At 30.2% G+C, this 57,671-nt stretch carries 53 protein-coding genes (1 of these 53 running past the window's edge); 31 read left to right on the plus strand and 22 right to left on the minus strand.

From position 1 onward, the window contains the following. Positions 1-188: 188 nt before the first annotated feature. Entirely contained in the window at positions 189-1,553 is a 1,365-nt protein-coding gene (locus V6137_RS07980) for a radical SAM protein (RefSeq protein ID WP_425447381.1), read from the plus strand. Next, positions 1,553-3,145, plus strand: coding sequence for a B12-binding domain-containing radical SAM protein (locus tag V6137_RS07985; RefSeq protein ID WP_425447382.1), 1,593 nt, complete (start codon positions 1,553-1,555; stop codon positions 3,143-3,145). The genes V6137_RS07980 and V6137_RS07985 overlap by 1 nt, the downstream gene beginning before the upstream one ends. Positions 3,146-3,235: 90 nt before the next feature. Here the strand turns inward: V6137_RS07985 and V6137_RS07990 are convergent, their stop codons facing one another. Continuing rightward, complete coding sequence (locus tag V6137_RS07990) at positions 3,236-3,520, minus strand: transposase (RefSeq protein ID WP_425447383.1); 285 nt, start codon at positions 3,518-3,520, stop codon at positions 3,236-3,238. A 105-nt stretch (positions 3,521-3,625) separates the two neighbouring features. Between V6137_RS07990 and V6137_RS07995 the strand changes: the two genes are divergently transcribed. Continuing rightward, positions 3,626-4,840, plus strand: coding sequence for an IS4 family transposase (locus V6137_RS07995; RefSeq protein ID WP_425447384.1), 1,215 nt, complete (start codon positions 3,626-3,628; stop codon positions 4,838-4,840). Positions 4,841-4,885: 45 nt separating this feature from the next. Here the strand turns inward: V6137_RS07995 and V6137_RS08000 are convergent, their stop codons facing one another. Next, on the minus strand, positions 4,886-5,917 hold the full coding sequence (locus V6137_RS08000) for an IS110 family transposase (RefSeq protein WP_425447385.1): 1,032 nt from the start codon (positions 5,915-5,917) through the stop codon (positions 4,886-4,888). Positions 5,918-6,288: 371 nt separating this feature from the next. Between V6137_RS08000 and V6137_RS08005 the strand changes: the two genes are divergently transcribed. Then, positions 6,289-7,545, plus strand: coding sequence for an MFS transporter (locus tag V6137_RS08005; RefSeq protein ID WP_425447386.1), 1,257 nt, complete (start codon positions 6,289-6,291; stop codon positions 7,543-7,545). Positions 7,546-7,647: 102 nt separating this feature from the next. Here the strand turns inward: V6137_RS08005 and V6137_RS08010 are convergent, their stop codons facing one another. Further along, positions 7,648-8,838 (minus strand): coenzyme F420-0:L-glutamate ligase, encoded by a 1,191-nt coding sequence (locus V6137_RS08010; RefSeq protein ID WP_425447387.1) that lies wholly within the window; start codon positions 8,836-8,838, stop codon positions 7,648-7,650. 109 nt (positions 8,839-8,947) lie between these two features. Between V6137_RS08010 and V6137_RS08015 the strand changes: the two genes are divergently transcribed. The 7 genes from V6137_RS08015 (at position 8,948) to V6137_RS08045 (ending at position 15,183) form a co-directional block, all read left to right on the plus strand. Continuing rightward, positions 8,948-9,835, plus strand: a complete 888-nt coding sequence (locus V6137_RS08015) for a LysR family transcriptional regulator (RefSeq protein WP_425447388.1) — start codon at positions 8,948-8,950, stop codon at positions 9,833-9,835. Positions 9,836-9,906: 71 nt separating this feature from the next. Further along, positions 9,907-10,470 (plus strand): class I SAM-dependent methyltransferase, encoded by a 564-nt coding sequence (locus V6137_RS08020; protein ID WP_425447389.1) that lies wholly within the window; start codon positions 9,907-9,909, stop codon positions 10,468-10,470. Next, positions 10,467-11,150, plus strand: coding sequence for a response regulator transcription factor (locus V6137_RS08025; protein WP_425447390.1), 684 nt, complete (start codon positions 10,467-10,469; stop codon positions 11,148-11,150). The genes V6137_RS08020 and V6137_RS08025 overlap by 4 nt, the downstream gene beginning before the upstream one ends. After that, a complete protein-coding gene (locus V6137_RS08030; protein ID WP_425447391.1) occupies positions 11,147-12,241 on the plus strand; it encodes a sensor histidine kinase in 1,095 nt (364 codons plus the stop codon). Before V6137_RS08025 ends, V6137_RS08030 begins: the two co-directional genes overlap by 4 nt. Before the next feature lie 346 nt (positions 12,242-12,587). Further along, complete coding sequence (locus V6137_RS08035) at positions 12,588-12,806, plus strand: alpha/beta-type small acid-soluble spore protein (RefSeq protein ID WP_425447392.1); 219 nt, start codon at positions 12,588-12,590, stop codon at positions 12,804-12,806. 118 nt (positions 12,807-12,924) lie between these two features. After that, on the plus strand, positions 12,925-14,298 hold the full coding sequence (locus V6137_RS08040) for a Na+/H+ antiporter NhaC family protein (protein ID WP_425447393.1): 1,374 nt from the start codon (positions 12,925-12,927) through the stop codon (positions 14,296-14,298). A gap of 24 nt (positions 14,299-14,322) precedes the next feature. Continuing rightward, a complete protein-coding gene (locus V6137_RS08045) occupies positions 14,323-15,183 on the plus strand; it encodes a DMT family transporter (protein WP_425447394.1) in 861 nt (286 codons plus the stop codon). A 10-nt stretch (positions 15,184-15,193) separates the two neighbouring features. On the opposite strand, the gene V6137_RS08050 is transcribed toward V6137_RS08045, so the two are convergent. The 4 genes from V6137_RS08050 to V6137_RS08065 all read right to left on the minus strand — a co-directional run bounded on the left by V6137_RS08050 (position 15,194) and on the right by V6137_RS08065 (position 18,805). After that, entirely contained in the window at positions 15,194-15,949 is a 756-nt protein-coding gene (locus V6137_RS08050; RefSeq protein WP_425447395.1) for an ABC transporter permease, read from the minus strand. Continuing rightward, positions 15,918-16,847, minus strand: a complete 930-nt coding sequence (locus tag V6137_RS08055; RefSeq protein ID WP_425447396.1) for an ABC transporter ATP-binding protein — start codon at positions 16,845-16,847, stop codon at positions 15,918-15,920. The genes V6137_RS08050 and V6137_RS08055 overlap by 32 nt, the downstream gene beginning before the upstream one ends. Positions 16,848-17,262: 415 nt before the next feature. After that, the gene (locus tag V6137_RS08060) at positions 17,263-17,976 is read right to left on the minus strand and encodes a LytR/AlgR family response regulator transcription factor (protein ID WP_425447397.1); all 714 of its coding nucleotides are present in this window, start codon (positions 17,974-17,976) and stop codon (positions 17,263-17,265) included. A 4-nt stretch (positions 17,977-17,980) separates the two neighbouring features. Then, entirely contained in the window at positions 17,981-18,805 is an 825-nt protein-coding gene (locus V6137_RS08065) for a sensor histidine kinase (protein ID WP_425447398.1), read from the minus strand. A gap of 253 nt (positions 18,806-19,058) precedes the next feature. Here V6137_RS08065 and V6137_RS08070 point away from each other — a divergent pair, with 253 nt between their 5' ends. The 3 genes from V6137_RS08070 to V6137_RS08080 all read left to right on the plus strand — a co-directional run bounded on the left by V6137_RS08070 (position 19,059) and on the right by V6137_RS08080 (position 23,053). Then, positions 19,059-20,825, plus strand: coding sequence for an ABC transporter ATP-binding protein (locus tag V6137_RS08070; RefSeq protein WP_425447399.1), 1,767 nt, complete (start codon positions 19,059-19,061; stop codon positions 20,823-20,825). Continuing rightward, entirely contained in the window at positions 20,826-22,574 is a 1,749-nt protein-coding gene (locus V6137_RS08075; protein ID WP_425447400.1) for an ABC transporter ATP-binding protein, read from the plus strand. It begins immediately after the preceding gene. Between the two features lie 74 nt (positions 22,575-22,648). Then, positions 22,649-23,053, plus strand: a complete 405-nt coding sequence (locus V6137_RS08080) for a hypothetical protein (protein ID WP_425447401.1) — start codon at positions 22,649-22,651, stop codon at positions 23,051-23,053. 35 nt (positions 23,054-23,088) lie between these two features. On the opposite strand, the gene V6137_RS08085 is transcribed toward V6137_RS08080, so the two are convergent. Together V6137_RS08085 and V6137_RS08090 are read right to left on the minus strand one after the other, a co-directional pair. Further along, positions 23,089-23,634, minus strand: coding sequence for a hypothetical protein (locus V6137_RS08085; protein ID WP_425447402.1), 546 nt, complete (start codon positions 23,632-23,634; stop codon positions 23,089-23,091). Positions 23,635-23,694: 60 nt separating this feature from the next. Continuing rightward, on the minus strand, positions 23,695-24,201 hold the full coding sequence (locus V6137_RS08090) for an SEC-C metal-binding domain-containing protein (protein WP_425447451.1): 507 nt from the start codon (positions 24,199-24,201) through the stop codon (positions 23,695-23,697). Between the two features lie 141 nt (positions 24,202-24,342). On the opposite strand from V6137_RS08090, the gene V6137_RS08095 reads away from it, so the two are divergent. After that, on the plus strand, positions 24,343-24,723 hold the full coding sequence (locus V6137_RS08095; protein WP_425447403.1) for a RidA family protein: 381 nt from the start codon (positions 24,343-24,345) through the stop codon (positions 24,721-24,723). A 210-nt stretch (positions 24,724-24,933) separates the two neighbouring features. Here V6137_RS08095 and V6137_RS08100 read toward each other — a convergent pair whose 3' ends face one another. Next, positions 24,934-25,590 carry an HAD family hydrolase gene (locus V6137_RS08100; protein WP_425447404.1) on the minus strand — a complete coding sequence of 219 codons (657 nt, stop codon included), beginning with the start codon at positions 25,588-25,590 and terminating at the stop codon, positions 24,934-24,936. Between the two features lie 133 nt (positions 25,591-25,723). On the opposite strand from V6137_RS08100, the gene V6137_RS08105 reads away from it, so the two are divergent. Beyond that, the gene (locus tag V6137_RS08105) at positions 25,724-26,509 is read left to right on the plus strand and encodes a GNAT family N-acetyltransferase (RefSeq protein ID WP_425447405.1); all 786 of its coding nucleotides are present in this window, start codon (positions 25,724-25,726) and stop codon (positions 26,507-26,509) included. A 41-nt stretch (positions 26,510-26,550) separates the two neighbouring features. Here the strand turns inward: V6137_RS08105 and V6137_RS08110 are convergent, their stop codons facing one another. From V6137_RS08110 to V6137_RS08130, 5 genes are all read right to left on the minus strand, one after another. Beyond that, positions 26,551-29,472: an insulinase family protein gene (locus V6137_RS08110; RefSeq protein WP_425447406.1), complete on the minus strand. Its 2,922-nt coding sequence runs from the start codon at positions 29,470-29,472 to the stop codon at positions 26,551-26,553. A gap of 122 nt (positions 29,473-29,594) precedes the next feature. Further along, complete coding sequence (gene cuyB, locus V6137_RS08115) at positions 29,595-30,284, minus strand: cysteate racemase (protein WP_425447407.1); 690 nt, start codon at positions 30,282-30,284, stop codon at positions 29,595-29,597. 40 nt (positions 30,285-30,324) lie between these two features. Next, positions 30,325-31,869 (minus strand): Mur ligase family protein, encoded by a 1,545-nt coding sequence (locus V6137_RS08120; RefSeq protein WP_425447408.1) that lies wholly within the window; start codon positions 31,867-31,869, stop codon positions 30,325-30,327. Between the two features lie 33 nt (positions 31,870-31,902). Next, positions 31,903-33,087 carry a carboxylate--amine ligase gene (locus V6137_RS08125; protein ID WP_425447409.1) on the minus strand — a complete coding sequence of 395 codons (1,185 nt, stop codon included), beginning with the start codon at positions 33,085-33,087 and terminating at the stop codon, positions 31,903-31,905. Positions 33,088-33,265: 178 nt separating this feature from the next. Continuing rightward, positions 33,266-34,471: a GGDEF domain-containing protein gene (locus V6137_RS08130; RefSeq protein ID WP_425447410.1), complete on the minus strand. Its 1,206-nt coding sequence runs from the start codon at positions 34,469-34,471 to the stop codon at positions 33,266-33,268. Between the two features lie 206 nt (positions 34,472-34,677). Between V6137_RS08130 and V6137_RS08135 the strand changes: the two genes are divergently transcribed. The 4 genes from V6137_RS08135 (at position 34,678) to V6137_RS08150 (ending at position 40,519) form a co-directional block, all read left to right on the plus strand. Beyond that, a complete protein-coding gene (locus V6137_RS08135; protein ID WP_425447411.1) occupies positions 34,678-35,460 on the plus strand; it encodes a GNAT family N-acetyltransferase in 783 nt (260 codons plus the stop codon). Positions 35,461-35,617: 157 nt separating this feature from the next. Then, entirely contained in the window at positions 35,618-37,075 is a 1,458-nt protein-coding gene (locus tag V6137_RS08140) for a methyl-accepting chemotaxis protein (protein ID WP_425447412.1), read from the plus strand. 43 nt (positions 37,076-37,118) lie between these two features. Beyond that, the gene (locus V6137_RS08145; RefSeq protein WP_425447413.1) at positions 37,119-38,915 is read left to right on the plus strand and encodes a MutS-related protein; all 1,797 of its coding nucleotides are present in this window, start codon (positions 37,119-37,121) and stop codon (positions 38,913-38,915) included. A gap of 122 nt (positions 38,916-39,037) precedes the next feature. Beyond that, positions 39,038-40,519, plus strand: a complete 1,482-nt coding sequence (locus V6137_RS08150; protein WP_425447414.1) for a sensor domain-containing diguanylate cyclase — start codon at positions 39,038-39,040, stop codon at positions 40,517-40,519. A 20-nt stretch (positions 40,520-40,539) separates the two neighbouring features. On the opposite strand, the gene V6137_RS08155 is transcribed toward V6137_RS08150, so the two are convergent. Further along, the gene (locus V6137_RS08155; RefSeq protein WP_425447415.1) at positions 40,540-41,481 is read right to left on the minus strand and encodes a stalk domain-containing protein; all 942 of its coding nucleotides are present in this window, start codon (positions 41,479-41,481) and stop codon (positions 40,540-40,542) included. 166 nt (positions 41,482-41,647) lie between these two features. On the opposite strand from V6137_RS08155, the gene V6137_RS08160 reads away from it, so the two are divergent. Next, positions 41,648-42,757: a DEAD/DEAH box helicase gene (locus V6137_RS08160; protein WP_425447416.1), complete on the plus strand. Its 1,110-nt coding sequence runs from the start codon at positions 41,648-41,650 to the stop codon at positions 42,755-42,757. A gap of 39 nt (positions 42,758-42,796) precedes the next feature. Here V6137_RS08160 and V6137_RS08165 read toward each other — a convergent pair whose 3' ends face one another. Continuing rightward, a complete protein-coding gene (locus tag V6137_RS08165; RefSeq protein WP_425447417.1) occupies positions 42,797-43,639 on the minus strand; it encodes a radical SAM protein in 843 nt (280 codons plus the stop codon). A 91-nt stretch (positions 43,640-43,730) separates the two neighbouring features. Here V6137_RS08165 and V6137_RS08170 point away from each other — a divergent pair, with 91 nt between their 5' ends. Continuing rightward, the gene (locus tag V6137_RS08170) at positions 43,731-43,985 is read left to right on the plus strand and encodes a hypothetical protein (protein ID WP_425447418.1); all 255 of its coding nucleotides are present in this window, start codon (positions 43,731-43,733) and stop codon (positions 43,983-43,985) included. A 236-nt stretch (positions 43,986-44,221) separates the two neighbouring features. Here the strand turns inward: V6137_RS08170 and V6137_RS08175 are convergent, their stop codons facing one another. Then, positions 44,222-45,541 (minus strand): DUF2254 domain-containing protein, encoded by a 1,320-nt coding sequence (locus tag V6137_RS08175; RefSeq protein ID WP_425447419.1) that lies wholly within the window; start codon positions 45,539-45,541, stop codon positions 44,222-44,224. 166 nt (positions 45,542-45,707) lie between these two features. Between V6137_RS08175 and V6137_RS08180 the strand changes: the two genes are divergently transcribed. The 7 genes from V6137_RS08180 to V6137_RS08210 all read left to right on the plus strand — a co-directional run bounded on the left by V6137_RS08180 (position 45,708) and on the right by V6137_RS08210 (position 52,494). After that, a complete protein-coding gene (locus V6137_RS08180) occupies positions 45,708-46,790 on the plus strand; it encodes a TlpA family protein disulfide reductase (protein WP_425447420.1) in 1,083 nt (360 codons plus the stop codon). 184 nt (positions 46,791-46,974) lie between these two features. Further along, positions 46,975-47,112, plus strand: a complete 138-nt coding sequence (locus V6137_RS08185; RefSeq protein ID WP_425447421.1) for a CD1871A family CXXC motif-containing protein — start codon at positions 46,975-46,977, stop codon at positions 47,110-47,112. Continuing rightward, positions 47,105-47,962, plus strand: coding sequence for a 4Fe-4S binding protein (locus V6137_RS08190; protein ID WP_425447422.1), 858 nt, complete (start codon positions 47,105-47,107; stop codon positions 47,960-47,962). The genes V6137_RS08185 and V6137_RS08190 overlap by 8 nt, the downstream gene beginning before the upstream one ends. Before the next feature lie 376 nt (positions 47,963-48,338). Then, the gene (locus V6137_RS08195; protein WP_425447423.1) at positions 48,339-50,504 is read left to right on the plus strand and encodes a DNA topoisomerase III; all 2,166 of its coding nucleotides are present in this window, start codon (positions 48,339-48,341) and stop codon (positions 50,502-50,504) included. Positions 50,505-50,725: 221 nt separating this feature from the next. After that, complete coding sequence (locus V6137_RS08200) at positions 50,726-51,049, plus strand: PadR family transcriptional regulator (RefSeq protein ID WP_425447424.1); 324 nt, start codon at positions 50,726-50,728, stop codon at positions 51,047-51,049. Then, the gene (locus V6137_RS08205; RefSeq protein WP_425447425.1) at positions 51,042-51,629 is read left to right on the plus strand and encodes an HAAS signaling domain-containing protein; all 588 of its coding nucleotides are present in this window, start codon (positions 51,042-51,044) and stop codon (positions 51,627-51,629) included. Before V6137_RS08200 ends, V6137_RS08205 begins: the two co-directional genes overlap by 8 nt. Next, positions 51,622-52,494: a DUF4097 family beta strand repeat-containing protein gene (locus V6137_RS08210; RefSeq protein ID WP_425447426.1), complete on the plus strand. Its 873-nt coding sequence runs from the start codon at positions 51,622-51,624 to the stop codon at positions 52,492-52,494. The genes V6137_RS08205 and V6137_RS08210 overlap by 8 nt, the downstream gene beginning before the upstream one ends. A 119-nt stretch (positions 52,495-52,613) precedes the next feature. Here V6137_RS08210 and V6137_RS08215 read toward each other — a convergent pair whose 3' ends face one another. Continuing rightward, complete coding sequence (locus tag V6137_RS08215; RefSeq protein WP_425447427.1) at positions 52,614-53,159, minus strand: GNAT family N-acetyltransferase; 546 nt, start codon at positions 53,157-53,159, stop codon at positions 52,614-52,616. Between the two features lie 275 nt (positions 53,160-53,434). On the opposite strand from V6137_RS08215, the gene menA reads away from it, so the two are divergent. Next, entirely contained in the window at positions 53,435-54,382 is a 948-nt protein-coding gene (menA, locus tag V6137_RS08220; RefSeq protein WP_425447428.1) for a 1,4-dihydroxy-2-naphthoate polyprenyltransferase, read from the plus strand. A gap of 162 nt (positions 54,383-54,544) precedes the next feature. Here the strand turns inward: menA and V6137_RS08225 are convergent, their stop codons facing one another. Continuing rightward, the gene (locus V6137_RS08225; RefSeq protein ID WP_425447429.1) at positions 54,545-55,501 is read right to left on the minus strand and encodes an NAD(P)-dependent oxidoreductase; all 957 of its coding nucleotides are present in this window, start codon (positions 55,499-55,501) and stop codon (positions 54,545-54,547) included. 136 nt (positions 55,502-55,637) lie between these two features. On the opposite strand from V6137_RS08225, the gene V6137_RS08230 reads away from it, so the two are divergent. Continuing rightward, positions 55,638-56,066, plus strand: coding sequence for a DUF2383 domain-containing protein (locus tag V6137_RS08230; protein WP_425447430.1), 429 nt, complete (start codon positions 55,638-55,640; stop codon positions 56,064-56,066). A gap of 83 nt (positions 56,067-56,149) precedes the next feature. Here V6137_RS08230 and V6137_RS08235 read toward each other — a convergent pair whose 3' ends face one another. Then, positions 56,150-57,004, minus strand: a complete 855-nt coding sequence (locus V6137_RS08235; protein WP_425447431.1) for a PhnE/PtxC family ABC transporter permease — start codon at positions 57,002-57,004, stop codon at positions 56,150-56,152. Next, positions 57,001-57,671: the 3' portion of a PhnE/PtxC family ABC transporter permease gene (locus V6137_RS08240; RefSeq protein ID WP_425447432.1), read on the minus strand. 130 nt of this gene lie beyond the right edge of the window; 671 of the gene's 801 nt are visible here — the last part of the coding sequence; the start codon falls outside the window, past its right edge — the gene reads right to left on this strand; the stop codon is at positions 57,001-57,003. The genes V6137_RS08235 and V6137_RS08240 overlap by 4 nt, the downstream gene beginning before the upstream one ends.

Genomic DNA, 57,671 nt, shown 5'->3' on the forward strand with positions numbered 1-57,671 from the left:
CTTTACAAGTTTATCTTCACAGTATGAAAAATTCAGATTGTCTTAGTGAACCGCCGTATACCGAACGGTACGTACGGTGGTGTGAGAGGCCGGTAGATAAATTAATTATCTACCTCCTACTCTATAAGAAGATATAAGTTTTGATAATGTTAGGTTATACACAAAATATTGTAAAGAGAGGGATAAGTATGATAATCACAGATAAAATATATTTTCACTCTATAAATAAAGAGAATAATATAGTAATAAACTCTATTACTGGAGCTATTGATATTCTAAATAAAGAAGTTGCAAACATCTTAAAGAATAAAAATGATAATATGCTAAAAAATTTAGACTCTAAAATCATTGAAAATTTGCATAAAAGAGGATACATATTTAAAAATAGATTGGAAGAGGAAGAGCGAATAAATGCTGTTTATAATATTTATATGGAAGATGTTAAAAAACATGATAACATTTTTTGTATATGTCCTACCTTTAATTGTAACTTGGCTTGCACTTACTGTTTTGAAGGAGATATCACTTCAAATAAATCTATAATGTCTGAGGAAAAGCTGAAATCAGTATTTAATTTTATTGAAAATGAAATTAATAACAATGACAATAAAAATAATGTTTTACAGTTATTCGGAGGAGAACCGTTATTAAAACAGAACTTTAAAATAGTTAAAAAAGTATTAGAATTTTCATTAAAACCCCAAATAAGTGGTGTCGATATAATTACCAACGGTGTCGAGTTAATAGATTATAAAGATTTATTAAATGAATACAAAGATAGTGTAAGGTCTATACAAGTTACGATAGATGGTCCTCCGAATGTACACGACGACAGAAGAATGAAAAAGTCTGGGGAAGGAACATTCAGTACGATTCTATCAAATATAAAGTTAATGCTAAGTTTGGGTTTCAATGTAGTTGTTAGAACTAATGTTGACTCCAAGAACATAGATTCTCTTGTAGAGCTTACAGAAATATTAGAAAATGAATTAATTTTATATGACAATTTTGATTATTATTTTTCTCCCGTAATGTCTAGACATGGCGCTTGTGATTCAACAATGTCGGAAGACCAACTAATTAAAAAATTAAATTCAAACTTTACAAATAAATCTTTAGGAGCTAAAAAATATCCCCTGGATGGAATCAAGATATTAGCTCATGTTAGTAATGTATTAGAAGGTAATAGTAGCTTTTCAATAGCTCCATTATTTCATTATTGTGAAGCTGCCAAAGGTGAATATGTAGCATTCGGACCTGATGGTAAATGTTATCCTTGTGGACAGGCAGTCGGAGTTAAAGAGCTAAGCATAGGTAGTTATTTCCCTAAAATTGAACTGAATAAAGAGATATTAAATTCATGGAAACACTTAGGAGTTATGGATAAACCTAAATGTTCTAAATGTAGTATTAGTCTTCTATGTGGAGGAGGATGTCCTTTTCTTAGTTGGAATAAGACTAAAAATTTAAAAGAATCCGTCGAATGCGAAAAACATTATAAAACATTATCTAACTATCTTACCAATTATAAAATAGAAAAGGGGCTAGTATAATGTTTAATGTATTACTTGTCATACCTCCTAAAATTGTGGAAGAAAGGGAAAAAAGCAACTTAGAATTTTTAGGTGTAGGGTATTTAGCCTCCGTATTAGATAAAGAATGTATCCGCAACGATATATTAGATGCTTATAATTATAATCTAAATGTAAAGGATACAGTTAACAAAATATTAGAAATTAAACCAGATATTGTTGCAATCTCAGCTCCATTCGCATATGAATTAATCCAATGTGTAAAAATAGTATGTCTCTTAAGGAAAAAAGGTTATACAGGACATATAACTATAGGAGGACATGCAGCAGTATCATGTAAAGAAAAACTAATAGAATATGTTAATATTAATTCACTAGCTTTAGGAGAAGGTGAAGAAACATTTGGACTATTAGTAAACAGTATAAAAAATAATGACATTGACTATAATTTAAGCGGATATTGGTTTAAAAAAGACAAAAAAATTATAAAGAATTCACCCAGTAAATTAATTGAAAACTTAGATTCTTTACCGTTTCCTAAAAGGAATAATATTTTTACAAGTGAAAGCAATATTATGGTAAAACATAATGGCGGTAATTTTGCTGGAATTGTTACTTCAAGGGGATGTCCATATAACTGTAAGTTTTGCGATGTTAAAGCTTTTTCTAATCAATCCTATGGACCACCTTGGAGGAGTAGGAGTTCTAAAAATGTGGTAGATGAAATAGAAATGATGTATAAGACATATGGAATTACAAACTTCTTATTTATGGATGATAACTTTATAGGGAGTTCTAAAAAAGGAAGACAAAGAGTTTTTGAAATTTGTGATGAAATCATAAGCAGAAATTTAAATATAAGCTTTTCCTTTGAGTCAAGGGTAACAGATGTCGAATTCATATTATTTAGCAAATTAAAACAAGCAGGACTTGATTCTGTGATGTTAGGGATAGAATCAGGGTGTCAGAGAATGTTAGATACGTGGAATAAAAATATAACCTTAAAAGATAGTAAAAAAGCACTAAATATACTATTAGATTTAGGGATTAATTGTCATGCAAATTTTATATTATATGACATGTATTCTACATTAGACGAAATGGAAGAAGTTTACAATTTCATGAAAGAAACTAATATTTATAAAGCATTGAAAAATCCCATATATTTATTCGATAATAAATTATGTGTATTTCCCAATACTCCTCTAGAAGATGAACTTAGCCAAAAAGGTATATTATCAGATTGGTTGGATGTGACTTTAGATAAGGAGGGATGGAAAATCTTCAAATTTCTACAGCCTATAAAATTTTATGAAATTAAAGATGAAAAAATGAAAAGCTTTATATATTTTAACGACTATTGGGTTGATATTATGAAAAACAAAATCCAATATATAAGTTCAAATAAATACTATGAAAAATACAGTAATTGGCTAAAAAAACTGGGATATTGCTATATAAAATTATTTAAACAGGTTATTGATGGAGTAAGGGGAAGTAATAAAAATTTAATATGTGATATTGACAATACAATGAAAGAATATGATAGAAAAATTTTAGGTGATAAATTTTACAATATTAACAACACTCCCCATAAACTAAAAAGCATTTAGATATTGCTATTAATATTTTAGTCCAGCTAAGAATTGTCAAGAAGTAATTTAAAAATATTTAATAACTAGTTGGATTTAAAGAGGGTAACTTTAATAAGCCATTTGAAAGGTTATCAAAAACATAAAATTGAAGTATAAAATTACCTTATGCATAATAGCGCCAAGGGCAACCATTTTAGGTTTTGATTGATATTTCTTCAAATAATAATCGCGTAGTACTGGGTTTTTAGCAGTTCCATTTTTGTTTCTGCTAATGCTAATTAGAGCCATTGTATGAAGTACTCTTCTAGCGATACGAGATCTACGTTTGGACATAGATACTTTAGTACCTTTAAAGTTACCTGATTGGTTTACTGCCTGACTTACGGACAGCAAACATCCATTATTTCACACATGAAGCCACAAAAAAATCATAGCTAAATCCTTTGAAATAAGTTAAAATATTTTTGGACAAAAATAAACTTATAGAAAGGATTAGCTATGATTAACACTCAAGAATATATTATCACAGAATTAAAAAAAACTCTAGAGAAAATGATAATTTTATCTTCAAGACGTTTAGATAATTTGGTTGCAATAGTATTGGGGATTATAGTATCTAAGTCCACTATATTATCAAATATATCTGAAGAACTAAATGATTTTTATTCCACTGCTAAAGAAGAAAGTAAAATTAAAAGGATACAAAGATTTCTTACTAATAAAAAAATAAATCCTGAACATACTTATGAATATTTTGCTTATAAACTATTAAAAAATTATAAAAATCATTCAAAAAGAATTTATATAATCTTTGATCATACAACAATTAAAGATAAATTTGTTATTTTACAATTTTCATTAAAAATAGGTAAAAGGGCAGTGCCACTTTGGTATAAGGTTTTTAAATATAAAGAAAAAGGTAATAAAAATTTTAAACATGTTAAAGAAGGTTTGAATTTTATTTATTCAATAACAAAAGAATATGATTACGAAGTTATAGTTCTTGCAGATAGAGGATTTAAAAGTATAGATTTATTTAAATATATAGATGAAGTTTTGAAATTTAAATATTGTATTAGATGTACTAAAGATTTGGGCATAGAAATAGATGGAAAGTCCAAGATAAAAAAATTACAAGATATAAATACTCTTAAAAATAAGACTAAACATCTTACTGGAATTAAGTTAACAGCTCAAAAATACCTTTGCAATATTGCCATATGCAAAGCAGAAGACAAAGAAGATACTTGGTATATAGCTAATAATCTCGAAAAGCCTTTATCTATTAGAGAATATAAAAAAAGATTTGACATAGAAGAAATGTTTAAAGATTTTAAATCTGGTGGATTTAATCTTGAAGATACTTGGAGTAAAAATATACATTATGTGAAAATGCTTTATTTTTGTGTTTATATTGCTTATTGTTGGATGATAACTTTAGGAACCTCTTGCACAAAAGATAGGAAAAACAGGATAATTAGTACTACTAAAAGACTTAAAGGGAAACAAGTAAGAATATATAGTATATTTAGATCAGGATTAAAATGGTTCAAAAGATGTTATTATCAATGTAAGAAGAAATATCACCTAAAAACTGTTTTTACCTTGTATGAAGGTCAGCACCAAATTTTACTATTGACAAAATACACTGTTATACTTCTAGTTATTTCGATCTATATATTTCTACATATTCTAATTTATTTAAATATTTAGCTTGAAAGATAACAAATCAAATATACAGATTGAATATTATAGTATTTAATCCATTTTATAAATTATTACTGTCCGTAAGTCAGGGTTTACTGCAGGATCTAAACCAAAATAAGCAAAGAGTTGTTTGGTCGATTTAAATGCTGAAAAGTCTCCAATTTCACACATAAGGCTTACAGCAGAAAGAAAACCAGCTCCTTTAAAGGATTCAATAAGATGTATTTGTTTTACAAAGTTAGTATCTTCATTGCAATCCACTAATTCTTGCATATCAGAAAGTATAGCCTCGACCTCGTCGTTGTACTGACGGATAAAGCGAATATAAAGAAGGATATGCTTAAAATTACTGTTTATAGAATAACCAAAAGTCTTTGCATCACTTGCAGCCTTGCTAATTGCATTATACTTTTTTTCTGCATAAGAAGCACCAAACCGTGCTGTAGAGCGTATAGATGTAATGATTTCATCTTTAGAGGCATTGAGAAATGCATCTGGAGAAGTATATTTTTCTAATAAAGTCAAAGCCGTATTTACAGTGATTTTAGAAAAAATTTTCAGGTATTGCGGAAATACCATTCGTAGTTCACCTTGAAGCTTATTAATATAAGTAGATCGGTTATCCACTAGATCGTAGTACTCTCTTGAAAGATTTCTTAAATCAAGAACAAGATCTGATTGAATAAGAGAAACTTTTAAATCTGGCTTTAAACCAATTAATGCAGCTTTTTTTGAATCAAATTTATCATTATGGACTTTTCTAATGTTAATATTTGTGCTATTCTTAGTGCTGATAGGATTGATTATGGAAATATTAAATCCCTTATCACGAAGATAGCAGAAGAGTGGGTAATGATAAATTCTCGTAGATTCTAGGAAAATGCGACTTTCCAAAGAATACATCTCTTCGGCTTCTTTGATTTTAGAAACAGCCATGGACAGGGAATTTAAATCAGAATGTAGGATTTTAAAAGGCTTTCCTACAAAGGTTTGATTGGGAAGTGCAATAGACATAAAGCTAAAATTTGCACCAACATCAATACCAACCGAAATAAATAAGTTTTCAAATAAAATGTTTGACATAGTTGTAGCTCCTTTCTGATAGGAATCCATTTCCATTTAATGAGTATACAACCTTGCGAGTTATACAGGTATAGCCTAAGGCTCCCAACCAGTCGAATCATAAAACCTCATTGAATGGACTAATTGACTAAATCACGGGTATAAGTCAGTTTAACTGACTTCCCAAGGAGGACAACATTATTTGTACTATCCTTAAGAATTATACATTATGATAAGTCTGGAGTCTATTGGGAACCGTCAGACATCTTAAATAAGTTAGATAATATCTGATGAAGGGAGAATACCTTCTTCTATTATCGGGTATGAAAAGATATAAATAAGAGATGAATAGTCTTAGTGACTATATCATTATTATACAAGGAGGTGTTCAAATGATAAGCGATTTTAAAAAAATTGGTTTTAAAAATTTGATTGCACATAAAAATTATTTAAAACTTCTAATTGCAAATGCTATTTCTAGGTTTGGTGATTCAATTGATTCGATAGCATTCGCATGGATGATCTATATTCTAACTGGTTCTAATGTACTAATGGGAAGTATCTTAGCTATAAATGCATTACCTAATATTTTATTTAGCCCTTTTGCAGGTACACTTGTAGACAAATACTCTAAAAAGAAAATTATTATCATTACACATATAGGAAGAGGTATAATTGTTTTAATCACAGCATTATTATACTTTTTAGGAATGTTAAAGCCTTGGCATCTCTTTATTTTGACTTTTATTAACTCTACATTCGAGACTCTAAACATTCCAGCAGTGTTTGCAATTATGCCATCTTTGGTTGATAAAGAGTTATTTTTGACTGCTAATTCATTTTCAAAATCTTTATATAAATTGATGGGATTGATAGGAATATCTATAGCTGGAGGGATTATTGCCACAATTGGTGTATCTGGTGCAATAATGATAGATGGTATAACCTTTGCTATTGCTGCAATGGTAACTTTTTTTATAAAAGTTACAGAAAAAAGAAATAATAATATAAATCTGGATTTTAAAACATACATCAAAGAAGTAGGGGCAGGTTTTAAATATGTTAAGAAAAATCACATAATAATAATATCTATAGTATTATTTGCAGTAGTTAATTTTGCCTTTGGACCAATAAATGTATTGATGCCTCATTTTGTAAAGTATAATTTACAATCAGATGCTAAAATGTTAAGCATTCTTTCTCTTGCTCTTATAGTAGGTGAGATTTTAGGAGGAATTATAGTAGGTCAATTTTGTTCAAAAGTTAAAAAAATACTACTTGTTATTTTGAGTATATTTTTTCTAGGATTAAACTATTCACTATTATTTATACCAGGAAATTTATACTTATTTAACAATAGTTCCATAGTATTTAGTATAATATCCTTTTTTGGGATAGGTTTTTTTCTTATTTTTGCTATATCTTCCTTAACGGCATATTTGTTAGAAAACGTGTCAGAAGAATTTTTAGGAAGGACTTCATCTTTTATAAACATGGTTTCTGGGTCAATGACTCCCTTAGGCATGTTCTTATGTGGAATTGTAGCACATTACATATCAATATCATTAATATTTTTAACAATGGGACTGATGATTTCTATTGTATCAGTGATACTTTTCTTAAGAAAACCTATAAAAATAGAAAATTAGTTGTTATAAAATCATAAATGGTATAAATACTAAGAACGTTTGTAAATAACGTTCTTAGTATTTATACAACAGAAAGGTATAAATATGAATTTGTTTCAACTTTTATTTAGTATAATTATCAAAATAACCTTGAATATATACAATAGGAGTACCCTTATCTCCACTACCCGATGTTAAATCGGAAAGGGAGCCTATAAGGTCTGTCAATCTTCTAGGAGTTGTACCTTGAGCTTCCATGGATCCCACAAGGTCCGAAGATTTACCTTTAATATATTCTGATATGGCATCTCTAAGTTCCTCACCTTCTAGATGGGAGAAGTTATTATCGGCAAGATATTTTAACTTGACTTCATTAGGTGTACCCTCTAGTCCTTTAGTATAACCTGGCGATACAACAGGGTCAGCAAGCTCCCATATCTTACCTACAGGATCTTTAAAGGCACCATCACCATAAACCATAACTTCAATGGCTTTTCCGGTCTTCTCTTTAACCATTTCTTGAATTTTATTAACAATGGTATCACAATCCCTTGGGAAAAGTTTAACCCTATTTTCTGTTGATTTATTAGAGCCTAAAAGACCATAGTCTTCATTATAACCATTACCATCAATAGAAGTTGATAAAATATCGTCCAGACCATATATTTTTTCTCCACCATTATTTTCTAATATTCTTTTAGTTCTAAATCTTGTATGAATATCACAAGTAAGAACATTTTTAGTATGCTTTAAAATAGTTTTTGGATCATTTGAGAATATTACTTCACATTCCACACCATATTCTTCGATTAAAGATTTATAATAATCAATATAATCAACACCAGTAAAAGGGTGTTTTATATATCCAAAATTATTACGGAACTCTTCCTCGGATAAAACATCGGTCCAAGGATTTACACCTTTTTCATCAAGGACATCAATACTAACTAAATGATTCCCCACTTCATCTGAAGGATAACTAAGCATTAAAACTATCTTTTTAACTCCCTTTGCAATACCACGAAGACAAATTGCAAAGCGGTTACGACTTAGTATAGGGAATATAACGCCAAGGGTATCGTCCCCAAATTTTGAGCTTACATCTTTACTGATGGCGTCAATACTTGCATAATTTCCTTGGGCACGGGCAACTATAGATTCTGTTACACTTACAACATCCCTATCTTTTATAGAAAAACCTTCCGCTTTTGAAGCCTTTAATATACTATCTACAACTATCTTTGATATATCGTCATTTTCTTTAATAATAGGAGCCCTAAGACCTCTAACAACAGTTCCAACAACTCTTTCCATTGTAATTCCCCCTTAAATTTTTTATATTAATCCTTTCAGTTGTACTATATACCAACTTGTGATATAAGTAAAATAAATAGATATAATATAAGATATAAGGAGTGTTTATATGTCTATAAAACTTGATTTATATAAAGTTTTTAATGCAGTTTGCAAATATGAAAGTTTCTCGAAGGCAGGGAAAGTCCTTTATATGACTCAACCTGCTGTAAGCCAAGCCATAATGCAACTAGAGCGGGAACTGGAAGTGGGACTTTTTATAAGAAATTCCAGAGGAGTAAAGGCAACAAAGGAGGGTAAATTACTATTTGAATATATAAGCTCAGCACTAAACTTAATTGATGCAGGAGAAAAAAAGGTTCATGAATCTAAGGAATTGATGTCAGGAGAACTTAAAGTTGGAGTGGGAGATACTATTTCAAGATATTTTTTGTTGCCCTATTTAGAAGTGTTTCATAATAGATATCCAAATATTGATTTGAAAATTATTAATCGCACCACATTAGAGCTTTGTCCATTATTAAAGTCAGGAAAAATTGATATTGCAATTTGTAACTTGCCTATTAAGGACACCTCTATAAAGGTGAAAGAGTTAATGGATATAGAAGATATTTTTGTGTGTGGGCAAAAATATAAAAATCAGATTTCTAAAGATATAAATCTTGAAGACCTAGGAAAATTTCCACTAATATTATTGGAACCTACGTCTAATTCAAGACAGTATGTGGAGAAGTATATGCTAACAAAGGGTATAAAAATTAAACCAGAAATTGAACTAGGATCCCATGACTTACTTTTAGAGTTTGCAAAAATAAATTTAGGAATATCCTGTGTGGTTAAGGAGTTTTCTAAACAGTATTTAGATAAAGGAGTTTTATATGAACTTCCTATAACTGAAAAGATACCTAAAAGAGGTATAGGGGTTTGTTTTTTAAAGAGTTTATCTCTGTCTCCATCTTCAGTTAAATTTGTTGAAATTTTAGAAGAGAAGTCTTAATAATTCTTAATACTTTTCTTTTATATTTCTTAAGCTTTTGAAGGTAGAATGGCCTTAGAGGTGATTTAGATATGTTTAAGTTTATAAAAGAATTCATTAAAAATCCTAAATTTATCGGAGCTGTAGCTCCTAGTAGTAAGTATTTGGCAGAAAAAATGATAGAAAGTATAGATTTTAAAGATTGTAATTGTATTATAGAGTATGGACCAGGAACTGGAGTTTTTACAGAAAAATTAATTACTAGAAAAAAAGAAAATACTATATTAATTATATTTGAAAATAATAAAGATTTTTATAATGAGTTAATAAAGATATATGGGTATAAAAATAATGTTAAAATAATAAATGATGGAGCTGAAAATACAAATAAATATTTAGAGTATTATAGTATCAAAGAGGTAGACTACATTGTATCGGGACTCCCTTTTACATCACTACCGGGGAATATTTCCGATAAAATATTAAAAAGCACAAAAGAGATGTTAAAGAATAGGGGACAATTCATTACCTTTCAATATTCTTTAGTAAAAATAAATTTTTTTAAGAGTTATTTTAATAATATAAAAAGTAACAAAGTTATACTAAATATTCCCCTTGCCCATGTGTTAAGATGTGAAATAAAGGAGGAGCTATGAAAGAAAAAATATTAGTTGTTGATGATGATAAAAATATAAGAAAGTTAGTAGAGGTTTATTTAAAAAATGAAGGATACCTTGTTGATAAGGCAAAGGACGGAAAAGAAGCCTTAGATCTAATAAAAGAAAAAGAATACGATTTAATAATACTAGATATAATGATGCCTAAATTAGATGGGGTAGCTACTTGTATAGAAATCAGAGAAGAGTACACAATGCCCATAATATTTTTATCAGCTAAGGGAGAAGAAATTGATAAGATAGAGGGATTAACTGTTGGCGCAGATGACTATATAACAAAGCCCTTCAGTTCAATGGAGTTAATTGCTAGGGTTAAAGCTCAACTTAGAAGATATAAAAAATTTAATAATAAATCTACAAATAAAAACATAATTGAGATTGAGGATTTAATTATAAATACTGATACCCATGAAGTTACTGTAAGGGGAGATAAGGTTAAATTAACACCAAAGGAGTTTGATATATTAGAGTGCTTAGCCCAAAATAAGGGAATTGTATTTAGTGTGGAAAAGTTATATGAAAGGGTTTGGAAAGAAAAGTTTGCAGTTTCGGATACTTCCATAGTGGTCCATATAACTAATTTGCGACAAAAGATAGAGCTAGATCCCAAATCCCCCCAATATATAAAGACTGTATGGGGAGTCGGGTATAAAATATGAAAAAGAAAATATATAATAAAATATCAGTAAAGTTAATATTATTGGTAGCTATTGCTTTTTTAGTGAGTATAGTTACCTTCGGTGCTATAGCAAATATTTTTACAAACTATATGATAAATAATTATGGCAATAGAGAAAACGTACCAATAACAACAGCTTATAAAATTTATTCAGGTACTATAATATCTCTACCTTTTATAATTTTTCTCATTATTTTTCTTACAGGGGTAAATAAAAGGATTAAATATTTAAGGTATATAATAGATGGAGTTAAGGAAATAAAGGATCAAAGCTATTTAGAGGAATTGGATGTAAAAGGTAAGGATGAAATTGGAGAGTTGGCAGAGAGTATAAACATAATGTCTAATAGACTAAAAGAGAACTATAGGAAAGAAAAAGAAATAGAAGATGCTAAAAATGAATTAATAGTGGCAGTATCCCACGATTTAAAGACTCCGCTAACTTCAATAATTGGTTACTTAGAATTGATTAATAAAAATATAGACAATTATAATAAAGAGGATAAAGAATATATAGAGATAGTGTATAAGAAAAGCTTGAGTTTAAAAAAATTAATAGAGGAATTATTTGAATATACTAAACTTAATAGTGGATATGTCACTTTAGAAAAGACTAAATTCAATATAGGTATATTAATAAATCAAGTGGTGGGAGAGTATATACCCCTTTTAAAAAATAAAAGCATAAGAACAGAAATAAAGAGCAATAGTGGAGAATTATGGTGTGAAATAGATGTAGAAAAAATGGTTAGGGTTATAGACAATATAGTAAGAAATGCTGAGAAATATAGTTTTCCAGATACTGATTTTAAAGTTTCTATAGTTCAGTTAGAGGATAGTATAAAAATAACCTTTCAAAATGTTGGGGATAATATAGATGAAAAACAATTGAAAAAGGTTTTTGAAAAAATGTATAGACTAGATAAGGCTAGAGCTTCAGAAAATGAAGGTTCAGGATTGGGACTAGCTATATCAAAAAGAATTATAGAACTACATGGGGGAGAGTTATGGGCTGAATGTGAAGGTAATAATATAAAGTTTAATATGCTTCTTAAAAAATATAGTCTTTAGTATAATAGGTCTTCTAAAAGAAACATGGAAGATGCTTTTGTTTTCATATAATTATTAAAATATAGCTATATAGGGGGTTAGAAAGGACTTGACTAAAATTAGAATATATAGATCAATAGTATTTGTTCCACTTGTATGTTTATCTCTAGTGTTTAAAGCCTATTTAGAACTTACTATTATTATAATTTCTATTTTAGCATTTTATGGTTTTAAACATTAGTAAAAAGCTTAAATTTAAAATATTGTAAATAATATAGAAAGTATATATAACACCCTATATTTGTCTGTATTATATATGTATATATACAAAAGATAATAGTATATCATTAAAAAAGAGGTGATATATATGAGTAGAAATAAGCCAATTGATCCCAATGCCAGAGCTGCTTTAAATAATTTAAAATATGAAATTGCAAATGAACTTGGAGTTCCCCATAATATGAATGCAAATCCAAATGATTATACTCCAGTTCAGAATATATACATGGCAGGAAATGTAGGAGGCCAGATGACTAAAAGGTTAATTCAAAAAGGGGAAGAAATGTTAATAAATAAAAATAAATAACTTACTTTAAAAACCTAGGCAATGTGTCTAGGTTTTAATATTAAAATAAGAAAATGCTAAAGACTATAGATAATAGTTATGATAAGATAGTCCTAGTAATACTTATTAGGAGGAAAACATGGAAAACACATCAAAAATGTATACATATATAATATTAATTACAAGCTTTGGTTTAATAGCTAGCTGTATTATTTTTAATATCTCTTTAGTATACGGTTTTTTAGGTGCAATTATATTTTCAATTATTATGTTAAGGAAGTTAGGATTTGCACTGAAGGAATTAACTAATATGATGATAAAAGGGATAATAGAATATAAAATTATTTTTATAATAGTAGTATTAATGGGGACAACCATATCAATATGGTTATCATCGGGGACTGTACCGGCATTAATATATTATGGGTTTAAATATATTCAAGATACTAATTATCTGTTAGCATGTTTTTTTATAACCTCTATTATTTCAGTTGTTATGGGAACAGGCCTAGGAACATTAAGTACCATGGGTATAGCTCTATTGGCAATAGGAAAAGGTCTATCGATACCTAGCCATATACTATTAGGAACAATGATATCAGGAGCTTTTTTAGCAGATAAAATATCCCCCATATCGGGACTTGTTAATCTTAACTTAAAGGTAACAGGGGTTAAATATAACCAAGGGATAAAATCAATGATGAAGACTTTGGTTCCTGTGTTCATACTTTCATCTATTATATATTATTTTATAGGAGAAAATTATACTTCCCAGATTAATCCGTTAGAAATATCTAAATATCAACAGAATATAATGTATTCATTTTCAATATCTCCAATGTTATTAATTCTTCCAGTTGGAGTAATAGTTATGTCTATATTTGGAGTGAAAACAGTTCCTAATATGTCCATAGGTATAATGGTAGGTAGCTTAATAAGTATTTTTTATCAAAATATTTCTGTGGAAAACTTAATAAAATATGTTCTAATGGGTTTTAAAATTCAGGATAATCCTCAATTAAGTGAGATTCTTAAAGGAGGAGGGGTGTTTCCCATGACAGAAGTAATATTAATAGTAATGGGAGCACTGGCTTTAAATGGATTGTTCGACGGGACCAATATAATAGCCCCAATAATTGATGGCATTATTAAAAATATTAAAAGTAGAGGGAGTTTAATAGCAAGAACAGGGTTATTAAGCATGCTATTAACAACAGCAACCTGTGACCAAACAGTAGGAATAGTAGTTCCAGGGAAGTTTTTAAAAAATAAATATAAAGAGTTAAACCTAGATAATGGAGTTCTTACTAGAACCATCTCCGATACAGGTGTAGTGATAGCCCCATTGGAACCTTGGAATGTTAATTCCATATTAATAGCCGTAATAACCGGGATTTCTACCACTGAATATGCCCCATATGCCGTATTATGCTATCTGTTTCCTATCATTACTATAGCCACGGGCTATTTAAATATTAGGTTAAGTAAAGTTAGATCAACTAAACAAATATAAGGAATAAAATAAGGAGATATTAATATGAAACCAACTTTAAAAATCATAATAGCAATGGTTCTTTGGGGGAGTATTGGATTATTTGTTAAAAACATTAGCTTACCATCTATAGAGATTGCCTTTTTAAGGGCAGTAATCGCCAGTATAGTTCTTATAGTTGGGAGATTACTAATAATAAGAAATCCTAGGAAAAGTATAAATAAATATAGTAAAAAAGATATATGGTTATTATTTTTTTCAGGAATTATATTAGCATTTAATTGGTTTTTTCTTTTTAAAGCATATAAATATACAACAGTAGCCAATGCTACGCTGACCTATTATTTAGCCCCGGTGTTTGTTATATTTCTTTCTCCTGTTGTTTTTAAAGAGAGAATAACTAAAAGGAAACTAATATCTGTATTTGTTGCTATGGCTGGCTTGGTATTGATTGTAAGCAGGCAAAAAATCATGTTAGATATCAACTATGAACATATAAAGGGAATTACTTTTGGAGTATTGGCAGCCATACTATATGCAGGGGTTATTATGTTAAATAAATCTATAAAAGAAGTTACAAGCTTTAATAGAACTATAATACAAATAGTAATCAGTGGGTTGGTTTTATTACCCATTATAATCTATAGAGATAATATAGATATATCCAGTACTAAGGGATTAATCAATATAATAATTCTAGGAACAATCCATACTGGTCTGGCCTATTTATTGTATTTTCCCAGTATAAAAGATGTTAGTGTTCAACGGGTTTCAGTATTAAGTTATATTGATTCTATTTCAGCAATTATTTTTGGCACTTTATTTTTAGGAGAACCTTTAGGGATATTTCATATTATGGGGGGAGGGCTTATCTTGATTTCTCCATTTATAAAAGACAGGACCTAGGTCCTGTCTTTTAAACACTATCCCACTTAAAAAACTTATTTCCCAAAACAATAAACACTAAACTCAATCCAACTAAGATTAAAGACTCCTTAGGAAAAGCCAATATAGTTTTATTTTCCACCCAAACCCCCCTCATTACATAAAGACCATGAATAATAGGATTAAATATTTCTAATATCTTCACAAGAAAGGGACTAAACATTTCAGGAGGAAATGTAAATCCACCTAAAAACATCTGAACATAAAATATAATTAGAGCTACCGTTTGATAGGTGCCACTGCTTTTAAAAAAGGAGCCTAAGAAAAATGCAAAGGTAAATTGAAACAAATTGATTAATCCCAGACCTAAAATAATCTGAACTATATTATCCATTGGTACAGTAACTCCCTTTGAAACCACTGCGAAAACTACTAATGCTATGATTCCTGAGATTTGACATATAAGGACAGCTAAAAATAAAGATAGGGCTATTTGTATCGGTTTAATTCCTAAAAGTTTATATTTAATAAAATAACTATGTTCTTTATGGGTAACTAACCTCATACCAAAGACTAAAATACCTGTATTAAGGATTATAACTGGTATATAGGCTGGCAAAAGATACTCCACAATTGAAATTTGAGTTTCTGGACTCATTGAATCCTTTAATAAATTACTGAAGATTAGATACATTAGTATAGGAAAGGCTATTACAAAAAACATATTTTGAAAGTTTCTAAACTGTAGCTTTAATTCATATAGACCTAATGCTTTCACTTTTTTCATTGATAATATCCCCCTTTTCGTCTAATTTATATCCTGCCACTTCTAAAAACACATCTTCTAAACTTGGAGACTTAACTGCTAGATTTTTTATGCCAACATGTTCTAAAAGATATTTAAGAACCGATTCATCATCATCGGTTTGGATCTGATATCTACCATCGGGTAATTCCTTGGGATTATACTTAAAGAGTTTAAATTTACCATTAGAATCCTTTAGCTGGAACTCTATTATCTTTTCACCGTGGGAATATTTATCTATGGCATCGGTAACTGTTCCTAGATAGGCCATTTCTCCTTCATTTAATATTAATATTCTATTGGCTAGATATTCTATTTCATCTAAGTAGTGACTAGTTAAAATTATGGTAATATCCTTATTTTTATTTATCTTTTTTAATATATTCCATGTAACCCTCCTAGCCACTGGGTCAAGACCTGTAGTTAATTCGTCTAGAAAAATTACATCGGGGTGATGTATAAGGGCCAGTAAAACTGCCAGTCTCTGTTTATTTCCTCCAGATAAATGCTTTATATAGGTTTTTCTCTCTTTATAAAGGTCAAAATCCTTTAAAAGCTCATTTATATCCTCATCACTACCGGTTATATCTTTATATAATTTACATATGTCCATAACCTTGGCCTTATTTTCAAAATGGCTATGTTGCATTTGGACCCCGATATGATCCTGTAATGCCTTTTTATCAAAAAGATATTCTATACTACCCTTATCCTGTTTATAAATATCAACTATACAGTTTATGAGAGTAGTTTTACCGGCACCGTTATGACCAACTATACCAATAATTTCTCCACAATCAACATCAAAGCTAATATTTTTAAGGGCCTTCTTTTTGCCAAAGGTTTTAGATATGTTATTTACTTTAATTAGACTTTTCATTTTAATCCCCCTCGGACTAATATTTAACTTATATATATTGTATCATCTGTCTAATATTATTTTAATTTTTTCATACCGATAAAAGGAAAGTTTAATACCATATTTGAAAGTTTCATGACATAACTCCGTTCTGTGCAGAGTGCAAGGTGAAGAGAACAGGGAGTTGGTCAGGCTATAATTTTTTGTAAAAGATAACTTTTCTAAGCATTAAAAAAGGAGCATTTGTGCTCCTTTTTTAAAATATCTATTAATTTACATGTAGGGACTAGGCATGCCTAGTCCGGTTTTAAAGCCATAAAATATGGAAAATACATAAATGTTTTATCAAACTTAGTCTTTAGAATCGTAGGTTTTTACAGTTAAAGGGTTACAGATTGTGCATGGTCAACCCTACACATTCATTCGAAGGCTTCCTTTATGTTTTAAGAAACTTTATCTTATTCTTAGTAATCAAAGCATTATCATTTTCATCAGTATTTTTAAAGAAAATAATAAAGGATGATGTACCATAGGGGGATATACGATGGATATTTTTTAAATTAACTATATAGGATTTATGGGTCCTTAAAAAAGCCGAGGATAGCTTTTCTTCTATTTCCTTAAGACCCATATTTGTGATATATCTATTATTTGGAGTATGGATAATAAGTTGCTTTTTATCCTTTTCAAAATAATTAATTTCATTCATATTTATTATTTGATAGTCTTCATTATTTTTTATAACAATAATATCATTGTCCTTTAGAGATGCAGTCATACCTTTTTCATTTATTTTATCTAAAATTTTTTGTAAATCCTCCTTTACCCTAGAAAAATCAATTGGTTTTAATATATAATCAAAGGCTCTGATCTCATAGGAGTCTAAAGCATAATGACGAAAGGCTGTTATAAAGACAATCTCTATATCTTTATTAATAGTTTTCATTATTTTTGCAGCTTCAAGACCATCCATTTTAGGCATATCTATATCCAGAAAGGCTAAGTGGACTTCATATGTTTTTATTATTTCCAAAGCTTCTTCACCATTGTTTGCCATAAATATATCCTTAACACTATCATTTTCTTCAATAACCTTTTTTAACACCCGTAAAGTATAAATATCATCATCACATATTAATATACTAATCATATAATTAATCACCTATCTTTACTATAAAATCTATTCTATTATTACACTTATCTACATCAATACTACCACTATATTTTTCTACCAACTCTTTAACTATGTATAGTCCATAACCCCTACCGGTATTCTCTTTAGTGGAGAAACCTTGCTTGAAAAAATCTTCAGTATTTATATCTTCGTCTATATAGGGATTACCTATTTTAAATATATAGCCATCAAGGTTTTCGGTATGCTCAACATGAAAAAACATTTTCTTAGGTATATCATTGGTTAAAACATACTCTATGGAATTATCTAAAAGGTTTCCAACAATACTAGATATATCCCAAGGTTTAATTGAAGATAGCTTGACTCTACAGTACTTCTCTATAACAAACTCTATTTCCTTTTCGTTTGCTAATTCTTTTTTAGTGTTAACAAGGGCTGTTAAAGTAGGATTACCTAAACGGAGAAAATGACCTGAAAACCTGTAGCTATTTGAGATCCCCTGTAGATAGTTTTTAGCAACATCATATTCTTCTAAAATAAGCATAGAACTAACGGTTTGAATATGATTAATATGGTCATGACCTTTTTGTCTAAGGAGATTAATCATAGCTTCTGTATTTTTTAAATCTGTTTTAACCACTTCTAATTCCTTTTCCCTTATTAAACTTTTTATAAATTTTATTAAGACGGATATATTTATAATGATTATTAAAGCAATAGATAGAATACCTATTAAAAACCACCTATTAAAATGTTTATATCTTTTAGTTAATAAAAGAAATAATAGTAGAAAGATAATTAATGTTTGACCAAGACCTATAATAAACCAAAGTTTTTTATTCATAATATTAACTCTCCATAAATTCTATTCAAATTAATTATATAATAAATAAAGTTTAATAAAAAGATGTTAAGAGATATGTTAACAAAAGAATTATTATTTATAATATAATTAACATACATGAATAATAACCTTAAAAAACAAGGAACATTTTAAATATATTAATAAAAAAATAATAAATATTAATTATAACCTTGACAAAATTAATATGCAGTAATATAATTTAAATTACAAATATTTCATAAGGGGGATTAATATGGAGAGTAAAAATACTACTTTCGCTAAATTCAGAAGATTATTAAAAATGTTTCCTAAAAAATCCTATTTTACATTGGGAATAATCTTTATAGTATTAATGTCAATAACTTCAATAGCCACATCCTATGTAATTAGACATTTTTTAGATTCGGCTGCCAATAAGGATATGGATCTTTTCATCAATACGCTTTACTTAGGACTGGGAATATTTCTATTAGATACTTTGTTAAGTTATTTAAAAGTAAAGTTACTGGGGATATATACCGAGTCTGGTGTTACTAGGTTAAGGAAGTTATTATCCAAAAAGATAAATAAATTACCTATTAGGGATTTAGAAAAGAAACATTCAGGAGACTATGTTTCAACAGCAACAAATGATATAGGAAAGGTTAGAACATTTTTTGCCACAACGGTACCGGAGATAATATCTATTCCCCTTACCGCTATTTTAGCTTTAATATATCTTTGTATATTAAGTTGGAAACTTACAGTAGTAAGTCTTATACTGACTCCAATATTAATACTAGGAGCAGGGAAATTAAGTCAATCTATATCCCATATAAGTAGAAGGCTTCAAGATAAACTTGGAAAAGTAAACTCCATTGTCCAAGATGCCATAGGGGGTATAGAGATAAGCAAGTCATATAATCTAGAGGATAGTTTAGAAGAAAAATATAATCACTCTGTAGAAGAAACCGTTGAGACAGGTAAACATCTTGCTAAAAGGACTTCCATTTTGGAAGGATTTTCTCAAGTATTGGGAATAGTACCCTTCTTTACGACATTTTTATTAGGGGGATATTGGGCTATTAAAGGGGATATGACAGTGGGAGGTCTACTTGCTTTTATAAACCTATTAAATTATTTAACTTATCCGGTAAGTCAGTTTCCAAAGCTACTGGGTCAAACTAAAAGTAGTTTAGCAGCCGCCGATAGAATCTTTGAAGTAATGGATGATATGGAGGAAAGGTCAGAAGGTGAAAGTTTCAGTATAGATAATAGTAAGGACTTAATTGAGTTTAACAACGTAAATTTCTCCTACCCAGGTAGTAATGAAAAGGTATTGAAAGGTATGAACTTTACCATTAAAAATGGAGAGTCGGTGGCATTGGTAGGTCCCAGTGGTGGAGGTAAAAGTACAATTATAAAGCTTCTATTGGGATATTATGAAAATTATGATGGGGATATAATGGTTGGAGAAAGGGAATTAAAGGAGTGGAATTTAAATAGTCTTAGGGATATATCGGCATTGGTATCCCAGGATACCTTTTTATTTCCTGAAACCATAGAAACAAACATAAAATATGGAAGGTTCGATTCCAATGATAAAGATATAATAGAAGTAGCTAAAAAGGCCAATGCCCACCGTTTTATAGAAGAGTTTAAAGATGGTTATGATACAAAGGTAGGTCAATTGGGGAATACCCTTTCAGGTGGACAAAAACAGAGGATATCAATAGCTAGGGCAATGATAAAGGATGCTCCTATATTACTTTTAGATGAAGCCACATCTGCCCTTGATACAGAATCAGAAGCACTGGTTCAAAATGCCCTAGAGGGATTTATAGAGGATAAAACCAGTTTAGTTATAGCCCACAGACTATCAACCATTAAGAATGTGGACAGAATTTTAGTTTTAAATAATGGGAAAATAGTGGAAGAGGGAAGTCATGATGAATTAATTAAATTAAATGGTTTTTATACTGAACTATACAATAAACAGCTTAAAAATCAACAGTTAACTTTAAAGCAGGAGGTGGTATAGATGAAAAAGAAAAGTACTTTTATAAGAATATTTAAGATTATGAAAAAAACATTTATACCATATACCATTGGACTTTTATTTGCTTCAGCATCCTTTCTTTTAATACAAATATTTCTTTCTAAAATGTTTATGGGGATGTTTAATGCAATAGCTGATAAAGATTTAACTGGAATGTTAAATGCCATTAAAAGTTCAGGAGTATATACTTTAATCATATTTATTTTATTTCCTTTTTTCAGCTATATGATTGAAAGGTCAGTGGCTGTTACAACAGGAAATATTAGAACTAGAGTATTTTCTAAGGTTCAAAGTCTTCCTATAAACTATTTTAAGAAAAGACATAGTGGGGACTTAATCTCTAGGCTTACGAATGATATTTTAGAAATTGAAAAGGCATATTCAAATTATTTTGCTAACTTTTTTGCTACCATAGTGGCCGGGGTAGGTACCCTTATATATATATTTATATTAGAATGGAGATTGGGAATTTTAACTGTGGCAGGCGGAGGCCTAACCCTTCTAGTTAATATCTACTATGCAAAGATACTAAAGGTCATAAGTGTTGAAGTTCAAGAAAAGCTATCTAAGTTAAATGAGAGGTTAACAGATCTTTTAGAAGGGATGCCTATTATAAAGAGTTTCAATATTGCTAATATCATTTTAAATAAATATAATGAAAAAAATAAAGAAGTATACAAAGCATCCTATAACAGAGCAAATAAAATGGCTGTTATATCGGGGATAAATTCTATTATAGGGATATTCAGTTTTGGAGCAGTTACTGCCTTAGGGTCCTATTTAGCAATAAAAGGGTATATGGCAGTGGGAGTTATTGTGGCTGTAGTACAATTACAAAATGGAGTAAGGGCTTTAACTAGAACTTTAGGAACTTTTATATCGGAAATTCAAGGCTCTTTGGCAGCTGGAGATAGAGTATTTGAAGTGTTGGATGAAGAGGAAGAGCCGGATAGTTATGAAATAGAAAAAAAATATAAGATAGCAAAACAGGGAGAGGTTGAGTTTAATAATGTTACCTTTAGTTATGATGAAGAAACTGTTTTGGATAAGTTAACATTTAGTGTACCTAAAGGAAAGGTATATGCATTGGCAGGGCCCAGTGGTGGAGGTAAAAGTACTATTTTCAAATTACTGCTTAATTTCTATCCACCTAGTGAAGGGAATATATCCATAAAAGGGAAGAGTATAGGAGAGCAAAAAATAAAGGATATTAGAAAGGGTATATCCTACGTGCCCCAGGATGCTTATTTATTTGCAGGTACTATAATAGATAACATAAGACAGGGAAATCAAGATGCAACATTTGATGAAGTGAAAATGGCAGCTAAAAAGGCCAATGCCCATGATTTTATAGAGAATATGGAAAATGGCTATGATACATTTGTAGGGGAAAAGGGAGCTAAGCTTTCTGGAGGACAAAAGCAAAGGATAGCAATAGCCAGGGCCATATTAAAGGATGCTCCTATATTACTTTTAGATGAAGCCACATCTGCCCTTGATACAGAATCGGAAAAACTAGTTCAACAGGCATTAAATAAACTGATGGTGGGGACAACAACCCTTGTTATAGCCCATAGGTTATCCACAATAGAAGATGCCGATGAAATATTAGTATTAAAGGATGGTAGCATAGCAGAAAGGGGAAGTCATAAAGAATTACTAGAACTTGAAGGCATATATAAGGGACTATATGACCAGCAATTTGGGAAAAAGGAAAAAGTAGCAATATAAAAATTTACAAAATAAAACATTTAATATATAATATAGATAAAATGAAATTAATTTTTTAAGTTAAGGGGGATCATATGAGAAAAATTATATCGTTATTAGTAGTTTTATCTATGTTTATGCTGGTAGGTTTTTCTATCATTGACAATAATAATGGAGATTTAGAAGCCAGTAGAGAAACAGAAGGGGATAGTCTAATAAAGTCAGACGAAATTGTTAAAACTTGTAATAGACTTGATGTAAAAGGGGAAGGCATAGATAAAATTAGGGAAAGCTATAAAAAAATAAGTGAAATGGAAGAAGAATTAAAAGAAGAAGGATATAAACTAAGTAGTAATATAAAAACTAACAATTCATCCAAGGAAGAAATGATTAACAAGCTTAAAGATAATTATAAAAAAATAAGTGAAGAGGAAAAAGAATTAAAAAAGCTGGCAGATGAACTCGAAGAAATTATAAAATCCCAACAATTAAAAAAATAATAAAAAATCATAGAGAGATCAAAGTTTTGGTCTCTCTATATATTTATGTCTTTATTTTTATGTAACACCCTTTTTGGTAATATTTTAAGGGCTGAATAGGAACCTAAAAGTCCTAAACCATAAATTATTATAGATAAAACAATCAAAGTTAATTTATTACCTATCACAAGATAAATGGTATTACCTGTTATATAGTTAGTTACAAAAAATGATGTTAATAAGCTGAAAACTGGATAAAGGGCAACGGTAAATAGTACTTTTTTACTACTATTATAATTTCTAAATATTAAAAAACCTACTATTTCTGTAAAAAGTCCAGAAGTCAATATTGCTAATCCCATATAAGGAGATATAAAAAACATAATAAATGAAAAAACAAAGTTGATCATAGATATAGTTCCTATTTTTCTAATATGAACCACTGGAAGGGTAAGTACGAAACTTAAAAAACTACTATGAATAATAAATTTTGACCCGGGAATCGGTAGTATGGCTGACACACTATATAAAACATAACCTACAACAACCATAAGGGCCGCTGTCAGGGCTATAAAAGTAATTTCCTTTGTTGTATACTTCATAGGAAAAACCTCCTTTATATAGATTATACCATATAAATAAACCGGGACAGTAGTCCCGGCTTACTTATTTAAACAACACTTTTTATATTTTTTTCCACTACCACAGGGGCAAGGTTCATTTCTTCCGATTTTTTTACCCTTTACAACAGTATGGGCCTTGTTATATTCCTTCTTTATATCTTTTCTCTTTTCCTTAGTAAGAACATTATCCCATTGGGGTAGTTTATACAGCCAGTCAGCCTTAGCTTCTAACATATTATAGTAAAGTTTCTCGAAGTCTAATGAAAGTTTGATATTACTTTCCTCTGTTAAATTATCCATATCAACTTCTTCAGTAAGACTTGTATTTACTCCATCTAAAAATCCAGTAAAGATTACTTTATCCATTTCAAACTTTTCAGCTAAATTAGACAAAGTTCCTTCCACTGTTTCATCCTTATGTTCTAATAAGTATTCATAAACAGATTGTTCCTTTGGAAGGTATTCACCCCAAAATTTATTATACTCTTCAGCATCTTCTATATAAGCTGTTTCTTTCCATTGCTCAAATAAAGACATTATATTCATCCTTTCATACAAAATAAACTTAGTCTTAAGTATTATAACATAAATGTAAAGATAATGGATATATATTTTCCATATAGCTTTTATGATATAATTGATTTAGTACATATTTATAAATAAAAACATATAGGGGAGGAGATTTAAATGAGTTTAAAAGCAATCAATAGTTCAAAGGCACCTAAGGCGGTGGGACCATATTCCCATTCAGTAAAGGTGGGTAATCTATTATTTATATCTGGACAACTTCCGATAAATCCAGCTACAGGGGAAATGCCAGAAGATGTTCAGGAGCAAACAAAATATTCTCTAGAAAATTGTAAGGTTATAATGGAAGAGGTAAATGCAACATTAGATGATGTAGTTAAGGCTAATATATACATAAAGGATATGGATCAATTTGGAAAGATAAATGAAGTATATGGAGAGTACTTTAAAGACCACAAACCAGCTAGAGCTTGTGTAGAAGTTGCAAGGCTTCCAAAGGATGCATTAGTTGAAATAGAAATGATAGTAGAAGTGAAATAATAAAATGGGGGATTACGAATCCCCCATTAACTGATGGGACAGGAGAACAGTCCTATATTTAGTTACTGGAGATTAAAAAAACCATTAACTGATGGGACAGAGGAACAGTCTTATATTTAGTTATTGGAGATTAAAAATCCCATTAACTGATGGGATAAAGGAACAGTCATAAACTTAGTTGTTGGGGGATTCGTAATCCCCCAACTAATACTATAAAAATAACCCCTCTATTTCATTAAAGGAATCTATAAGATAATCGGGATTCTCCCTTTCTAGCTCCTCCCTAGTATTTGACCCGGTTGTAATAGAAATCACTTTAGCACCTAAATGCCTAGCTGTTTTAATATCTAAGGTTGTATCACCTATAATATAAATTTCAGATGGTTCATTATAAATTTTTTTAGATTTTTCTAAAGCAGCTTCTGCAATATCAAACCTTTTAAGTCCATCTTCTCCAAATCCTCCTGTAGGGAAGTATTTCCATACTCCTAACTTTTCAAGTTTATATTTGGCTCCAATACTAAGTTCACCGGTTATTAGAGAAAGGTTATAATCTTTTTTAGATAGTTTTTCTATAAAACTAATGGCATCTGCATTTTCTCTCCAAACATCGGTTGATTTAAACTTCTCTAATTGCTTCTTATATAAATCTAAAAACTGACTCCATATATTTTCATTAAAAGCTTTATCGTGATTTTGTAATACTTCCATTAAAACATCTTTATCTGATCTAGCCGATGTATCCACACCCTCCATTGGATTTTCTCTATTTAGAAGAAGGCTAACAGCCTTACTATAGGGGATATCGGTTCTTTTATCCCTTTTGATTATTGTACCGTTTATATCAAAAAATATTAGCTTATCCAAAAAAGCACCTCCTAATGGTATTTTAATGCTCTAAGTATTTATTTTACAATAACATATAAAAGAAAACATGTAAATTAGATTAAGATTTCATGCTATAATAATATTAAAATATTGAAAACAAAAGGTGGTAACCATGGGGAACAGGGAAATAAGAGATATTAGACCTAATGAGTATAATAGGGTTTTACAATTTATAAAAAAGGATAATGCTAGAAACTATTTTATCCGATTAGGACTTGAAGGAGATAAAGATGTTTATAAAAGGATAATTGGCGAAGTGGATGAATCTAATAATTTAAAAGCATTATTATTTAAAAGAAAGTCAGGAAATTTACAGTTTTATGGGGAGACAGGATATAATGTAGAAGGATTTTCAAAACATATCTCACATATGGAATTTAAATCATTAATTAGTCCATCATCCTATTGTGATAACTTTTTAAATAGGGGCTTATTTGCTTCATATAAGGAAGGGGCCTTTATTGGAAAACTTTCTAAAGAGAATAAAATAGATAGAGAAGATAATATTGAGTGTATTAAAAAACTGACTGTAGATGATTTAGATAATATTGTTAAATTATACAAAAAAGTATTTAATGGATTTACTTCAAAGGAAATCATGAAAGAAAAATTAAAAACAAAAAGGGGAAGGGGCTATTGTATATATCATAATAAAGAACTTATATCTGTTGCCCAAAGTGAATTTGAAGATAATGATTCAGCAGTAGTTGTTGGAGTTGCAACAGACCCTAAATTTCAAAAAAAGGGACTTGCCAGTAAGTGTTTAAAAATTCTTTCTAATGAATTACAAAATGAAGATAAGGACATATATCTCCAATATGATAATAAAGATGCAGGTAAAATATATGAAAAATTAGGTTTTATAGTAGTTGATAGGGTAAGACATTATTTTAAATAAAAACCTGGGACAGAGGGACTGTACCTTTGTCCCAGGTTTTCCTATTTATTAAGATTAACCAATTTATTAAATAACCCTTTATTTTCCTTTATCTTATCTTCATTACCAAGAACGCAACAATAATTCTCTTCCATTGAAGTTTTTAATAGCTCAGAAAGGGGTCTTATGTCTTCTATTTTAGAATTTAAAACTTCAGATCTTTCCCTTTGAACATCATCATCTGTTATATTGCAAATATAGTTTTTCGTTGCTGTTATTCCCATCATATGGGGAGTTTGAGCAGAATCTAATCTACTTATAGTACCTATTATATAACTGGTGAACTCATCATTATCTAGTTCTAGATCTTCAACATAATCATATGTCTTATCATATACATCAATAGTTTCTGAAAGATTAGGGTCACGGTATGAGAATGTTGTCATATTACCAGACCTTCCAAAGTTTATACCACAACCATAGGCTCCACCCTTTGCCCTTATTCTATTGTGAAGATAATCTACACTTAATATTGTGGATAAGACCTTCATATTTCCATTGTATTCATATCCTAAGTCTTTAAAATTATATCCCTTAGCCACATACTGAACATTGGCATTTGATAAAATACCTTCGTTTAAGTTAGATTTTTCAAAGTTATAGTTTATAGTTCCGTAGTTTGTATTATCTAGGTCATCTGTAAGTTTATTTAGATTTTCTCTAAATAGGCTAAAATCATCCTTATCTCCTGTAAAACTTATGATTAAATTATTTTTATTAAATATCATATTATAAACTTTTTTAATGTTTCTAATTATATTATCACTGTTTGAATCGAAGTTTTGAGTGATGTCAGATATAAACCAATAAAAATCTAAACCATTTAATAGTTCACTATATTTAGAGCTTTTTGAATAATATGAAGCTACCCTTCTTGATGCAACGGAATGGCCTCTATTAAATATGGACATTTCAAGTCTTGATTTAGTTTGACTTATTAATTCCTTAATACGTTCCTTATCATCAAATATAGAAGATGTAATAAGCTCTTTAGTAAGATTTATAAGGGATGTTATCTTGTCTCCTATTGCCTTACCTTTAACTTTAAACTTAGGATAAAAAACATCATCTTTGCCATTCTCGATATAAATCTCAGTATTAAACTTTATTCCACCGGTATTTACATAGATTTCATTTGATAACTCTGAATAGTCCATTGTCTTAGTATCAACTTTTCCTAATATTTTTGATAAAAGGTTTATATAAGGAATCAAATCTTCACTAACCATACTTACATCAAATAGTAAATCCACATAACCTATTTTACTTGTAAATATATCATGGAAAAGTAAAGTTACATCCTCATCTTTTATAACATCTTGAGGAATAACTTGAGACTTAGAATTTACATCTGAAACTGATAATTTAGGTATTGTATCCCTGGCTTCTTTACTATCGGGGGATAGTTGTTTATCCCTAAGTTTTTTATTAGCTTCGATTAATTCTTCTATTTCTTTATCACTAAGAGATTCTTTATGCTTATCTAATCTTTGCTGAAGTTCTTTGTCCTTTTCTTCAGCTAGACCTTTTTTAGGATTCATAACAACTAAAGAACTATGGGGATTATTTATTATATTTTCTTCTATGAATTTTTCAAAATAGTTAGATTTAGCTAAGTTTCTTAATTCTTTTAGGGTTTCTTCATATCTTATGTGGGTTGTAGGGTCGCTATCATATAGCCAACTATCTAGGGAATTTATATGATAGATTATACCCTTGGTAGGGAACCCTGTTGCTTCCCTTAGACTATATTCAGTCATATTTATACAAGCAGAAATAAGTTTTTTATCTATTCCGTTACTAACTAAGTCCTTTAGTGTATTAAATACAATTTCCTTAAACTTATCTTTTTTATCCATTGATGTATTTTTAGCAGCAACACAAAAACTAGGTTGTATTCCATCGGTATCTATGTGTAATATATCTTCTCCAATACCAGCCTTTACTAGGGCTTTTTTAAGGGGAGCTGCTGAAGATTCGATTAATAAATCCTTTAATATACTAGACATTAAATATGTTTTAGCATCTCTATTATCACCTAGTACGAAATTTAAACTTAAATAGGTTTTATTTTCATCACTTTCTTCCTTAGAAACTGAATAATATTCTTCAGTCTCTTCCATGGATTTAAAGGGTGATTGGGGTTTAATCTCAGAGTCAATATCTATTTTTTCAAAATTAGATAAATAACCTTCATCAATAAATTTAAGCTGTTCTAAAACATCCCCATTACCATATAGATAGATATAGCTATTTACAGGATGATAGAACTTTTTATGAAAGTTTAAAAAGTCTTCATATGTAAGGTCTGGGATAATATATGGATTTCCCCCTGAAGAATATTTATAGCATGTATCAGGGTAAAGGGATTTTTGTATAGTTTCTTCTAAAATAGTTTCAGGAGATGAATAGGCGCCCCTCATTTCATTATATACAACACCTTTATACTTCATTTGCTCATCTTTATTATTTAATTCATAATGCCATCCCTCTTGCATAAATATCTCAGGGATTTCATAGATGCTTGGATAGAATACTGCATCTAGGTAAACATCCATTAGATTATAAAAGTCTTTTTTGTTTCTACTGGCAACTGGGTATATTGTTTTGTCACTAAAGGTCATTGCATTAATAAATGTTTGTAAAGAACCTTTAACCATATCCATAAAAGGTTCCTTTGTTTTATATTTTCTAGAGCCAGATAGTACACAGTGCTCCACTATATGGGGAACCCCTGTACTATCTGTTGGCGGAGTTCTAAACCCTATGGAAAAAACCTTATTATCATCATCATTTTCTAGATGTAATAATCTCGCACCACTTTTTTTATGTTGAAAAATTCTTGCCATTGATTTTACTTCATCAATTGGATATTGATCTATTAATTCAAATCCATGATAAACTTTACCAGATTGAAAACTCATTAACATACCTCCTTATTAATAACATATATACTTTAATATACTACTTATTGCCTAGATATTCAACTTATTAAAATAACTAGCACCCCTTAAAGGTATGCTAGTTATTTTAATAAGTTGTAGTTTTACTTTGTAATTGCCTTAGCTAAAACTTCCATTGGATCGATTAATGGAACATTGACATGATAATCTCTTAATACTAATCTAAGTTCAGTACATCCAGCAATTAAAAGTTCCGCTCCTTTATTAATTAATTCATTACTTGCCCTTTTTAATAGATCTAAAGGTTCACCTTCGGTGTTACCGCTTTTTATACCATTTGCTCCATAGATTGCCTTCATAACCATTTCATCCTGGGTTTCAGCTGATGGATAAATAATATCAGTATTGGTTAAATACTTTTCAAATAGTCCCGTTTTAATAGTACCTGAAGTTGCCAGGACTCCTATTTTTTCTACATCAGGATAGCATAGAGAAATATACTTTTTCACCTCTTCTAAAGCATTTAAAATAGGGAAAGATAATTTACTTTGGATCTTATCTATAAAATAATGGGATGTTATACAGGGGATACACCCCACATCTACTCCTAGCATCTCTAAGTTTTTACCGGTTTCAACTAATGCATTGACTGGACTTTCTCCAATACCTAAAATTGCCTCTGTTCGATCGGGGATTTTAGCATTACTATCGATTATTACACGAAAATGGTCTTGGTCCTTCCTTGCGTCAGTGGCCTTAATAATTTTCATATAAAGATCAGCCGTTGCTTCAGGTCCCATACCTCCGATAATACCTATAACCTTATTATTCACAAAATATCACCTCCGGAATTTAAAGACCTGAAACTCCATATTATACTATGCCCGCAACTCTATTGGCCAAGGGTTTAAATAATAAATCCTTATCTATATCAGGTCTTAGTTTATGCAATTGATTAAGGGCAATCTGTGCACCATAATCCATACCTTGACATCCTGCTAAAAGGAGCACATCATTTTTTTTAACTGAAGAAATACCTTTAGATATGGCATGGGATAGTTCTTTAAAAAGACTAACTTTTATACCAGCATCGGTAACCACCTCTTGAAAGACTTCAAGTTCTTCCTTTGTTACCCTGTCTTTATCTGTAACATGGGATCTACTTAAGGTAGCAATAATCTCTGTAAAACCCAGTTTCTTAGCCCACTTAACAATGGTTTCGGCATTTTCTTTATTTACAGTTGTACCGCGACTCCCCCTTATTGCATAAACCAGTTTAAGATTATTATAATCCATACGTTGTAATGTACCCATTGTTATATCAATGTTACCGGCATTTGCAAAATGATCATCTATAATTTTGAAGTCATTTTCAAAAATAAATTCAAATCTACGTTCTACACCGGAAAAGGTCTTAGTACTTTTTTGTATAACAGGTATAGGTACACCGCATAGTAGAGCAACAGATATTGCCACCATAGAATTATAAACGGAGTGATAACCGGGCACAGATAGCTCTATGTCAAATTCAGTAGGGTTGTATTCTATATTATCTATTTTAATAGTATTTTTTATCTCTACTGTAAAACGGGCCCTTCCAGTTGATAAATCAAGATTTTTACATGTAATATCTCCACTTTTGTTTTCAATGCCAAAGGTCAATACATTTGCTTTGGTTTCATTTATTAATGATGAAGAATAGGGACAGTCCAAATTCAAAATTGCCCAACTTCCCTCTTTAGCATTTCTTATTAAACTAGCTTTACTATCAAAATATTCCTCAAAGGAACCATGTAGGTCAATATGTTCCCTACTTATATTATTTAATGTTACAATATCAAAATCAACATTCCCAACCCTACTAAGGGCTAAAGCTGAAGATGAAACTTCCATGGCCACATGGGATACATTATGTTTTTTCATTTTTGAAAAATAGCCATGTAGATCCAATGATTCTGGAGTAGTTAGTTTAGCTGCCTCGGAAAAGTCACCGATTTTGATTTTTACAGTTCCAATAAGCCCTGTATTAAGATTATGACTTTCTAGAATATGGTTAGTCATAAAGGTAGTAGTGGTCTTTCCATTAGTGGCAGTAATACCAATGGTTTTTATAAATCTTGAAGGGTAGTTATAGAACTTATCACTTAGTGCAGCTAATGCACTGCGACTATCTTTAACTTTAAACTGGGGAATATCCCAACCTTCTTGAAAATCTTCAACAATAATAGCAACCGCTCCATTTGCAACAGCTTTTAAAATATATCTATGACCGTCGGTTTTAAAACCCTTTATACAAACAAAAATATCTCCAGATTTAACTTTTTTAGAATGATATGCGATACCACTAATATCTATATTTTTTTTATTCCAAGATTCTAAAACATCAATTGACTTAAGTAAGTCATACAATTTAGTCATTTGTATCTCCCTTCATTTATCTATTGTTTGTGATCATCTTTTCAGTACTTTATTAAAAACACGGCCAACAATTTTCCTGCCAAATTGAAATGCTGGTTTAGGATCTTTTAAATCCCAAATAGCATATGCCTTTGGTTGAAAGTAGGATTTTAATACTTTACCAAATGTTAATTGACCTGTTTTTATGTATTTTCTAACTGCTAAAAGGTCTTCAAAGGCATACCAAAATACCAAGTTAGTATCATGGGTTATACCCTTAGACTCTAGAGGCTCACCGATTAAATCCATATAAGTTATATAGGGAATATTAATTCCAGTTTTAAATAGTAGACTATTTAAGTTTGTAATACGAACATTGATCTCTATTAAATAAAATTTTCCGGTATCAGCATCCTTTTTAAACTCTATCTCAGCAAAACCTTTATAACCAATATCCTCTAAAAACTTTGTTCCTATTTTTTCAATTTCTGGAATGTACTTTTGTTTAGTATAAACAGAAGCACCAAAATTAATAGGATATTGACGGAGTTTTTGACAGGTTACCCAATGGGTTACCTTGCCCTGTTGATCTAAGTAGGCATCAAAGGTATGCATATGGTCATCAAAACCAGGTATTATTCTTTGTATTATAACCTCTAAACCTTCATCAGTGGCTAGTTTAATAGATTTTTCCAACTCATCTCTATTATAGACTTTGAACATTTTTTTCCGAAACTTAGATACGAAAGAAGGAGAATCTACAGGTTTCACTAGACAAGGGTATTTAATAATTTTTTCGACCTTATCAATAAAGTTTTCTTCATTTATTCTTACCGTTTCGGGAACTAAAATACCATGTTTTGATGCTAAACTATGGAGGGTTTCTTTATTCATAACTTCTGTATAAAGCCCCTGTTTAGTCTGGGGTATTAAAAAATATTCCTTTAACTTTATTAAATATTTATCTATAAACTCAACATAGGGATCAGCACATGGAATTAATACCGGGGGCTTATCCTGTTTTTTAGCATAATCAATTAAGAAATGAACAAGACCCTCTGGATTTTTCTTATAGTGGGGTCCTACTAAAGTTTCAGAACAATATTTAGAATGGAAACCATAGGTACCATCTTTGGAGTAATCCACTGCAACTACATTAATACCGTGAACACCTAGACACCGGATAGTACTAAGGCCTATATAATAATTAGCACCGAGGATAAGGGCTTTGTTCTTCATTACTTCATCTCCTTATTTATAAGTAATAATATTTATTAAAACTTCTATATTAAAGACAAAAAGAGCCATTTTAAAAGCCCATTTAAATAAGTCTAAATAATCCCATTTATTGTCCATTTATAAATTTATTTTATCACAAAAATTATACTAAGGAAAGGAGTAAAAACAAGGGAAAACCTTATTTTTTAACACAATTCCTTCCTTTTTTCTTAGCCCTATATAAAGCCTTATCTGCCCCTTTCATTACTTCCTTAGGTGTTTTGTATTTATCATTTTTCTCAGCCACACCAATGCTCACGGTGACACATAGTTTTTTAGATACGATTTTTTTCTTCCCTTTAACCTTTCGTTTCTTTTTATACATATACTGTTCTTTTTCTATAGTTTCCCTTAATTCTTCTAAATGGGGAATTACCCTGTTCATGGTTTTACCTGGAAACAATATAGTAAACTCTTCTCCACCATATCTAAAGGCTCTTCCACCACCATTTACATTCTTTAAAATTGAAGCCACCATTTTTAGAACTTCGTCACCGGCATCATGACCATACTTATCATTAAACTTTTTAAAAAAGTCAATATCAATCATGGCAATTGTATACCTATTTCCTAATTTCATCAGAGATTCCATAAGGGCCCGCCTTGCAGGAATCTTTGTTAACTGGTCTGAATATGCCATAGAATATGAGGATTCTATTATTCCTATAATAAGTATTAATCCTGATAATGAAAAAAGTATATCTAAGGATAGGGGTTTGTCCTTTATAAAAAGACCACTAAAGATAGCTAAGACTACTCCTATAAATGAGCTATCCATAAGGGTAGGCTTTATAAACATCCTTATACTTAAAAGTAAAAAGGTTAAGAAAAATAATAAAATAGAAATTTGAGGCATGGGAATAATACTACCATATTCTAGGTCAATTATCTTGTGGGATATTAATGACTGAATACTATTATTACTTGGCTTAGTAATCCACCATATTAAAAATATTTGAAAGAGAATGAATCCAAAACGTATTTTTCCCCATGGAGTTAAAATACCCCTTTCCCTTAAGATAGAAAATAAAAGTATATTTATTGGAATTAAAAAAGAGATTGTATCAAAAACTTTATTAACTTCGTTATTACCGCCTAATATCAATCCATCATAGGATAAAGCTAATTGACTTAATCCAAGTATTAAACAAAGGAAAAACACCTTGCTTTTATTAAATCGGGATCCTAATATCATTCCCAATGGGAATAGAATATAGGATGTGTATTGCAAAATAACAGGCCAAGGGTTAGGTATTTTTTCCATATTAAATATTAGAATATATGTAGCTATTAATAGACTAATGGGTATACTTAAAAAAGTAAATGTTTTTGTAGTATTTCTCAATATTATAACCCCTTTTATAAAAATTTATTATATAGTTATACAATATTTATCATGTATTTATAATACCATAATAGATTTGGATTTTCACTGTGACATTATATCTAAATATATACAAGGGGATATTTAGTTAAATGTTATAAAGTGAAGAATAATCATAGTTGATAAAATATATTTACTAAAGATAATATTTAAATGGAGGGATAAATATGAAGTTAAATAGTCTACTCAAATCAGCAGATAAAAATTTGGCTGCTTCAATCAGACATAGGATTAATAATTCAGAGAAGGGAAAGCTATATGAAACTGAATCCTATATGATATATACTATTGGGGTGGACAATAAGGATGGACATATAAATGGTGTTCTTTGTTTTGACCAATGTGGAGAAGATGTTATTAGAAAAGCTGATGAATTTTTTAAACCAATTAATAGGGACTATGTATTCTGGATAAGGGATCATGGGGATAATAAATTAGAAAGAATTCTTAAAGACAAGGGTTATAAAGCAAAAAGGGAGCCGGGCTCTGCAGGAATGATTATAAAGGAAAAAATAAATGCAGTTAGTATTCCTAAAGGATTTGAAATAAAGAGGGTCACAAATTCAAAGGAGGTCAAAGACTTTGCTTTAGTGACTAAAAAATCCTTTGAGAAACCTGATATTGTTACAGAAGCAATGTTTAGCTCAGATGATATTTTAATATCTCCTAATACAAGGGCTTTTGTTATATATGAAGATAATAGGCCTGTATCGGCAGTAACCATGACACTATCACAAGAGGTTGCAGGTATCTATTGGGTGGGAACTATTGAAGAGGCTAGAGGAAAAGGTTTAGGAAGCTATATAACCCAAGTGTCTACGAATAAAGCCTTTGACTTAGGAACTAAGGCAGTTGTTTTACAGGCTTCTGAGGCTGGAGAAAGGGTATATAAAAAGCTGGGATATGAGACTATTACAAGATATAGATGGTATCCAATTGAAACATTATAAAACTTTCCCTAGGGAAAGTTTTATAATGTTTGAAGTTTAAATAAGATATTGTTTAATATTTTGTCTAAAAATGTTAAAATAATATTGCTAATTAAATTTTTACCATGGGGTTATATAGAAATATAATAAGATCATAAAAAACTAGGGGGAGATAAAAATGAATGATAATTTTATAAAGGCAGCTAATAAAAACTCACTTATTCTTTGTACTATAATGGGACTACTCACTACGTTATCTGGGCTAGGAGCTGAAGGTGTTAATGTACTCATATATGGTTTCATAGGTGTAGCTTGGGTTTCCTTGGGGTTTTCTTTTATTGAATATAAAAGAAAACCCTATAGCCATAGAATAAAATATATATTAGCAATAACCTTTATGTTGGTCCACTTTTTAACAACTATTGTAGTTAATAATCCTATAATGTTCACCTTTGGATTTCCACTTATAGCTCTATTTGCCATATATGGCGATAGGAAAATTACATTAATAGCTATTATAGCTATAGTTGCTGGAAATGGAGTAAATATATTTATTGGTAAATTAGAAGGGGAAAATTTAATAATTACAGCAGTTGTAGTAGTATTAGTTTTAATAGTACAATATGTAAATACACTAATAATAGCAAAATCAGCAAAGGAAAATAATACGTATGTAGAAGAAATAAAAAGTAATACTAAATCTAAAGAAGAAGTTATAAAATCTTTAATAAAAACTGCCGAGGAACTTGCAAATTCGGCTGAAACATATGAAGACACTGGAAAACAAGTTACAATGTCTGCAGAAGAGATTGCTAAAGTGATAGAGGAAGTTTCTAAAAGCACATCTACTCAAGCCCTAGATACAGAAAGGGGTGTAGAGGAGTCAAGGGAACTTGGCAAAGACATTGATAATATGGTTGATATTTCATCAAATCTTAATAATAGAATGAAAGATACCGAAAAACTTAAGGATAGAGGAGTAAATATAATTTCAGGGTTAATGGATAACACAAATGAAAGTAATAACTCAATAAATGATCTAAAAGCTATGATAGATAGTACAAAGGAAAGTACTGAAGAGATAAGCTCGGCAAGTGAGGTTATTATATCAATTGCAGAGCAGACAAACTTATTAGCATTAAATGCTGCAATAGAAGCTGCAAGAGCAGGGGAAGCAGGAAAGGGATTTGCAGTTGTAGCAGATGAAATTAGGAGCTTAGCGGAACAATCTGCCAGTTCAACCCAGAGAATTAATAATACTATCGACAAATTAGAAAAAAATATGAAATTAGCATCGGAAAGCATGAAAAAAACTACAGATATCATAGGAGCTCAAACTACTTCCATTACAGATACAGAAACTATATTTAGGGATCTAACAGAGTTTGTTGAAAACAATATGAAAAAAGTGAAAGAATTAAATGAAGCGGGTAAAGTAATGAATAGTAGAAAGGATAAAATAATGGATATACTTGATAACTTGTCAGCTTCAGCCCAAGAAAATGCAGCTTCAATGGAGGAAACTTCTGCATCAACAGAGGAACAATTGGCTACAATGGATGAAGTGAATAATATGAATAAGAGACTAGTTGAATTAGCTAGAGAACTTAAGGGGATAACAAAGAAATTTAGCTAGATAACTATTAGTTTACTACTATAAGATTAGAGGATGTATAAATATGAAGGATTGTAATAAAATTTATGAAAAAAGAAAAAATAAATACCTACAAATATCAAAAAAAGTTTCTAAAACTATGGGTTTAGTTAGCATTTTAAGGATTATAGCTATAGGTATTTCCATAGCTATAATCTTTTTAAGGGATAATGGAGACTATTTTTCATTTATATTAGGTTCTATATCCATTGGAATTTTTATATATTTAGTAATTTTACATAACGGGTTGAAGGTGAAATATAGATATATATGTAATCTTAAAGGGATAAACCATTTAAAGATAGAAAGGTCAAATGGAAAATGGACACAATTTAAAGACGATGGTGAAGAGTTTAAAAATGACAAGCATAGTTTTTCTGAGGACTTAGATATATTTGGTCAAGGTTCACTGTTCCAATTGATAAATAAAGGAAGAACCAGTATGGGAAGAAAAAGACTGGCCAATATACTAACCACCCCATGTGATACTAAAGAAGCTATAATTAAAAGGCAAGAAGCTATTAATGAATTATCATCTAAAAGATGGTGGCGAGATAGGCTAGAAGTAGAGGGTATGATGTCAATCGATAAGGATATTAATAAAAAAGAGTTAATAAACTGGATAAATGATAGGGATAAACTCTATTCTAATTCTTTAATAATAGCTCTAATAAATCTAATGCCTCTAATAACCATATCTTCAATAATTTTAAATCATTTTGGAAAGTTGTCTATATATATTCCATTAGCATTAATAGGAGTTCAAGGGTTATTACTTTCTATTAATATAGGGAGTAGAAATAGAAAATTTGGATTGGTATCTAAATATCAAGATAATCTTAAAGGCTATAAAATGATTTTAAAACACATTGAGAGGGGTAACTTTAAATCAGAGCATCTTAAAGAGTTAAAGGGTAGATTAAAGGACGAAAACATGTCTGCATATAATCAAATGAAAAGGTTAGAAAAAATAGTTCAAAGCACTAATAATAGAAGGAACATGCTATTTTTTCCAATCAATATAATTTTACTATGGGATTACAGATGTTTAATAAAAATAGAAAGGTTTAAGGGTCAAGGGGGATTAAAGATTGGGCAGTGGCTTGAAGTCATAGGGGAAATGGAAGCTCTATCTAGCCTAGCAACTTTAGGATATAACAATCCCAAGTGGAGTACCCCAATTATAGCAAATGAACCATCAACTATTAGGATAAAAGAAATATTCCATCCATTACTTATAGATAATCCAGTTAGTAATGACGTAACTATAAAAGAACCATCTAGAATATTATTAATAACCGGTTCAAATATGTCTGGAAAAAGCACTTTTTTAAGGACCATAGGGATAAATCTAGTTCTTGCCTATACTGGGGCTAAGGTTTGTGCCAGTACAATGGTAACTTCCATTATGAATATACAAACTTGCATGAGAACTAAAGATAATATGGAGAAGGGAGTATCCTCATTTTATGCGGAGTTAAAAAGAATAGAAAAAATAATAGTTGCATCCCAAGGAACTAAACAGGTATTTTTTCTACTTGATGAAATATTAAAGGGAACGAATTCATTTGATAGACATACAGGAGCTAAAATGATATTAAAGCAGTTATATAATAATAATGGAATGGGACTTGTATCTACCCATGATTTAGAGTTAGGAGAGTTGGAGGAAGAAACAAAGGGAAGTATAAAAAATTATCATTTTGAAGAGTATTATAATAATAATAAAATATACTTTGACTATAAACTTAAAAATGGAATTTCCAATACAAGAAATGCATTATATCTTCTTAGAATGATAGGAATAGGGGATACAAATTAAATCCAATAATTAATAAAATTTAAGTTTAATATAATATTTGTCAATCGATTATCGTATAAATATGTTAGAATATTATATATAATGACGAAAATTGACGATTAATAGATTTGGATGGTGAGTTTATGAGGTTGACAAATAAAATGCTGTTTATGATAGCTGGATATTCCTTTGTGGTGATTTTAGGACTATGTCTAGTATCAGACAATATTATTATGGATAGTTTTGAAGAATTAGAACAAAAATATTTTCTCAATGAAGGTAAGAAGACAAAGGCTGTATTTGAAAATGCTATTTCTGTACATGAGGGTTTATTGTTGGATTGGGCCCGGTGGGATGATAGTTATGAATTTATAAATGGGAATAGTGGGGATTATATAAAAAGAAATATTACACCATCTGTATTTGAATATAATGATATAGATTATATAGTTATATTAAATGAACATAATAAGGTATTAGTGGGTTACAAATATAATAAAAAGGAGAGAACACTGGGAAATGTTGATGGGGCATTAATAGAAGAGATGTCGAAATTTAAAAATATAAACGATATTATCATTTTTAGTGGCAAATCTATAGTTATATCTACAAGTGAGATTAGTGATACCAATAGGGAAAAAACACCTAAGGGATTAATTGTTTTTGGTTATGACCTTGATGAGAATAAGATAGAAGAGATTGGAAACAAATTGAATCTTAATATTACTGTAAATAATTATGTGAAAGATAAAATTAAGGATGATTTTTTTATAAATAATTTAAAAGATAGGGGTATTATTGGGTTTCAGATGCCCTATTTAAATGATAAAAGTCTTATGGAGGTTAGGGTAACAATACCCAAGGAGATAACGAAACTAGGGGAAATCACAACAAAAGATTTTTTAATATTTTTTTCGATTGCCCTATTTATACTAACCCTAATATTATTTTTAGGCATTGAAAGGATAGTGGTTTCTAGACTTTTTAAGCTGCGTCGTGTAACCCACAATATAGCCTATAGCAAAGACTTGAGTAAACGACTTAGTATTAAAGGCAACGATGAAATAGCAGCATTAAAAAATGATATTAATTATATGCTTGATAAAATTGAAACAATGAATAACGAATTAACCGAGTATGCAACAATGGATATGCTGACTGGAGTTTTAAATCGTAGAGTAGGAATAAAACTATTAAAGAAATATATTGATTTATCTAGAACTAATGATATCCCCCTAACCATAGCCTATATAGATGTTAATGGTTTAAAAGAGGTGAACGATAAACAGGGTCATAAAATGGGAGATAAACTTTTAAATGATATATCAGGTATTATTAATTCTAATATTAGAAAATCTGATAAGCTTTGTAGGTTAGGTGGAGATGAATTTCTCATTATTTTTCCAGATACAGATTATAATAGTGCTAAAGATGCTTTCAAAAGAATTGAATCTGTTGTTAATGATACTAATAAAAGGGGAGTTAAACCCTATAATATAGGATTTAGCAAGGGTATAGTTGAATATGATAAAGTTTTAGATTTAGAAGAATTTTTGGATTTAGCTGATAAATATATGTATAAAGAAAAGATGGAGATTAAAGATAGATATAGGGATAATGAATAAAGCCACCAGAACTGGTGGCTTTATTTGTAAAAATCATGTAATGCTATTGAAGTATAGAAAGATCTATTTTTTTCAATCCAGTTATTTGTTGACTTTCTAGGGTTTAAAAAGTATAGACAGTTTCCAATATTATTGTTGCCTTCTAAAGCCATTCTGGCTGCTTCAATACTTTCAGCAGAGGGGGTATCATATATTGTTCCAATAACCACAGGGGTATATTGATAACCATATTTATTATCAAATATAACTTTTTTTATTGTATTAGGGAAATCGTCATTTCTTGTTCTATTTATAATAACATTGGCAACAGCCAATTTACCGTCGAAGGGCTCACCCTGGGCTTCAGCATGGACTAGCCTAGATAACCAATATAAATCCTCACTGTCATCATTGTTTTTGTTAGTAGTTATATTAACCGAATGGTTATTTTCATTCCAATCAACATTATAATCAAATATTTCTGAAATGAAACGTAGGGGGGCATAGGTTCTATTATTATAAAGATTTATGGGGGCATCCATAGAAACAACTCTTTCGTTTACTATAGCGATATTAGAACCTATAGAGAGGTTGATCTTCTCTGTGTTATTAATCAATGTCACACTTTTGTTATTTCCATCCCAAAGGATGTCATCTATATCTAAGGCTTCAGTGACAAAGCGGACTGGAATAAAAACACGACTATTTTCTATGTAGGGATGTTCCTTTAAATTTAGTAACTTGTTATTTATTTTTATAGTTATTGGATTTGAATTGAAAATAGATTTAATTCTTATTAAATTATTTACAACCAGGCTTTCATTTAAATCTTTCAAATTATTAACATCAACATTATACTTTTCTGATATACTAAGATAAGAATCATTTGGTTTTACAGTATGCATTAAATAGGAATCTGCAAAGGTTTTATTACCAGTAAATAGTGTTAATACTAACAGTAATAAATATATTGATTTTTTCATAACATACCTCCTCGTATATATAATTTATCATGGAAAAGTAAGGCCAATCAATGTAAAAAACATGGATGTAGTAGATTATTATAACAGGTGAGGAAAATAGAATTATATAATAATATTTAAATATTTAATTATAATAATAGATAATAGAAGAAAAGGAGTTAATAATATGCCCAAAAATTTTATAAATTTAGGAATTAGTAAAAATTTAGACAGTGTACTTAAAGATAACTATATAACAGAACCCACAGCGGTTCAAAATAAAGCTATACCAGAAATACTAAAGGGAAGGGATGTTATAACCCAGGCTCAAACCGGTACTGGAAAGACACTTGCCTTTATGTTACCTATTATAGAGAAGATAAATACCAATAGATCCCAGATACAGTCATTAATTGTTACTCCAACTAGGGAACTAGCTATACAAATAACTTCTGAAGCTGAGAAGTTTACTGATACTAAAGGAATAAATATATTATCTGTATATGGTGGTAAAGATGTAAATAAACAAATTAAGAAATTAAAGAAAGACATACATATGGTAATAGGAACTCCAGGAAGACTACTTGACCATATTAGAAGGGGAACTGTGGATTTTAAAAGTGTTAAAAACCTTGTGTTAGATGAGGCAGATCAGATGTTAACCATGGGATTTTTACAAGATGTAGAAAAAATAATAAAACAAACACCTAGATCCCGCCAAACGATGTTTTTTTCAGCTACAATACCAAAGAAAGTACATTCATTAGCTAATAAATATATGAAAAATCCTATTAAAATAGATATAAAAGGGAATAACATAACTCTAGATAAGATAGAACAACTTGTTATTGAAACAACAAATAGGAATAAAGAAGCTGATCTTTTTAAAGCTATTGAAAAATATAGACCTTTTTTAGCAATAATATTTTGTCGTACCAAAAATAGAGTAAAGGATATTAATGGGGCATTAAAAAGACGTGGATATGATTCAGAGGAGCTCCATGGCGATCTTAGTCAAAGAAAAAGGGAAAGAATAATGAAGATATTTAGAAAGGCTAAAGTACAATTTTTAGTGGCTACAGATGTGGCCTCTAGAGGCTTAGATGTGGATAATATAACCCATGTGTTTAATTATGATATTCCGGAAGAGCCAGAGAGTTATATTCATCGTATAGGACGTACAGCCAGAGCTGGAGAAGAAGGGGTTTCTATTACATTTGCAACATCTAGGGATAGGGATAGTTTATCACTAATAGAAAGGTCAATAAAAATGGATATGAAGAAGATTAAATTATAGAAGTTTTTGTTACTAGATGGGGAATTAGAGTCCCCCCATCTAATATAAAATATTGTTTATTTCCCCTAAAATTTTATGTTTATCTCTAGGTAATAAACCAGTTAAGGGTAGTTGATTTGATATATGGGTACTACTAAATATACAAGGATTATCTAAATTAAGGTTTTCAACTAATTCCTTTAATTCAGATAAGGTTTCCATAGGAGAGAGGGGTTTAAATTTTCCCCAGGCTACATCATTTGCCATAGGGGTCTTTGGTGGAACAACAAGGGTTAAAACCCCTAGGGCAGATGGATTAATATCACTTATTAATTTTCCAGTATTTATTGCATTTTCCCTGCTTCTAGTTTTTCCTCCTAGACCAATGATAACCATCGTAGTAAGCTTAATATTAGCATTAAGGACTTTTTTACTGGCATTTAAAATTTCTAATGAAGTAGTTTTTTTATTTACATCAGCTAGTATTCTGTCATCACCACTTTCTACTCCTAAATAGATCATCTTAAGGCCTAATTTATTTAACTGTATTAAATCATCAGTAGTTTTTTTATTTATATTTTGAGTACTAGCATAACAGCTTATATATGATAAATTTGGAAATGTGTCATTTAAAATGCTAATAATCTTAATAAGTTTATCTGTACTTAAAACAAGGGCATCACCATCGGCTAGAAAAACCTTTCTTATATGTTCTTTATATTCCTTTGCCCTATTTATTTGTGCAATAATTTCATCCATTGGTCTTATGCGAAAGTTAACATCTTTATACATACTGCAAAAGGTACATTCATTATGGGAACATCCTATTGTGACCCTTAGTATAAAACTATCGGCTTCACTAGGTGGTCTATAAACATTGCCTTCTCCATTATCAAAATACACATGATCACCTCATTTATTGATTGTTCTAGAATTTATAATATCCCAGTTGACTTTGTGTTTTTAATGTTAACATAAAATATAAGGGGTTACTATGATTACAGTGCATAAAAACCCTTATTTAACTTGTGCCAGTAGCACTAAAGAAAAAGTATCAGAATATTTTACCATAATAACGGCCATCGGATTTTATAATATATTTGGTAAGTTTGCAGCAATTATGGGTCCATCATTATTAGCCTTAGTAACACAAATCACAGGAAAGTCAAATTATGGTGTACTTAGCATAATAGTTTTATTTATTATTGGAGGAATAATATTAACAAGGGTACCAGATGAAAGTAATTAATAGACAATGAATGGACAATTGACAGGGGACAATTAAGGTACAAATGGGGTAAGGCCATTTGTAATATAATATTTTATTAACATAGTGGGTAAAACCACCTTCAATTGTCAATTGTCCATTCTCAACTGTCAATTCAAATAAGTAGAGGGGAATTCATTTCCCAGCAAGAAAGGCTTGGGAACCCAAGCCTCTTTATCTTTTAATTTATAATTTATAATTTAAAATCTACAATTGTTTTATTCAATGTATTTAACAGCTCCAAGATTTCCAGTTAAATAGGCCAGCCTTCTTATTTTGCTATTTATATAATCTTTATCAAGGGGTTCTAATACATCGGACTTAAAACCTCCTATTATATATCCACTAAAGTCCCAGACTTTGTCTTTAAGGGGCTTTTTATTTTCTTGGGCAATTAATATAAGGGCATCTAACATTGAACTCATAACCGATACATCACTGGAACTATAGTGTCTAAGCTGATAAAAGGTCTTATACAACAACTGATTAAAGGATTTATCTTCAAAGATAAGCCTAAGTCTACCGTCTTCACCATAATAATATGTATTCTCTAGATTAGCTCCCCCTATTTTAGTTAGTATCATTCCTAGCTTATAAATACATTTAATAGCGGTGTTAGGATCATTTATTCCGGGGGATAGAGCCTTTAAAGCCACCTCTACTATTTTTTGGAGTCCAAATTCTATGTCCCATAGCATATTTCGCTGACTTCCTAAGGTAATATATTTCAAAAATTCCTTTTCATCAATATTTCCTTTGTTATTCCATATAGATATAATATTACTATTTGTTGTTACATAATCTCCAACCATCTTTTCAACCCTTATTAAAACATTTTTATTTATGGCTAGATTTAGTAGTCCTATGTCGTCGATTAGCTGGATATATCCAACCTTTTCTGAAAATATGGCTATCCGTTTATTTTCATTAAGTTTATCAATGTTTTTAGGGGGCTCACTCTGTATTCTATCGTCGGAATTATTAGAGGTTTCTATTTTCTTTACCAATTTCAATATATCTTCACCAAGCCTATCTATTAATCTATTTACTTGAATTGAAATGGAGATATGATGTATAAAATATACAAAAAAGCTTAAGCAAATAATGGCTATTATTACACTTATTCCTGATGACAGAACTAACTTATCATTATCATTATTTTTGATAAATGATAAACCCAGTATACAATATATAAATCCCCCCATAAAAATTCCTAAAAATCTTAATGTTGTTCTGTCGTTTATAAAGTCTTCCAGTGTTCTTGGGGAAAACTGAGAGGAATATGTAGTTAAAACAACCATTATTGTGGAAAAAGTTATTGTCATCATGGTTAATAGAGCAGCTGCCAATGTTGATAATATCGTTTCCGCTAAATCTACCCTAGTCATAAGAAGGCTAGGAATCACTCCCTGAAAATTATATATATACTTATTATCTATGATTATTGATATGGCTGCTAAAATTGATGATAATAAACTATAATATCCTGGAACAAACCATATTTTGTTTTTTAATTTAAATATAAGTTTTTTGAACATAATAACCACCTACCATTTATGAAGCTTAATATATTTATTTTTACTATATTTTCATATATTTACTCATAAATCTATTGTAAAATTGTTCATAATTACAAAACTTGTACAATAAAATAATAATATGGTAAAATAATACTATGTTTAAATAATTTAAAGGGGGAAGATTATGAAAAGGATAGTAGCTATATTATTATCAATAATAATGATATTGTCATTAGCCGCTTGTGGAGGTAGTAAAGATACTTTATCAGAGGAAGAGAAAAAAGAGTTAGGTTATAAGAAGTATCAAGATTTAGGATTAGAGTTTAAAATGGGGGATGTTTGGGATAATGCCGATGATAATTTAACATTAGGGGGACTAGGAGATCCAGAAAATGAAAAAGAGCCAATATATGGAGGCCTCGATTATGGATTTATTTCAAATGAGCTTATTAATGAGTATAATGACATAAAAGAAAATGTTAAAGACGAAGATGAAAGAAGGAAGAAACTAACAGAGGTTTTCTCTAAAGTTAAGGATTTATTTAGTTATGTAATTATTAGAGAGGATAAATTGCCCGATGATGAGAAACTATCAGACCTTACAGGTAAAAGGCACAATGAAAAAATTGATACCATAGATGGGTTAGTATTTTATTTTTCCTATGATGAATATGATGACGAAGGATTATCTGAAGAGGCAAAAAAAATGTATAAATCCCTATACGATGATTTAGAAAATGTAAGAAAGTCAACTATAGCTTCTAAACCAATTACAGCCCAAGATGCAATAACTGGATTAAAAAATCTTGACTTTAAAGTGAAAGACCTAGATGGAAATGAAGTAAGCAGTGATATTTTTAAAGATAATAAGTTAACAATGGTAAATATTTGGGGAACATTCTGTGGACCCTGTATAAAAGAGATGCCAGATCTAGAGGCTTTACATCAAGGGTTAGGAAGTAAAGGGGTTAAGATATTAGGTATTATAGGAGATATCCCTGTAGGAGATGATGAAGAAACAGTTAAAAGAATAGAAGAGCTTAAAGCTACGGCTAACAAAATAATTGAAACTAAGAAGGTGACATTTACCAATCTAATTCCCGATGAATACATAAGAACCAATTTAGTAAAATCAATAGCAGGTTTTCCAACCTCATTCTTCGTTGATGGGGATGGAAAAATAGTAGGAAAAGTAATTACAGGCTCTAGAAGTAAAGAAGAATATGAAGAAATTATTATGGAAACATTAGAGAGTATTGAAAAATAAATATTATTTACAGTGTATTGCAAAGTTACTTATTATAATTGAGAATGGACAATTGACAGTGGACAATTAAGGTATAAATGGGACAAAGCCCATTTAAAATATAATATTTTACGAACATAGTGAGTAAAATCACCTTCAATTGTCCATTCTCAACTGTCAATTGAAATAAGTAGAGGGGGATTGGATGAAAGGTAGATTATTAAGATACGGTATATCCATTTGTAGTATAGGTTTGATAGTTGTAGGTATCACTAGAGGAGAAGGGGAAACGGTTTTAAAAAAAGCTGTTAATATATGTTTGGAGTGTATAGGTATTGGTTAGTAAAAGACATTTAGTTCAGCTGATAGCTACGCTTACTACAAATGGATATATAAAAGGTTTTTTTAATGGTAAGATATACAAAGGAGTTTCCAAGAAATTTTGTGTTCCAGGGCTAAATTGTTATTCTTGTCCTGGAGCTTTGGGCTCATGTCCCATAGGCTCAATTCAAGCTGTTATAGGTAGCATGAAATATAATTTTTCCCTTTATGTATTAGGTTTTATGTCTTTAGTTGGGGTAATATTTGGAAGGTTTATCTGTGGGTGGCTTTGTCCCTTTGGATTTATTCAAGACTTAATTCATAAGGTACCACTTAAAAAAGTTAAGGTTCCTACAAAGATAAATAATATATTAAAATACTTAAAATATGTGATATTATTTACCTTTGTATTATTATTACCCTTTATTTTTCAAGATGATCTGGGAATGAGTGATCCCTTCTTTTGTAAATATATATGTCCCGCTGGAACCCTTGAGGGGGGAGTTCCATTGATACTTTTAAATGAGACATTAAAAGATGGTTTGGGATTTTTGTTTACATGGAAACTATCTATATTAATAATAATAGTAGTTTCATCAATTTTTATATATAGGGTCTTTTGTAGGTATTTATGTCCATTAGGAGCATTTTATTCATTTTTTAATAAAGTAAGCTTCTACAGACTGCAGTTAGATAAAGAATTTTGTAATGACTGTGGAGTATGTTTAAATACTTGTAAAGTAGATATAAAGGTTAATGAAAACCCAAATAGTGGGGAATGTATAAGGTGTGGAGATTGTGTTAAAGCTTGTCCTAGTAAGGCCCTTAAAAAAGGAATAGTAACTAAAAATAAACTTAAGGAACTGGCTTAGGTCAGAGTACAGACAAAGGAAGCAAAAACGGGAGCTATCCCATTTCTGCTTCCTTTACTTGTCTAAATATCTATATGTAGGTCCTGAATATATTCAGGACAATCTTAGGGCCATACAGTAGGGTATAATAATAAAATTTAGTTGCTGGGGGATTCGTAATCCCACAGTCTATTGAAAAATACACTATTTAACATAATAGGGCTTCAATATATTGAAGTTCTACATATATTTATGGGTTTACCCCCTGCACTCTGCACAGAACAAAGAAGCGACAAAGTCGTCTTTGTTCTTTAATTAAATCCTACAAAAGTATATAATCTAATAAAGGAAGTAAAATATATAACAATAAAGTCAGTTATTTTGAAAGGATGTTTTGATGAAGAAATCAATAGTTTTAGCTGAAAAGCCTTCAGTGGGAAGGGATTTGGCTAGAGTACTAAAATGTAATAGAAAAAACAATGGATATATAGAAGGACAAAAGTATATAGTCACATGGGGACTGGGTCATTTAGTTACTTTAGCGGAACCTGAAAAATATAATCAAAAATATAAATCTTGGAATCTAGAAGATTTACCAATGTTACCTTCTAATATGAAACTAGAGGTTATAAAGAGAAGTAAAAAACAATTTTATACAGTTAAAAATTTAATGAAGAGAAAAGATATAAAAGAAATTATAATAGCCACAGATGCAGGGCGAGAAGGAGAATTGGTTGCAAGGTGGATAATAGAAAAGGCAAATGTGAAAAGGCCAATAAAAAGACTTTGGATTTCATCTGTAACAGATAAGGCCATAAGGGATGGATTTAAAAAATTAAAAGATGGTAGGGAATATGAAAATCTATACCATTCAGCGGTTGCCAGGGCTGAAGCAGACTGGATAGTTGGTATAAATGCTACTAGGGCTTTAACATGTAAATATAATGCCCAGCTTTCCTGTGGTAGGGTTCAAAGTCCCACATTATCTATGATTTATAAGAGGGAAGAGGAAATTAAGAATTTTAAACCCAAGGCCTTTTATGGCATAAAGTTAAAGGGAGACGGACTACAGCTTACTTGGCAGGACAGTGGAACTAGGGACACTAAAACATTTAATAAAGAAAAAAGGGATAGAATAGTATCTAAGATAAAAGATAAAAAAGGGGAAATTCTAGCTATAAATAAATCCCGTAAAAAAAGCTATTCCCCAAAGCTTTATGATTTAACAGAACTACAAAGAGATGCTAACAGGATATTTGATTTTTCGGCCAAAGAAACCCTATCTATTATGCAAAATCTATATGAAAGACATAAGATTTTAACCTATCCAAGAACTGATTCAAGATATATTACAACGGATATGGTTGATACATTAAAGGATAGGGTAAAGGCATGTGGACTTAAAGGGTATAGAAGTATTACTGGAGAAATTCTTAAGGGGAAAATAAAAGCCAATAAATCCTTTGTTGATAATAATAAGGTTTCAGACCATCATGCTATTATACCAACAGAGGAAACTGTAATATTATCGGATTTAAGCAATAAGGAAAGAAAAATATATGATCTTGTTATTAAAAGGTTTTTATCAGTATTATATAAACCTTTTGAATATGAAAAGATTACACTAAAAGCTAAAATAGAAGATGAAATATTTATATCCAGTGGAAAAAGGGTTTTATCTAAGGGATGGAAAGAATTATATGATAATAAAGATACAGATAGTGATGTGGATAGTAAAGTTTTTACTCTTAAAAAAGGTGACATCATATCTATATCAAATATAGAAAGTACTAAAGGAGAGACTAATCCTCCAGAACCCTTTAATGAAGGAACCTTACTTTCAGCTATGGAAAATCCTACAAGATATATGAAAAGTAACGATAAAAGTTTAGTTAAAACCATTGGAAATACCGGTGGCCTTGGAACCGTAGCAACCAGGGCAGATATTATAGAGAAACTATTTAAAAGCTTTTTAATAGAGAAAAAGGGTAAAAAAATATATATAACTTCTAAAGGGAAACAGCTTTTAGACTTAGTACCAGAGGGTTTAAAGTCCCCAGAGTTAACTGCTAAGTGGGAACAGAAACTATCAGATATATCAAAGGGTAAGCTTAATAAAAACTCATTTGTAAATGAAATGACAAAGTATGCCAAGGAAGTTGTAGGGGATATTAAAAAAAGTGATAGAAAGTTTAAACATGATAATTTAACTAGAAATAAATGCCCTGAGTGTGGGAAATTTATGCTAAAGATAAAAAATAATAAGGGGACAATGCTTATCTGTCAGGATAGGGAATGTGGATACAGAAAGGGAATAGCAAAGAAGACCAATGCCAGATGTCCCAACTGTCATAAGAAAATGGAGCTTAGAGGTGAAGGGGAAGGAAAAATATTTGCATGTAAATGTGGCCATAGGGAAAAACTTTCTTCATTTGAAAAGAGAAAGAAAAAGCAAAAAAATAAAATGTCTAAAAAAGAAGCAAGAAAATATCTTAAAAAGCAAGATGATAAACCTATAAACTCAGCACTGGCAGATGCCCTAGCTAATATTAAAATAGATTAAAAATAAGTACAGGGATTCAATATATTGAATCCCTGTATATGTTTATGGACTCACCAATTCTCTGCTCTCTGCACCTTGCATCCTGCACAGAACAAAGAAGCACCAAAGGTGATCTTGTTCTTCGGAGGTAAAAAATTTAATACAGTACCTTGCGTTAAAAGGTACTGTATGTTATTATATATATAACGATAAATAATACTATAAAAAAGGAATGAGATATTATGAATATACAATTTAAAAAAGGGGTTTTAGAGCTATGTGTACTATCGATATTAAATGAGAAAGAATGTTATGGATATGAGCTAATTAATGAACTATCCAATGCTATTTCTATTTCTGAAGGAACTATTTATCCCTTGCTTAGAAGACTAAAAAAAGGGGGATATGTTACTACTTACTTACAAGAATCCCAAGAGGGACCACCCAGAAAATATTATAAATTAACTGAATTGGGAAAAGAAACTAAAAAGGAATTACAAGAGGAGTGGTATACCTTTACTAAGGGAGTAAATGAATTGTTGAGAGGGGGAGAGCAGAATGAATAAAGAAAAATTTCTACAAAGTTTATCTAAAGAGTTAAAGGATATATCAAAGGAAGAACGGGAAGATGTCTTATTCGATTATCGAGAACATTTTGATATTGGGCTAAAGGATGGAAGAAGTGAAGAGGAAATATCAAAATCCTTGGGAAATCCTAAAAAGATAGCTAAACAGATAAAAGTAAGTAGTATATTAGAGGAAGCTAGTAATAATACTTCCACAAGAAATATTTTTAAAGCTATTTTAGCTGTAATGGGACTAAGTCTTTTAAATCTGATGATTGTAGGGCCACTACTTTTATCATTTGGAGCAGTAATCTTAGCCCTTATTGCATCATCAGTAGCAGTAGTATTAGCTGGAGGATTAGCTATTATTAGTACCATTTTAGAACCGATACTTAAGAACATAGTTTCTATGAGTGTAAATCCCTTTATAGGGATAGTTGGTGGGGTAGGAACTACAGCCTTAGGCATTTTGTCCACCATAGGTAGCATATATTTAGCTAAATGGTTTTTTAAGGGTACAGTTAAGTATTTAAATACAAACTTAGATATTATCAGTAATAGGAGGGGAAAAAGTGAATAAAAACATAAACGTTAAAAAGATTGTATTGATATTAACAGCAATAGTAGGAATATCCTTTTTATTATTGGGAGCATATTTTTTATTAGCATTTAATGATGTTATAGACATAGGAATGGAAACCCATAATATCGATGAAGAAAAAATATTTGATATAGAGAACATAGATGAAATATATATAGATACAACAAGTACAGATATAAATGTTATATCTACAAATGAAAGCGAGGTTAAAGCTCATTTTTATGGAACTGTTAAAGGAGGGTATACATCCTTAATACCTAAGTTAGTAGCAGAAGAAAAGGGAAGTAATATAAATATAGATATAAATAGAAAGAATGTTATAAATATAGGATTTGGTTTTGTTAGTGGTGATGTTAAATTAGATGTTTATATACCTGAAAAATATGAAGAGGACTTAAAAATAAATACAACATCAGGAGATATAGAAATATCTAGGATAAAGGTAAATAACTTCTACTTAGACTCAACATCGGGAGATATATCAGGTATAGAAATGGAAACAGTGAAATCAACAATAGACACCACATCTGGAGAAGTGGATTTAGAGGAATATATTGGAGATTTAAATCTAGAATCCATATCTGGAGATATAAATATTGAATATAAAAAGTTTAATAACGATATGAAAATCGAGACTACTTCAGGAAATGTGGAGCTACTTCTTCCAAAGGATTCTAAATTTAATTTTGCTATAGATACCACATCTGGAGAAATAGAGACAGATATACCGGTTACACTAAAGGGAGATATAGATGATGATCACTTAGAAGGTCAAGTGGGAGATAGTGATAATGATATAAATATAGATGCTACATCGGGGGACGTGGAGGTTAATTATAATTAGGGTACTTTATTAAAAGAAAAGGGACTGTAAATAGTTGTGTGTAAATCACCAATTCCCTGCTCTCTGCACATTGCACTCTGCACAGAACAAAGAAGCGCCAACGGCGCCTTTGTTCTAAACTAACTTATGCATTTTCCAATAGAAGATTCAGCTAAAATAGGCTTAGCAAAATATACTGTACTAACATTATTTCCCCTGTCATTATCAAACTTATGAATAAGCTTATATCCAAATCTATTAAGAAGTTTTAACTGGGGAGTATTAGCTGACCAAGTTCTTCTTACGATATAGGGAAGAACCAAGTTTTGGGGAAGTTGCTCCTCGATAAAAGTATTAAACATTGTAGCTATCCTTAGACCTCGATAATCTGGATGCACACAGGCTATTTTAATATAGTTGCAAGGTGTGTAATCAGATATTAAATCTTCATAGTAGTTATGAAAAAACACTGAAAAACCTACTACCTTATCCTCAACAAGGGCTAAGACATATCTGGCATTGGGAGAAAATAGACTTTCAAAATACTTAATAGGACCGTTCTTACTATTTTCTCTAGAGGAAAGGGTAGGGAAAAAATCCTTATCACATAAAGAGATCAAATCCCACATTTGTGATTTAAAAGTTAAAATGTCTTTGTTGTTATCGAAAAAACTTAATCTTATCATGTTCACCTCGTAATAATTATAGATTTTTTTTGTTGTAAAAAATTAACAAACCTCTTCCGTGACATCCCTCCTAAAACAGTCTAAGAATATAGAATAATTATACAGTACAACAAAGTAAAATACAATAACTAAAAGCTATTTTTTTATAAACAAATTCTATTAAATTTATATGTTTTTCTATGCAAAATAAGACATCTTTAGCCATATTATTTCAAAATATGATAAGATATAAATGGGGTTATCATAAAAATAATATTTTAGATTTGGAGGTACAAATGACATTAAGTAGTTTTTTAAAATTAGTAGAGATACAAACAAAGGTAGCAAGTATAATTCCATTCACACTGGGAACTGTTTACTCTCTTTATAGATTTAATAAATTTAACTTAGGGAATTTTATTATAATGCTTATATCCCTAGTATCTATTGACATGTCAACAACAGCTATAAACAATTATATGGATTATAAAAAGGCAGAAAAAACCCATGGATATAATTATGAAAGTCATAATGCAGTGGTAAAATATAGATTGCCGGAAAAAGTAGTTGTTTCTACAATAATTATTTTATTAATGGTTGCCATGTTACTAGGTATATTATTGTTTATAAATACAAATATTTTAGTACTAATAATAGGGGGTATATCCTTTGCGGTTGGTATACTATACTCCTTTGGACCAGTTCCTATATCAAGGACACCCTTTGGAGAAATATTTTCTGGATTTTTTATGGGCTTTGTAATAGTATTTTTATCAGTTTATATACATGTATATGATAGTAATATAGTTAATTTAGCCTATCTATGGGGATTTGTTAACCTTAGTATAGATATTAAGGAAGTTGTGTATATTCTCTTGATTTCAGTGCCAACGGTATTGGGTATATCAAATATTATGCTTGCCAATAATCTCTGTGATATTGAAGATGATATTTTAAATAATAGATACACATTGCCAGTATATATAGGAAAAGATAAGGGGCTATTGGTATTTAAGATATTATATTATATAATATTTATCATTATTTTGACTCTAATAGTACTAAGGGTTATACCAATAATTTCATTAATATCCCTGTTGACCTTCATACCGGTTAATAAAAATATCAAAAGTTTTTATCAAAAACAGACAAAAAAAGATACCTTTATCTTAGCAGTTAAAAACTTTATAATAATAAATATAATCTATATAATTACAATAACTATTGCTATTATATTTAAATAAAATTAAAATAAGTCGATATGTCCATGACCTTAGTCTGCCTTTCAAGTATGTCTAAACAAAGTAATCGGAAATGGGAGCCGTTTCTCTATATTTTCCAAATCCGAGGACTGGCGGATATTTCCGATTACTTTGTGTGGAACTTGAAGGGATATATCTATCGCCTTATTTTAGCATAATATTTTGGGGTTTATTTTCCATCCAAGCACTAATATTTTCAAATGTAATAGTAGCCCTTCTTTCTATGGACTCATGGGTTGCAAATGCCACATGGGGAGTCAATATCATATTCTTTGCACTTAATAACGGATGGTCCCTTGGTATTGGAGGTTCCATTTCATATACATCAATTCCAGCTCCAGCTATATTTTCATCATTTAGTGCCTTTGCTAAGGCCTCACTATCCACAACTGGTCCCCTGGCAACATTTATTAATATACTAGATGGCTTCATCAAATCTAACTTCTCTTTATCAATAAGGTTTTTAGTTTTATTGGTTAATGGAGTATGTATTGTTACTATGTCACTTTCTTTGAGGAGTTTTTCTAATGAGACATATTCAACCCCTAAATCAATAACTTCTTTCTTCTCTGTTCTAGAATGGGCTAATACTTTACAGTCAAAGGCTCTAGCAACCTTGGCAACTTTAAAACCAATAGCTCCGGTTCCTATAATTCCTATAGTTTTATTAAACAGTTCATTACCAATAAAGCCAGACTTTGTTTTACCATCTCTAGTGGCATTATCGCAATCTTTTATATTTCTAAGGAGATTTAATATAAGACCGAAGGTTAACTCTGCCACGGCATCGGTACAGTATCCAGCTGCATTTGATATCAATATATTTTTCTCTTTACATGTTTTAATATCTATGTGATCGATTCCAGTAAATGCAACGGAAATCATCTTAAGATTAGGACAAGCTTCTATTACGTCACCATCAAGGGGGGAGTTAGCAATTATAAGTATATCTGCCTCAGAAGCTCTTTTTATAATTTCATCTTTGTTATTTATCTTTTCAAAACAAGGGGTAAACCTATGACCTTTGTCCATAAAAGGCTTAGAGAGCCTGTCTATCACCTCTTTATCAACACCTAAAGGTTCTAGCATAACAATATTCATATAAAAACTCCTTTCTTAAATATAGTATATATCTATTATACTACTTCTAGTCTATATAATAAAAAATATATTATATTTAAATATATTAGTGAAAAGTAGGAAGAATAAATAATATAAATCTAGTAGGAGTGATTCAATGAATAAAAATAAAGAAACATTAAAAAGTATGAACAGTCTACTTCAAGGGGAATATATGGCCCTTGAAACATTTAATGTTTTTATATCAAAGGTAAATGATGATAGCACTAAAAAGACACTTAGAGAGGTTCAAGGACATCACAGGGAAAATATAAAAGTTTTAGCTAATTATATACAAGACTTAGGAGGTCAACCGGATGAAAATTTAGGATTTAAAGGGACTATGGCTGATATGAAATTAAATATGGATTTAAAAGGAAAAAATGATCACTATATTATTGAAAAGGTAATAGAAGGGGAAACTAATGGAATAAACATGGCAGAGAAGGTTTTACGGGGAAATTTAGATGATAAATCAAGGGACTTTGCTGGGGAAATATTACATAGCGATAGGAAGTATTTAGATAAATTAAAGACACTAATGTAAATTCTCAATATATTGCACCACCAAATCCCTGACCTCTGCATCTTACACTGAACAAAGAAGCGCCAAGGGCGCCTTTGTTCACCTTATTTAATTAATTTACGAATACCTTGAGATATTATATCTGAAAAGATGACAAGTAGAACATAGGATATTAATAATAAGGTTATTTCACTATAATGAAACCAACTCATACTAAGTTTAAATTGCATACCTAATCCTCCAGCCCCAACAAAACCAACAACAATGGTGGTTCTTATTATAACTTCCCATCTATATAATATAAATGTAATAAATTTAGGGGTTACCATAGGTATAACACCATAAATAAGCATTTGCATTTTACTTGCCCCCGATGAAGCTAGATTTCTAATGGGCCTTAAATCTAAATCTTCTATTACTTCGGAGCATAGTTTACCAAGTATACCAAAATTATGGAGAGACAATGCTATAGCTCCAGGTAATATACCGGGTTTAAAGATAAATACTATTATCATAGCCCAAATCAATTCGGGAATTGCCCGGGAAAAAATATATAAAACTCTTACTAGGCCAAAGACAATCCAGTTATACCATCTTCTAGATAGGGTTAATGTTCCGTCGGCAACATTTCGAGAACCCCAAACTACCATTAGAAGCATAACTATAGATGAAAATCCTATGGCAATAATACTCATTATTAATGTTTCAACGGTAAGTTTCAATACATTTTTAATACTATCTATATTTTTAAATGCAGGATTTTTTTCACCTATACCTAAAAGTCTTTTACTGAAGGTCTTTGTATGATTAATATTTTTATCAGAAAAAAGGCTAGATAAATCGGCATTCTCTACATTAAAAATAAACAACCAAGAGAGGACAACTAATAATGAAAATATAATTAATGATAGTTTTATAAAACCTAAACTATTAATTTTCTTTGTTGTTTTTGATATCATTGTATCAGCCTCTTTCTTATAAGATTACTCCAAAAATCAATTAATAATACAAGACCTATTAAAAAGAATATAAAAGTCCAGACTTCATTATAAGCTAGGTCACTTAAGGATAGATGTATCTGATAACCGAGACCACCAAGTCCCACAAAGCTCATAATAGCCGATGAACGTACAGCACATTCAAATCTATACATTGTATAGCTAATCATATTAGGTATAGCCATAGGAAAATACCCATAAAATAAAACTTTAATGGGAGAAGCTCCAGTTGATCTTAATCCATTTATAGGTTCTTTAGATACATCATTAATCATATCAGCAAAGATTTTTCCTAAAGTTCCTCCATAGGGAATAGCCAAAGCAAATATTGCCGCAAATGGAGATAACCCGGAGGCAGCAACAAATAACCAAGCCCATACTAATTCGTGGATACCCCTCATAAAACTTAACAGGCCTCTAAATAGGGTTATATAAAAAAACTTACTTGTAGAACTTTTAGTAAGCACTCCTGATGCCAATGTTCCTATTATAAGGGCAATAATAATAGCTAGGGACATTCCTGCAGTGGCATATGCTAATGTTCTCCATGAAGCTACTATACCCAGTTTAATAGTATCTAAAGATAGATCTGGTGAAAAGAAAGCCTTTATAATCTGAAGTATAGTGG

This window comes from Dethiothermospora halolimnae, assembly GCF_037577855.1.
Lineage (GTDB): Bacteria > Bacillota > Clostridia > Tissierellales > VENL01 > Dethiothermospora > Dethiothermospora halolimnae.

What these genes read in the sequence shown, in the direction of transcription:
- V6137_RS07980 (WP_425447381.1), top strand. Translation starts at nt 189, where the DNA reads ATGATAATCACAGATAAAATATATTTTCACTCTATAAATAAAGAGAAT.
- V6137_RS07985 (WP_425447382.1), top strand. Translation starts at nt 1,553, where the DNA reads ATGTTTAATGTATTACTTGTCATACCTCCTAAAATTGTGGAAGAAAGG.
- V6137_RS07995 (WP_425447384.1), top strand. Translation starts at nt 3,626, where the DNA reads ATGATTAACACTCAAGAATATATTATCACAGAATTAAAAAAAACTCTA.
- V6137_RS08000 (WP_425447385.1), bottom strand. Translation starts at nt 5,917, where the DNA reads ATGTCAAACATTTTATTTGAAAACTTATTTATTTCGGTTGGTATTGAT.
- V6137_RS08005 (WP_425447386.1), top strand. Translation starts at nt 6,289, where the DNA reads ATGATAAGCGATTTTAAAAAAATTGGTTTTAAAAATTTGATTGCACAT.
- V6137_RS08010 (WP_425447387.1), bottom strand. Translation starts at nt 8,838, where the DNA reads ATGGAAAGAGTTGTTGGAACTGTTGTTAGAGGTCTTAGGGCTCCTATT.
- V6137_RS08015 (WP_425447388.1), top strand. Translation starts at nt 8,948, where the DNA reads ATGTCTATAAAACTTGATTTATATAAAGTTTTTAATGCAGTTTGCAAA.
- V6137_RS08020 (WP_425447389.1), top strand. Translation starts at nt 9,907, where the DNA reads ATGTTTAAGTTTATAAAAGAATTCATTAAAAATCCTAAATTTATCGGA.
- V6137_RS08025 (WP_425447390.1), top strand. Translation starts at nt 10,467, where the DNA reads ATGAAAGAAAAAATATTAGTTGTTGATGATGATAAAAATATAAGAAAG.
- V6137_RS08030 (WP_425447391.1), top strand. Translation starts at nt 11,147, where the DNA reads ATGAAAAAGAAAATATATAATAAAATATCAGTAAAGTTAATATTATTG.
- V6137_RS08035 (WP_425447392.1), top strand. Translation starts at nt 12,588, where the DNA reads ATGAGTAGAAATAAGCCAATTGATCCCAATGCCAGAGCTGCTTTAAAT.
- V6137_RS08040 (WP_425447393.1), top strand. Translation starts at nt 12,925, where the DNA reads ATGGAAAACACATCAAAAATGTATACATATATAATATTAATTACAAGC.
- V6137_RS08045 (WP_425447394.1), top strand. Translation starts at nt 14,323, where the DNA reads ATGAAACCAACTTTAAAAATCATAATAGCAATGGTTCTTTGGGGGAGT.
- V6137_RS08050 (WP_425447395.1), bottom strand. Translation starts at nt 15,949, where the DNA reads ATGAAAAAAGTGAAAGCATTAGGTCTATATGAATTAAAGCTACAGTTT.
- V6137_RS08055 (WP_425447396.1), bottom strand. Translation starts at nt 16,847, where the DNA reads ATGAAAAGTCTAATTAAAGTAAATAACATATCTAAAACCTTTGGCAAA.
- V6137_RS08060 (WP_425447397.1), bottom strand. Translation starts at nt 17,976, where the DNA reads ATGATTAGTATATTAATATGTGATGATGATATTTATACTTTACGGGTG.
- V6137_RS08065 (WP_425447398.1), bottom strand. Translation starts at nt 18,805, where the DNA reads ATGAATAAAAAACTTTGGTTTATTATAGGTCTTGGTCAAACATTAATT.
- V6137_RS08070 (WP_425447399.1), top strand. Translation starts at nt 19,059, where the DNA reads ATGGAGAGTAAAAATACTACTTTCGCTAAATTCAGAAGATTATTAAAA.
- V6137_RS08075 (WP_425447400.1), top strand. Translation starts at nt 20,826, where the DNA reads ATGAAAAAGAAAAGTACTTTTATAAGAATATTTAAGATTATGAAAAAA.
- V6137_RS08080 (WP_425447401.1), top strand. Translation starts at nt 22,649, where the DNA reads ATGAGAAAAATTATATCGTTATTAGTAGTTTTATCTATGTTTATGCTG.
- V6137_RS08085 (WP_425447402.1), bottom strand. Translation starts at nt 23,634, where the DNA reads ATGAAGTATACAACAAAGGAAATTACTTTTATAGCCCTGACAGCGGCC.
- V6137_RS08090 (WP_425447451.1), bottom strand. Translation starts at nt 24,201, where the DNA reads ATGAATATAATGTCTTTATTTGAGCAATGGAAAGAAACAGCTTATATA.
- V6137_RS08095 (WP_425447403.1), top strand. Translation starts at nt 24,343, where the DNA reads ATGAGTTTAAAAGCAATCAATAGTTCAAAGGCACCTAAGGCGGTGGGA.
- V6137_RS08105 (WP_425447405.1), top strand. Translation starts at nt 25,724, where the DNA reads ATGGGGAACAGGGAAATAAGAGATATTAGACCTAATGAGTATAATAGG.
- V6137_RS08110 (WP_425447406.1), bottom strand. Translation starts at nt 29,472, where the DNA reads ATGAGTTTTCAATCTGGTAAAGTTTATCATGGATTTGAATTAATAGAT.
- V6137_RS08120 (WP_425447408.1), bottom strand. Translation starts at nt 31,869, where the DNA reads ATGACTAAATTGTATGACTTACTTAAGTCAATTGATGTTTTAGAATCT.
- V6137_RS08125 (WP_425447409.1), bottom strand. Translation starts at nt 33,087, where the DNA reads ATGAAGAACAAAGCCCTTATCCTCGGTGCTAATTATTATATAGGCCTT.
- V6137_RS08135 (WP_425447411.1), top strand. Translation starts at nt 34,678, where the DNA reads ATGAAGTTAAATAGTCTACTCAAATCAGCAGATAAAAATTTGGCTGCT.
- V6137_RS08140 (WP_425447412.1), top strand. Translation starts at nt 35,618, where the DNA reads ATGAATGATAATTTTATAAAGGCAGCTAATAAAAACTCACTTATTCTT.
- V6137_RS08145 (WP_425447413.1), top strand. Translation starts at nt 37,119, where the DNA reads ATGAAGGATTGTAATAAAATTTATGAAAAAAGAAAAAATAAATACCTA.
- V6137_RS08150 (WP_425447414.1), top strand. Translation starts at nt 39,038, where the DNA reads ATGAGGTTGACAAATAAAATGCTGTTTATGATAGCTGGATATTCCTTT.
- V6137_RS08155 (WP_425447415.1), bottom strand. Translation starts at nt 41,481, where the DNA reads ATGAAAAAATCAATATATTTATTACTGTTAGTATTAACACTATTTACT.
- V6137_RS08160 (WP_425447416.1), top strand. Translation starts at nt 41,648, where the DNA reads ATGCCCAAAAATTTTATAAATTTAGGAATTAGTAAAAATTTAGACAGT.
- V6137_RS08170 (WP_425447418.1), top strand. Translation starts at nt 43,731, where the DNA reads ATGATTACAGTGCATAAAAACCCTTATTTAACTTGTGCCAGTAGCACT.
- V6137_RS08175 (WP_425447419.1), bottom strand. Translation starts at nt 45,541, where the DNA reads ATGTTCAAAAAACTTATATTTAAATTAAAAAACAAAATATGGTTTGTT.
- V6137_RS08180 (WP_425447420.1), top strand. Translation starts at nt 45,708, where the DNA reads ATGAAAAGGATAGTAGCTATATTATTATCAATAATAATGATATTGTCA.
- V6137_RS08185 (WP_425447421.1), top strand. Translation starts at nt 46,975, where the DNA reads ATGAAAGGTAGATTATTAAGATACGGTATATCCATTTGTAGTATAGGT.
- V6137_RS08195 (WP_425447423.1), top strand. Translation starts at nt 48,339, where the DNA reads ATGAAGAAATCAATAGTTTTAGCTGAAAAGCCTTCAGTGGGAAGGGAT.
- V6137_RS08200 (WP_425447424.1), top strand. Translation starts at nt 50,726, where the DNA reads ATGAATATACAATTTAAAAAAGGGGTTTTAGAGCTATGTGTACTATCG.
- V6137_RS08205 (WP_425447425.1), top strand. Translation starts at nt 51,042, where the DNA reads ATGAATAAAGAAAAATTTCTACAAAGTTTATCTAAAGAGTTAAAGGAT.
- V6137_RS08215 (WP_425447427.1), bottom strand. Translation starts at nt 53,159, where the DNA reads ATGATAAGATTAAGTTTTTTCGATAACAACAAAGACATTTTAACTTTT.
- menA (WP_425447428.1), top strand. Translation starts at nt 53,435, where the DNA reads ATGACATTAAGTAGTTTTTTAAAATTAGTAGAGATACAAACAAAGGTA.
- V6137_RS08225 (WP_425447429.1), bottom strand. Translation starts at nt 55,501, where the DNA reads ATGAATATTGTTATGCTAGAACCTTTAGGTGTTGATAAAGAGGTGATA.
- V6137_RS08230 (WP_425447430.1), top strand. Translation starts at nt 55,638, where the DNA reads ATGAATAAAAATAAAGAAACATTAAAAAGTATGAACAGTCTACTTCAA.
- V6137_RS08235 (WP_425447431.1), bottom strand. Translation starts at nt 57,004, where the DNA reads ATGATATCAAAAACAACAAAGAAAATTAATAGTTTAGGTTTTATAAAA.